Annotated in this window: 52 protein-coding genes (1 of these 52 only partly in view); 22 read left to right on the top strand and 30 right to left on the bottom strand. The window is 73.0% G+C overall.

Annotation, left to right across the window (positions count from 1 at the left end; translation table 11 throughout):
- Window positions 1-27: 27 nt before the first annotated feature.
- From MQV74_RS03040 to MQV74_RS02980, 13 genes are all read left to right on the top strand, one after another.
- Window positions 28-1,356 (top strand): ABC transporter substrate-binding protein, encoded by a 1,329-nt coding sequence (locus tag MQV74_RS03040; RefSeq protein ID WP_242714442.1) that lies wholly within the window; start codon window positions 28-30, stop codon window positions 1,354-1,356.
- Window positions 1,356-2,321: a carbohydrate ABC transporter permease gene (locus MQV74_RS03035; RefSeq protein ID WP_242714441.1), complete on the top strand. Its 966-nt coding sequence runs from the start codon at window positions 1,356-1,358 to the stop codon at window positions 2,319-2,321. The genes MQV74_RS03040 and MQV74_RS03035 overlap by 1 nt, the downstream gene beginning before the upstream one ends.
- Window positions 2,318-3,205 carry a carbohydrate ABC transporter permease gene (locus MQV74_RS03030; RefSeq protein WP_242714440.1) on the top strand — a complete coding sequence of 296 codons (888 nt, stop codon included), beginning with the start codon at window positions 2,318-2,320 and terminating at the stop codon, window positions 3,203-3,205. The genes MQV74_RS03035 and MQV74_RS03030 overlap by 4 nt, the downstream gene beginning before the upstream one ends.
- Window positions 3,202-5,940 carry an ATP-binding protein gene (locus tag MQV74_RS03025; protein WP_242714439.1) on the top strand — a complete coding sequence of 913 codons (2,739 nt, stop codon included), beginning with the start codon at window positions 3,202-3,204 and terminating at the stop codon, window positions 5,938-5,940. Before MQV74_RS03030 ends, MQV74_RS03025 begins: the two co-directional genes overlap by 4 nt.
- Window positions 5,941-6,077: 137 nt before the next feature.
- Window positions 6,078-6,914 carry an alpha/beta fold hydrolase gene (locus tag MQV74_RS03020; protein ID WP_242714438.1) on the top strand — a complete coding sequence of 279 codons (837 nt, stop codon included), beginning with the start codon at window positions 6,078-6,080 and terminating at the stop codon, window positions 6,912-6,914.
- 98 nt (window positions 6,915-7,012) lie between these two features.
- Window positions 7,013-8,131 (top strand): LLM class flavin-dependent oxidoreductase, encoded by a 1,119-nt coding sequence (locus MQV74_RS03015; protein WP_242714437.1) that lies wholly within the window; start codon window positions 7,013-7,015, stop codon window positions 8,129-8,131.
- Window positions 8,128-8,742: an FMN reductase gene (locus tag MQV74_RS03010; protein ID WP_242714436.1), complete on the top strand. Its 615-nt coding sequence runs from the start codon at window positions 8,128-8,130 to the stop codon at window positions 8,740-8,742. Before MQV74_RS03015 ends, MQV74_RS03010 begins: the two co-directional genes overlap by 4 nt.
- A 93-nt stretch (window positions 8,743-8,835) precedes the next feature.
- Complete coding sequence (locus MQV74_RS03005; protein ID WP_242714435.1) at window positions 8,836-11,688, top strand: helix-turn-helix transcriptional regulator; 2,853 nt, start codon at window positions 8,836-8,838, stop codon at window positions 11,686-11,688.
- 141 nt (window positions 11,689-11,829) lie between these two features.
- On the top strand, window positions 11,830-13,077 hold the full coding sequence (locus MQV74_RS03000) for a PucR family transcriptional regulator (RefSeq protein WP_242714434.1): 1,248 nt from the start codon (window positions 11,830-11,832) through the stop codon (window positions 13,075-13,077).
- A gap of 172 nt (window positions 13,078-13,249) precedes the next feature.
- A complete protein-coding gene (locus tag MQV74_RS02995) occupies window positions 13,250-14,101 on the top strand; it encodes an alpha/beta fold hydrolase (protein ID WP_242714433.1) in 852 nt (283 codons plus the stop codon).
- A gap of 76 nt (window positions 14,102-14,177) precedes the next feature.
- On the top strand, window positions 14,178-15,044 hold the full coding sequence (locus MQV74_RS02990; RefSeq protein WP_242714432.1) for a helix-turn-helix domain-containing protein: 867 nt from the start codon (window positions 14,178-14,180) through the stop codon (window positions 15,042-15,044).
- Between the two features lie 154 nt (window positions 15,045-15,198).
- Entirely contained in the window at window positions 15,199-15,918 is a 720-nt protein-coding gene (locus MQV74_RS02985; RefSeq protein ID WP_242714431.1) for an alpha/beta fold hydrolase, read from the top strand.
- A gap of 45 nt (window positions 15,919-15,963) precedes the next feature.
- A complete protein-coding gene (locus MQV74_RS02980) occupies window positions 15,964-16,584 on the top strand; it encodes a DJ-1/PfpI family protein (protein WP_242714430.1) in 621 nt (206 codons plus the stop codon).
- A 40-nt stretch (window positions 16,585-16,624) separates the two neighbouring features.
- Here the strand turns inward: MQV74_RS02980 and MQV74_RS02975 are convergent, their stop codons facing one another.
- The 4 genes from MQV74_RS02975 to MQV74_RS02960 form a co-directional block, all read right to left on the bottom strand.
- Window positions 16,625-16,891: a DUF4235 domain-containing protein gene (locus MQV74_RS02975; RefSeq protein WP_242714429.1), complete on the bottom strand. Its 267-nt coding sequence runs from the start codon at window positions 16,889-16,891 to the stop codon at window positions 16,625-16,627.
- 4 nt (window positions 16,892-16,895) lie between these two features.
- Entirely contained in the window at window positions 16,896-17,366 is a 471-nt protein-coding gene (locus tag MQV74_RS02970) for a DUF3618 domain-containing protein (protein WP_242714428.1), read from the bottom strand.
- Complete coding sequence (locus tag MQV74_RS02965; protein WP_242714427.1) at window positions 17,363-17,791, bottom strand: phage holin family protein; 429 nt, start codon at window positions 17,789-17,791, stop codon at window positions 17,363-17,365. The genes MQV74_RS02970 and MQV74_RS02965 overlap by 4 nt, the downstream gene beginning before the upstream one ends.
- A 129-nt stretch (window positions 17,792-17,920) precedes the next feature.
- Complete coding sequence (locus tag MQV74_RS02960; RefSeq protein WP_242714426.1) at window positions 17,921-18,124, bottom strand: hypothetical protein; 204 nt, start codon at window positions 18,122-18,124, stop codon at window positions 17,921-17,923.
- A 368-nt stretch (window positions 18,125-18,492) separates the two neighbouring features.
- On the opposite strand from MQV74_RS02960, the gene MQV74_RS02955 reads away from it, so the two are divergent.
- Both MQV74_RS02955 and MQV74_RS02950 read left to right on the top strand, forming a co-directional pair.
- Complete coding sequence (locus tag MQV74_RS02955) at window positions 18,493-20,094, top strand: eCIS core domain-containing protein (RefSeq protein ID WP_242714425.1); 1,602 nt, start codon at window positions 18,493-18,495, stop codon at window positions 20,092-20,094.
- Window positions 20,095-20,183: 89 nt separating this feature from the next.
- Window positions 20,184-20,366 (top strand): CsbD family protein, encoded by a 183-nt coding sequence (locus MQV74_RS02950; RefSeq protein ID WP_242714424.1) that lies wholly within the window; start codon window positions 20,184-20,186, stop codon window positions 20,364-20,366.
- A gap of 71 nt (window positions 20,367-20,437) precedes the next feature.
- Here the strand turns inward: MQV74_RS02950 and MQV74_RS02945 are convergent, their stop codons facing one another.
- Together MQV74_RS02945 and MQV74_RS02940 are read right to left on the bottom strand one after the other, a co-directional pair.
- Window positions 20,438-21,325, bottom strand: a complete 888-nt coding sequence (locus MQV74_RS02945) for an SDR family oxidoreductase (protein WP_242714423.1) — start codon at window positions 21,323-21,325, stop codon at window positions 20,438-20,440.
- A 96-nt stretch (window positions 21,326-21,421) separates the two neighbouring features.
- Window positions 21,422-22,348: an SDR family oxidoreductase gene (locus tag MQV74_RS02940; RefSeq protein WP_242714422.1), complete on the bottom strand. Its 927-nt coding sequence runs from the start codon at window positions 22,346-22,348 to the stop codon at window positions 21,422-21,424.
- Window positions 22,349-22,546: 198 nt separating this feature from the next.
- Here MQV74_RS02940 and MQV74_RS02935 point away from each other — a divergent pair, with 198 nt between their 5' ends.
- Both MQV74_RS02935 and MQV74_RS02930 read left to right on the top strand, forming a co-directional pair.
- The gene (locus MQV74_RS02935) at window positions 22,547-22,774 is read left to right on the top strand and encodes a DUF5133 domain-containing protein (RefSeq protein ID WP_242714421.1); all 228 of its coding nucleotides are present in this window, start codon (window positions 22,547-22,549) and stop codon (window positions 22,772-22,774) included.
- Between the two features lie 383 nt (window positions 22,775-23,157).
- Window positions 23,158-23,547, top strand: a complete 390-nt coding sequence (locus MQV74_RS02930) for a response regulator (protein WP_242714420.1) — start codon at window positions 23,158-23,160, stop codon at window positions 23,545-23,547.
- Window positions 23,548-23,674: 127 nt separating this feature from the next.
- Here the strand turns inward: MQV74_RS02930 and MQV74_RS02925 are convergent, their stop codons facing one another.
- The 14 genes from MQV74_RS02925 to MQV74_RS02860 all read right to left on the bottom strand — a co-directional run bounded on the left by MQV74_RS02925 (window position 23,675) and on the right by MQV74_RS02860 (window position 38,321).
- A complete protein-coding gene (locus MQV74_RS02925) occupies window positions 23,675-24,034 on the bottom strand; it encodes a 5' nucleotidase, NT5C type (protein WP_242714419.1) in 360 nt (119 codons plus the stop codon).
- Window positions 24,031-24,837, bottom strand: a complete 807-nt coding sequence (locus MQV74_RS02920; RefSeq protein ID WP_242714418.1) for an acetoacetate decarboxylase family protein — start codon at window positions 24,835-24,837, stop codon at window positions 24,031-24,033. Before MQV74_RS02920 ends, MQV74_RS02925 begins: the two co-directional genes overlap by 4 nt.
- Window positions 24,834-26,033, bottom strand: a complete 1,200-nt coding sequence (locus MQV74_RS02915; RefSeq protein WP_242714417.1) for an MFS transporter — start codon at window positions 26,031-26,033, stop codon at window positions 24,834-24,836. Before MQV74_RS02915 ends, MQV74_RS02920 begins: the two co-directional genes overlap by 4 nt.
- Entirely contained in the window at window positions 26,030-27,400 is a 1,371-nt protein-coding gene (locus MQV74_RS02910; RefSeq protein WP_242714416.1) for a glycosyltransferase, read from the bottom strand. The genes MQV74_RS02915 and MQV74_RS02910 overlap by 4 nt, the downstream gene beginning before the upstream one ends.
- Before the next feature lie 34 nt (window positions 27,401-27,434).
- A complete protein-coding gene (locus MQV74_RS02905; RefSeq protein ID WP_242714415.1) occupies window positions 27,435-28,211 on the bottom strand; it encodes an L-iditol 2-dehydrogenase in 777 nt (258 codons plus the stop codon).
- A gap of 17 nt (window positions 28,212-28,228) precedes the next feature.
- Window positions 28,229-30,244: an FAD/NAD(P)-binding protein gene (locus tag MQV74_RS02900; RefSeq protein WP_242714414.1), complete on the bottom strand. Its 2,016-nt coding sequence runs from the start codon at window positions 30,242-30,244 to the stop codon at window positions 28,229-28,231.
- Window positions 30,245-30,418: 174 nt separating this feature from the next.
- Window positions 30,419-31,810: a discoidin domain-containing protein gene (locus tag MQV74_RS02895; protein WP_242714413.1), complete on the bottom strand. Its 1,392-nt coding sequence runs from the start codon at window positions 31,808-31,810 to the stop codon at window positions 30,419-30,421.
- Window positions 31,807-32,364 (bottom strand): phage tail protein, encoded by a 558-nt coding sequence (locus MQV74_RS02890; RefSeq protein WP_242714412.1) that lies wholly within the window; start codon window positions 32,362-32,364, stop codon window positions 31,807-31,809. The genes MQV74_RS02895 and MQV74_RS02890 overlap by 4 nt, the downstream gene beginning before the upstream one ends.
- Before the next feature lie 28 nt (window positions 32,365-32,392).
- Window positions 32,393-34,351 (bottom strand): putative baseplate assembly protein, encoded by a 1,959-nt coding sequence (locus MQV74_RS02885; protein WP_242714411.1) that lies wholly within the window; start codon window positions 34,349-34,351, stop codon window positions 32,393-32,395.
- Window positions 34,351-34,800 carry a GPW/gp25 family protein gene (locus tag MQV74_RS02880; RefSeq protein WP_242714410.1) on the bottom strand — a complete coding sequence of 150 codons (450 nt, stop codon included), beginning with the start codon at window positions 34,798-34,800 and terminating at the stop codon, window positions 34,351-34,353. Before MQV74_RS02880 ends, MQV74_RS02885 begins: the two co-directional genes overlap by 1 nt.
- A gap of 54 nt (window positions 34,801-34,854) precedes the next feature.
- Window positions 34,855-36,762: a VgrG-related protein gene (locus tag MQV74_RS02875; protein ID WP_242714409.1), complete on the bottom strand. Its 1,908-nt coding sequence runs from the start codon at window positions 36,760-36,762 to the stop codon at window positions 34,855-34,857.
- Window positions 36,762-37,481 (bottom strand): CIS tube protein, encoded by a 720-nt coding sequence (locus MQV74_RS02870; RefSeq protein WP_242714408.1) that lies wholly within the window; start codon window positions 37,479-37,481, stop codon window positions 36,762-36,764. The genes MQV74_RS02875 and MQV74_RS02870 overlap by 1 nt, the downstream gene beginning before the upstream one ends.
- 41 nt (window positions 37,482-37,522) lie before the next feature.
- Window positions 37,523-37,945 carry a phage tail protein gene (locus MQV74_RS02865; protein WP_242728492.1) on the bottom strand — a complete coding sequence of 141 codons (423 nt, stop codon included), beginning with the start codon at window positions 37,943-37,945 and terminating at the stop codon, window positions 37,523-37,525.
- Window positions 37,946-37,997: 52 nt separating this feature from the next.
- Window positions 37,998-38,321, bottom strand: a complete 324-nt coding sequence (locus MQV74_RS02860) for a hypothetical protein (protein ID WP_242714407.1) — start codon at window positions 38,319-38,321, stop codon at window positions 37,998-38,000.
- 1,900 nt (window positions 38,322-40,221) lie between these two features.
- Here MQV74_RS02860 and MQV74_RS02855 point away from each other — a divergent pair.
- Window positions 40,222-41,637: a hypothetical protein gene (locus MQV74_RS02855; RefSeq protein ID WP_242714406.1), complete on the top strand. Its 1,416-nt coding sequence runs from the start codon at window positions 40,222-40,224 to the stop codon at window positions 41,635-41,637.
- 89 nt (window positions 41,638-41,726) lie between these two features.
- Here the strand turns inward: MQV74_RS02855 and MQV74_RS02850 are convergent, their stop codons facing one another.
- From MQV74_RS02850 to MQV74_RS02835, 4 genes are all read right to left on the bottom strand, one after another.
- Entirely contained in the window at window positions 41,727-41,885 is a 159-nt protein-coding gene (locus MQV74_RS02850) for a DUF6760 family protein (protein WP_171075611.1), read from the bottom strand.
- A complete protein-coding gene (locus tag MQV74_RS02845; protein WP_242714405.1) occupies window positions 41,882-42,388 on the bottom strand; it encodes a hypothetical protein in 507 nt (168 codons plus the stop codon). The genes MQV74_RS02850 and MQV74_RS02845 overlap by 4 nt, the downstream gene beginning before the upstream one ends.
- A complete protein-coding gene (locus tag MQV74_RS02840; RefSeq protein WP_138957619.1) occupies window positions 42,388-42,831 on the bottom strand; it encodes a phage tail protein in 444 nt (147 codons plus the stop codon). The genes MQV74_RS02845 and MQV74_RS02840 overlap by 1 nt, the downstream gene beginning before the upstream one ends.
- A gap of 62 nt (window positions 42,832-42,893) precedes the next feature.
- Window positions 42,894-44,489, bottom strand: a complete 1,596-nt coding sequence (locus tag MQV74_RS02835; protein ID WP_242714404.1) for a phage tail sheath family protein — start codon at window positions 44,487-44,489, stop codon at window positions 42,894-42,896.
- Between the two features lie 253 nt (window positions 44,490-44,742).
- Here MQV74_RS02835 and MQV74_RS02830 point away from each other — a divergent pair, with 253 nt between their 5' ends.
- Entirely contained in the window at window positions 44,743-46,152 is a 1,410-nt protein-coding gene (locus tag MQV74_RS02830; RefSeq protein WP_242714403.1) for a hydrolase, read from the top strand.
- A 52-nt stretch (window positions 46,153-46,204) separates the two neighbouring features.
- Here the strand turns inward: MQV74_RS02830 and MQV74_RS02825 are convergent, their stop codons facing one another.
- The 5 genes from MQV74_RS02825 to MQV74_RS02805 all read right to left on the bottom strand — a co-directional run bounded on the left by MQV74_RS02825 (window position 46,205) and on the right by MQV74_RS02805 (window position 51,483).
- Window positions 46,205-48,289, bottom strand: coding sequence for an ATP-binding protein (locus MQV74_RS02825; protein ID WP_242714402.1), 2,085 nt, complete (start codon window positions 48,287-48,289; stop codon window positions 46,205-46,207).
- The gene (locus MQV74_RS02820; RefSeq protein ID WP_242714401.1) at window positions 48,286-48,963 is read right to left on the bottom strand and encodes a DUF4255 domain-containing protein; all 678 of its coding nucleotides are present in this window, start codon (window positions 48,961-48,963) and stop codon (window positions 48,286-48,288) included. Before MQV74_RS02820 ends, MQV74_RS02825 begins: the two co-directional genes overlap by 4 nt.
- Window positions 48,964-49,123: 160 nt before the next feature.
- Entirely contained in the window at window positions 49,124-49,765 is a 642-nt protein-coding gene (locus tag MQV74_RS02815; protein WP_242728491.1) for a helix-turn-helix transcriptional regulator, read from the bottom strand.
- A 237-nt stretch (window positions 49,766-50,002) separates the two neighbouring features.
- Window positions 50,003-50,749: an FG-GAP repeat domain-containing protein gene (locus tag MQV74_RS02810; RefSeq protein WP_242714400.1), complete on the bottom strand. Its 747-nt coding sequence runs from the start codon at window positions 50,747-50,749 to the stop codon at window positions 50,003-50,005.
- Window positions 50,750-51,069: 320 nt separating this feature from the next.
- The gene (locus MQV74_RS02805; protein WP_242714399.1) at window positions 51,070-51,483 is read right to left on the bottom strand and encodes a helix-turn-helix domain-containing protein; all 414 of its coding nucleotides are present in this window, start codon (window positions 51,481-51,483) and stop codon (window positions 51,070-51,072) included.
- A 109-nt stretch (window positions 51,484-51,592) separates the two neighbouring features.
- On the opposite strand from MQV74_RS02805, the gene MQV74_RS02800 reads away from it, so the two are divergent.
- Window positions 51,593-52,516 (top strand): LLM class flavin-dependent oxidoreductase, encoded by a 924-nt coding sequence (locus MQV74_RS02800; protein ID WP_242714398.1) that lies wholly within the window; start codon window positions 51,593-51,595, stop codon window positions 52,514-52,516.
- A gap of 43 nt (window positions 52,517-52,559) precedes the next feature.
- On the opposite strand, the gene MQV74_RS02795 is transcribed toward MQV74_RS02800, so the two are convergent.
- Window positions 52,560-53,564 carry a YdcF family protein gene (locus tag MQV74_RS02795; RefSeq protein ID WP_242714397.1) on the bottom strand — a complete coding sequence of 335 codons (1,005 nt, stop codon included), beginning with the start codon at window positions 53,562-53,564 and terminating at the stop codon, window positions 52,560-52,562.
- Window positions 53,565-53,796: 232 nt separating this feature from the next.
- Between MQV74_RS02795 and MQV74_RS02790 the strand changes: the two genes are divergently transcribed.
- Together MQV74_RS02790 and MQV74_RS02785 are read left to right on the top strand one after the other, a co-directional pair.
- Window positions 53,797-55,275 (top strand): MFS transporter, encoded by a 1,479-nt coding sequence (locus MQV74_RS02790; RefSeq protein WP_242714396.1) that lies wholly within the window; start codon window positions 53,797-53,799, stop codon window positions 55,273-55,275.
- 184 nt (window positions 55,276-55,459) lie between these two features.
- A protein-coding gene (locus MQV74_RS02785; RefSeq protein ID WP_242714395.1) for a sulfotransferase crosses the window boundary here: on the top strand, window positions 55,460-56,275 show its 5' portion. It continues 219 nt past the right edge of the window; 816 of the gene's 1,035 nt are visible here — the first part of the coding sequence; it begins with the start codon at window positions 55,460-55,462; its stop codon lies off the right edge, out of view.

The following is a 56,275-nucleotide window of genomic DNA, read 5'->3' as shown; positions in this document are numbered from 1 at the left end:
GGGGGTGCGATCGGAGGAAGCACACCCATGAGGTTCGGCGCGAGGTTCGCGCTCGCCGTCACCGTCCTCGTAGCCACGGTCACCGCCTGCGGTGCCCCGCACGGCGGCTCCCGGCCTCGCGGAGCCGGGGACTGTGCGTCCTACGCGCGGTACGGCACCCACCCCGGCACCGAGGTCTCCGTCTACGCGTCGAACCAGGACCGGGAAGCGGACCTGTTCGAAGCGACCTGGGCGGACTTCGCGGCCTGCACGGGCATCGACGTCCGGTTCGAGGGCGACGGCGATTTCGAGGCCCAGATCCAGGTCAGGGTCGACGGCGGCAACGCCCCCGACGTGGCGTTCTTCCCGCAGCCCGGCCTGTTGGAGCGCTTCGCCCGCGCCGGTGACCTCAAGCCCGCGAGCCCCGGGGTCGCGTCCCTGGCGCAGCAGGGCTGGTCGAAGGACTGGAACAGCTACGCGACCGTGGACGGCACCCTCTACGGCACGCCGTTGGTCGCGAACGTGAAGTCGTACGTCTGGTACTCGCCGGCGTTCTTCCGGGACCGGGGACTGAGCGTGCCGCGCACCTGGAAAGAGCTCATGGACGTGACCGAGAAGGTCGCGGCGACGGGCGTCAAGCCCTGGTGCGCGGGGGTGGAGTCCGGCGAGTCGACCGGCTGGCCCCTGACGGACTGGATCGAGGACGTCCTGCTGCGCCAGAGCGGGCCCGACGTCTTCGACCGCTGGGTCACCCACAAGATCCCGTTCAACGACCCCCGCGTGATCAGGGCCATGGACACCGTGGGCTCCGTCCTCAAGAACGACCGGTACGCCAACGGCGGCTACGGCCCGGCCCGCTCGATGGCCTCGATCACCTACCAGGAGGGCGGCACCCCGGTCGTCTCCGGCGACTGTGCGATGCACCGCCAGGCCTCGTTCTACGCCGAGCACTGGCCGAAGGGCACCGAGATCGGCCCGGACAAGGACGTGTTCGCCTTCCTCCTGCCGGGCCGGGACCGGGCGAGCCGACCGGTCCTGGGCGGCGGCATGTTCGCCGCGGCGTTCTCCGACCGGCCCGAGGTCCGGGCCTTCCAGGAGTACCTGGCGACGGCGGACTTCGCCAACGCGCGGATGAAGAAGGGGCCGTTCGTCTCGGCCAACAAGGGCGTGGACCTCGCCAACGCCGCCACCCCGGTGGACAAGCTCTCGATCCAACTGCTCCAGAACCCCAGGACGCAGTTCCGGTTCGACGGTTCGGACCTGATGCCCGCCTCGGTGGGCGCGGGCACGTTCTGGAAGGAAGCCGTCGACTGGATCGGCGGCAAGGACACCGAGCCCGTCGCCGACGCCATCGAACGGTCCTGGCCGAGCACCTGATGACGTTCGATCCCCTCGCCCAGCAACCCAAGCTCCTGTACCTCCTCCAAGGCCTCGCCGCGTTCGCCGCGGTGGTCGTCCTCCTCCTCGTGCTGCTGCACCGGGGACCCGTACGGAGGCGGGGCGCGGCCGTCCTGCTGCTGGCCCCCGCCCTGCTGCTGCTCGCCGTCGGCCTCCTCGTGCCCGGCCTGCGCACCCTGCTGCTCTCGTTCAAGGACGGCACGGGGGAGCGGTGGGTCGGACTCGACAACTACGTGTGGCTGGTCACCGACCCCGGCGCGCTGACCGTGCTGCGCACCACCCTGACCTGGGTGGTGCTCGTGCCCCTCCTGGTGACCGCGACCGGCCTGCTGTACGCGGCGGCCGTCGCGCGGTCGCGGTACCGGGCGCCCGCCCTGACCCTCGTCCTGCTGCCGATGGCGCTCTCGTTCGTCGGCGCGGGCCTCATCTGGAAGTTCGTCTACGCCTACCGGCCCGCCGAGGCGGACCAGATCGGGCTGCTCAACCAGCTCGTCGTGGCGTTCGGCGGCGAGCCGCGGCAGTGGCTCGTGGAGTCCCCCTGGAACGTGCTGTTCCTGGTCGTGGCGATGGTGTGGGCCCAGACCGGCTTCGCGGCCGTGCTGCTCGCGGGCGCGATCAGGGCGGTCCCCGGCGACGTGGTCGAGGCCGCCCGCCTCGACGGCGCGTCACCCCGGCAGGTCTTCTGGCGCGTCACCGTGCCGCTGATCAGACCCACGCTGCTCGTCGTGGCCCTCGCCGAGGTGATCGGCACCTTCAAGGCCTTCGACATCGTCAGAACCATGACCGGGGGCCAGTTCGGCACCGGTGTCATCGCCCACGAGATGTACGCCCAGTCCTTCCGCTACGGCCAGACAGGCCGCGGCGCTGCCCTCGCCGTGCTCCTCTTCGCCCTGGTCACCCCGGTCGTCGCCTACAAGGTGCGGGCCCAGCGGAGCGCGCGGTGAACGGCGTACGGGAGCGGCTCTCCTCCCGTGCCTTCTCGCTGGCCGCCCTGGTGATCGCGGTGCTGTGGACGACACCGACCCTCGGCCTGTTCCTGTCCTCCCTGCGCCCCGAGGACGAGATCAAGACGACGGGCTGGTGGACCCTCTTCGGCGCGCCGCACGTCACCCTCGACAACTACGGCGACGTGCTGCTCGGCAGCGGCAACGCCTCGGGACGGCTCGCCGACCACCTCGTCAACTCCTTCGTCATCACCCTGCCCTCGGTCCTGTTCCCCCTGGTCCTGGCCTTCTTCGCCGCGTACGCGCTGGCGTGGATCGACTTCAGGGGGCGGGACGCGCTCGTCGTCGGCGTCTTCGCGCTCCAGGTCGTACCGCTTCAGATGGCGCTGGTCCCCCTGCTGAAGCTGTTCTCCCAGGGGTGGCTGTTCCTGCCCGCCTGGGACGTCACGGGACCGGCCCGCTTCAGCCACGTCTGGTTCGCCCACACCGCCTTCGCACTGCCCTTCGCGGTGTTCCTGCTGCACAACGTCCTGGCCGGGTTGCCGCGCGAGCTGATCGAAGCAGCGCGGGTCGACGGCGCCTCGCACGCGACGCTGATGCTCCGCATCGTCCTGCCGCTCGCCCGGCCCGCCCTGCTCACGTACGCGATCATCCAGTTCATCTGGGTGTGGAACGACCTCCTGGTGGCGCTGACCCTGGCGGGCGGCACGGCCGGGACCGCGCCGGTGACGGTCCGGCTCGCGACGCTGGCCGGGACGCGGGGCGACGAGTGGCAGCGCCTCACGGCGGGAGCCTTCGTCTCGGCGTCGGTCCCGCTGCTCGTGTTCCTCGCCCTCCAGCGGTACGTCGCCCGGGGCCTGCTCGCGGGATCGGTCAAGGGATGACCGCCGCGGAGCCCGGGAGCACGGGCCTGAGCAGGCCCGGACTGCGCGGCAGGGAAGCCGAGCTGAAGCGGCTGCGCACCCTCGTCGAGGCCGTGCGGGACGGCGAAGGCGGGGCGATGGCGCTGCTCCTGGGGGAGCCGGGCATCGGCAAGACCGTCCTCCTGGAGGAGACCGTCGCGCTCGCGCGGGCCCAGGGATTCGTCGTCAGCCAGGGCCACGCCGAGGAGCTGCACGAGCTGGCCCCGCTCGCCTCCCTGGCCTCGGGCCTGCTGCACGGGGAGCCGCCGCTGCTGTCCGCCGAGGACTTCGCGCACCTCGCGGGCCACCACGACCAGCGCATCTGGCTCGTCGAACGGCTGGCCCAGCTGATCGAGGAGCGCTCGGCGGGCACGCCCACGCTCATCGCGATCGACGACGTCCAGTGGGCCGACCCGCTGAGCCGGTTCGCCCTCAACGTCATGCCGGCACGCCTGTTCACCTCCCCGGTCCTGTGGCTGCTCGCGGGCCGCGAGGACCCGGACCTGCGCCGCGACGGGCCGTGCCTGACGACCGTCCCGCTGCGGCCGCTGACCGACGCGGCCCTCGCCGAGCTGGCCCGCGACGCGTTCGGCGACGACGTACCGCGGAAGGTCACGGAGCTGCTCGACGGATCGGGCGGCAACCCCTTCCTCGCGACCGAACTGCTGACGGGCATCGCGGCCTCAGGGACGGAGGGGCCCGAGCCGCCGGAGCGCCTCGTGCTCGGTGTCCGCGGCAGGCTGGCCGCGCTGCGCCCGGGCACCCTGGAGTTCCTGCGGATCGGGTCGGTCCTCGGGCGCGCCTTCCGCCTCGGCGACGCCGCGGCCCTGAGCGGGCGGCCCGCGACCGCGCTCCTCACGGAGCTGGACGAGGCGATCGCCGCGGGGCTCGTCGACGACGACGGCGAACGCCTCGTCTTCCGCCACGACCTGCTCCGCCAGGCCGTGTACGCCGACCTCGCCCCCTCGGCCCGCCGGGCCCTGCACCGGGAGGCGGCACGACGGCTCGTCGCGGTCGGCCGCACCCCCGTCGACGCGGTCCCGCACCTGCTGAAGAGCGCCGAACCCGGTGACCTCGAGGCGGCCCGGCTGCTCGGCAGGGCCGCCACGGACGTCCTCTCCGTCATGCCGGACCTCGCCGCCGACCTGGCCCTGCGCGCCCTGGAACTGATCCCGCCGCACGAGCCCCTGGCGTTCGTCGCGGGAGAGCGGGCCATCACCGCGCTCACCCGCGCGGGCCGGTACGCCCGCGCCCGGGAGACCGGCGACGCGCTGCTGGCCCGCAGGCCGCCCCTGGACGTCTTCGCCCGGCTGCAGTCCGTGCTCGGCGACACCCTCTGGCACCTCGACGACGTCCACGAGCTGACCCGCCGCACCACGGCGGGCCTCGCCGTCGTCACCGACCCGGCGATCTCCGCCCGGCTGACCGCGCGCCAGGCACTCGCGCGGTCGCGCGGACGCGACCTCGACGCCGCGCGGAGCACGGGTGAGCGGGCCCTGGCTGAGGCCGAGCGGGCGGACGACCGGGAGGCCCGCGTCGTCGCGCTGTGGGGCCTCGGCGAGATCGCCCTCAACGCGGGCGAGTGCGCCGCCGCCGTCGCGCACCACACGGCCCTGAGCGCCTTCGACGCGGCCTTCCTGCCCGAGGAGGTCGTCGCGCGCGTCCACCTGGACGACTTCGCCATGGCCCGGCAGCTCCTCGGCACGGCGGGCGACGCGCCCCTGCGCCCCGCGATGCTGATGTGGGCCCAGGGCACCCTGCACCTGGGCCTCGGCCGCCTCGACGACGCCGAGGCCGACTTCGTCACCGCCGAACGACTTGAGGCGGACCTCCGCGTGCCCGGCAACCTGGTCAACGTCCGGGTCAACCGGGGCCGCCTCGCGCTGCTGCGCGGCGACCGCGACGCCGCGCGGCACCACCTCGAAGCGGTGCGGGCCGCCCTGGCCGAGCGGCCGAACACGGGCAACCACGCGGCCCACCAGTACCTGGAGGCCGTCCTCGCCGACGCCGACGGACACCACGCGGCAGCGGCCGAACACATCCGGTCCGCCCAGCGCGACCACCCCTTCGTCCGGTGGCGGATCCTGCGCACGCGCTGCGTCGACGCCGTGCGGATCGCCCTGCGCGCCGGGGACAGGCCCCTGGCCGACGACCTGGCGGCCCAGGCGGCCGCGCACGCCGCCCGCAACCCCGCCGTGCCCACCGCACAGGGCATCGCCGCCCACACGGCAGGCCTGGTCGGTGCCGACACCGCGCTCCTGGAGCGGGCCGTCCGCATCCTCCTGACCGGGCCCCGCCCCCTGCACCTCGCGGCGGCCTCCGCCGACCTGGGGCGCGCCCTCCTGCCCACCGGAACCGCCGCCGCGATCCCCGTACTGAGCACGGCGTACGAGCAGTTCGTACAGACGGGGGCGGGCTTCGAGGCCGACCGGGTGCGGGCCGATCTCGACCGGGCCGTGGCCCGCTCCGGCAGGCGCGCCGCGGCCCGGCCGCGGCCCAGCCAGGGCTGGGAGGCGCTCACCGCCTCGGAGCGCAAGGTCGCCCGGCTGATCGCCGCCGGGCACACCAACCGGTCGGCCGCGGCTGCCCTCGTCGTGTCCCCGCACACGGTCAACACGCACCTGGCCTCGGTCTTCCGCAAGCTCTCGGTCACCTCGCGGGTCCAGCTGACCCGGCGCGTACCGGCGGAGGCCGACGCCCTCACCGCCGACGGCTGACCCCGGCGAACTCTGCGCCCAGGGGCAAGGAACGGTGCGTCCGGCGACAACGGGCGGCCCGGCACCGGCCATAGCGTGACGGCGTTCAGTGCCGCGCGACAGTGCGGACCAGCCGACACGAAGACAGGAAGCCACCCATGCCGTTCATCACCGTGGGCCAGGAGAACTCCACCGCCATCGACCTGTACTACGAGGACCACGGGACCGGGCAGCCCGTCGTCCTCATCCACGGCTTCCCGCTCGACGGCCACTCCTGGGAGCGCCAGAGCGCCGCCCTGCTCGCCGCCGGACACCGTGTGATCACGTACGACCGCCGCGGCTTCGGCCGGTCGTCCCAGCCGACGACCGGCTACGACTACGACACCTTCGCCGCCGACCTGAACACCGTGATGGAGACCCTCGACCTGCGGGACGCCGTCCTGGTCGGCTTCTCCATGGGCACCGGCGAGGTCGCCCGCTACGTCTCCGCGTACGGCTCCGGCCGCGTCGCCAAGGTGGCCTTCCTGGCTTCCCTGGAGCCCTGGCTCCTGAAGAGCGACGACAACCCGGAGGGGGCCGAGCCCAAGGAGTTCTTCGACGGCGTGGTCGCCGCCGTCAAGGCCGACCGCTACGCCTACTACACGGCCTTCTTCAACGACTTCTACAACCTCGACGAGAACCTGGGCAGCCGCATCAGCGAGGAAGCGGTCCGCAACAGCTGGAACACCGCGGCCGCCGGCGGCTCCTTCGCCGCGTCCGCCGCCCCGGCGACCTGGTACACCGACTTCCGCGCCGACCTCCCAGCCGTCGACGTGCCCGCCCTGATCCTGCACGGCACGGCCGACCGCATCCTGCCCGCCGAGAACACCGCGCGCCCCTTCCACCGGGCGCTGCCCGCCGCCGACTACGTCGAGATCGAGGGCGCCCCGCACGGCCTGCTGTGGACCCACGCGGAGGAGGTCAACACCGCGCTCCTCGCCTTCCTGGCGAAGTGACGCGCAGGAGGGCCGCCGGGAATGTCCGGCGGCCCTCCGCCGCTTCCCCCAGAGCACGACCGCACGATCCAGCCAGGTCCAGGAGAGCAGAGACACCCATGCAGTTCGGCATCTTCACCGTCGGGGACGTGACCCCCGACCCCACCGACGGCCGTACTCCCTCGGAGCACGAGCGCATCAAGGCGATGGTCGCCATCGCGCTCAAGGCCGAGGAGGTCGGCCTCGACGTCTTCGCGACCGGCGAGCACCACAACCCGCCGTTCGTCCCGTCGTCCCCGACCACCCTGCTCGGCTACGTCGCGGCCCGTACCGAGAAGCTGATCCTGTCCACGGCCACGACGCTGATCACCACCAACGACCCGGTGAAGATCGCGGAGGACTACGCGATGCTCCAGCACCTGGCCGACGGCCGGGTCGACCTCATGCTGGGCCGCGGCAACACCGGACCGGTGTACCCGTGGTTCGGGCAGGACATCCGCCAGGGCATCAACCTGGCCAAGGAGAACTACGCGCTGCTGCGCCGGCTGTGGCGCGAGGACGTCGTGGACTGGGAGGGCACGTTCCGCACGCCCTTGCAGGCCTTCACCGCGACGCCCCGGCCCCTGGACGGCGTCGCGCCGTTCGTCTGGCACGGCTCCATCAGGTCCCCGGAAATCGCTGAGCAGGCCGCCTTCTACGGCGACGGCTTCTTCCACAACAACATCTTCTGGCCCGCCGACCACACCCGGCGCATGGTCCAGCTGTACCGGCGCCGGTACGCCCACCACGGGCACGGCCGTCCCGAGGACGCGATCGTGGGCCTCGGCGGGCAGGTCTTCATGCGCAAGAACTCCCAGGACGCCGTGCGGGAGTTCCGCCCCTACTTCGACAACGCGCCCGTGTACGGCCACGGCCCGTCCCTGGAGGACTTCACGGAGCAGACCCCGCTGACGGTGGGCTCGCCCCACCAGGTCATCGACCGCACCCTGTCCTTCCGCGAGACGGTCGGCGACTACCAGCGCCAGCTCTTCCTGATGGACCACGCGGGGCTGCCCCTGAAGACCGTCCTGGAACAGCTCGACATCCTCGGCGAGGAGGTCGTGCCCGTCCTGCGCAAGGAGTTCGCGAACGGACGCCCGGCCGACGTGCCGGACGCGCCGACGCACGCCGCGCGGGTCGAAGCGGCTCGGGCCGAAGCGGCTCGGGCCGACGCCGCTCGGGGAGGGGCGGCCTCGTGAAGCTCACCGCCGTTTCCGCGGGCCTGAGCACGCCCTCCTCCACCCGGCTGCTCGCGGACCGGCTCACCGAGTCGGTCCGCGAGGACCTCACCGCCCGGGGCCACGACGTCTCGATCGAGGTCGTGGAGTTGCGGGAGCTGGCCGGTGCGATCGCCGACCACCTCGTGACCGGCTTTCCCCCGGCGCGCCTCGCCGCCGCGATCGACGCGGTCACGGGAGCCGACGGACTGATCGCCGTGACGCCCGTGTTCACGGCGTCCTACAGCGGCCTCTTCAAGTCCTTCTTCGACGTGATCGACCCGGCCGCCCTCGCGGGCAAGCCGGTCCTGATCGCGGCGACGGGCGGCACCGCCCGTCACTCCCTGGTCCTCGACCACGCGATGCGCCCGCTCTTCGCCTATCTGCGCGCCACCGTCATCCCCACCGCCGTGTACGCGGCGTCCGAGGACTGGGGATCAGGCGGCGACGCGTACACCGAGGGGCTGCCCGCCCGCATCCGCAGGGCGGGCGGCGACCTCGCCGCGCTCATGGCGGCCCGCCCGGCCGCGGCCGAGGCCGACGACGACGTCGCCGCCCTCGAACGACAAGTGGCCGACCTGCGCTTCGACTGAGGTCCGACGGTCGTTCATACTGATCCGCCGTACCGTACGCGGATCACAGCCTCATCCCGTGCGGCCCTGCCCGCGGAATGAGCGTGAACCGGATTGACCACATGGCCCTTTCCCGAGGACGCCGACGGTTTCGGTCCACCGCTCCGCGGCAGGGAGGCGGAGCTCGCGTTCATCGAGGCGCGGCTCGACGCGCTGGCCCGCGGGGAAGGCGGGGTCGTCCTCGTCGAGGGCCCCGCGGGCAGCGGCAAGTCCAGGGTCCTCGGAGAGGCGTCGGCCTCCGCGCGGCGGCGCGGGACGCGGGTGTTCCACGGGGGAGCGGACCCCGAGGAGCAGTTCGTGCCGCTCGGCCCGCTCCTCGAAGGGCTGCTCGCCGGGGCGGCGCCGCTCCCGGACGCCGCTCGGCTCCGCGACCTCGCCACGGTGCCGGGGCAGCGGTTCTGGCTCCTCCAGGAACTGGGGGACCGCCTGCGCGAGGCCGCTCGGACGGGCCCACTGCTGATCGTCCTCGACGACCTCCAGTGGTGCGACGAACTGACGCTCCTCACCTTGCACACCCTCGCGGCCCGGCTCGCGCCGGACGCGATCCTGTGGCTGGTGGCCGTGTGCGGCGACAGCGTGCCGCCGCGCGTGCGCACCACCCTCGACCGGATCCACCGGGGCGGAGCCCGCGCCGTGGTCCTGGGGCCGCTGGAGGACCGGGCGGTCGCACGGATCACGGAGGACGTCCTGGGCGCGGTCCCCGGCCGTGACGTGCTGCGCGTCGCCCGCCGCGCCGGGGGCGTGCCGCTGCTCCTGAGGGAACTGCTCGACGTGCTGCGGGACGAGGAGGCGGTGGCGATCGAGAACGGCACGGCCCGGCTCACGGCCGCGCCCCTCCCCGCCCGCCCGCTGCCCTCGGTCGGGCGCCGCCTGGGCCTGCTGTCCGACGCGGCCCGCGCACTCGTCGAGACAGCGGCCGCCGTGGGCCGCCCGGTCACCGTGAGCCTGCTGGCCGAGCTGCTCGGCGGCTCACCGGCGGCACTGATCACCCCGCTCCGCGAAGCCCTCGACACCGAGTGGCTCGCCGAAAGGGGCGACCGTCTGGAGTTCCGCAACGCACTGGTCCGCGAGTCGGTGGCGGCCGGGCTTCCCCTTCCCGTACGCCGCTCCCTGCGCGGCAGGGAGGCGCGGGCGCTGCCGCAGAGCGGCGTGGCCGCAGGCGCACCGTCGGAGCCACCGACCGCCGACGCGGAGCCCGCCGACAGGACGGACGCCGACACGAAGAACTCCGACCGGACAGACGCCGACCGGCTGCGCACCGCCGCGGCCGAACTCGCGGCCACCGCCCCCGGACCGGCCGCCGAGCTAGCCCTCAGAGCGCTGGAACTCACCGCGGCGGACGCCCCGGAACGGCCGCAGGTGATCGCCGAGGCGATCCCGCTGCTCTGGCAGACCGGACAGGCGGCCCGCGCACGACAGCTGGGGGCGTCGGCCCTGTCGACCGGCGGCCTCGGGCCGCGGGACGAGGCACGGATACGCCTCGGCCTGGCGCGTCTGGCCACCCAGTACGACTTCTCCGAAGCGGTCCGGCAGGCCCGTGCGGGAGCGGCGCTGCCCGGCCTGCCGGAGGACCTGCGGGCCCGGCTCCTCTCGCTGCTGTGCCTCGGCCTCGTGCTGTCGGGCGACAACGAGGCGGCCGAACAGGCCCTGCCCGACGCGCGGGAGAGTGCCGAAGTCGCCGGGGACCGCACCCTCCGGGCCATGCTGACGGTGGTCGAATCGGCCGTCCGGTTCCGCCGGATGGACTGGAGCGAGGCCCTCCGCCTGGCGGACCTGGCCGCTGCCGTGGGCGCGGCCGACTCCCTGTGGGGCCCGGAAGGCCTCTGGCAGAGCTTCCTGTTGAACGCGGCAGGCCGCTCCGAGCAGGCGCTCGCCGTCGCCGACGCCGCGCTGCGGCTGGCACGGGAGCAGGGCCGGACGTCCGCCACGCGCATGTGGCGGACGTACCGCACCCGGGTCCTTCTGGACGCCGGACGGCTGACGGACGCCCGGGCCGAGGCGGAAGCCGCCTCGATGGCGCCCGGCGAGCCCGGCCCCGACCACCTCGCCGACGTCACGCTCCGGTACGCGCTGACCCGCGTCGCGCTCCACACGAACGACCAGCGGGCCGCACGCCGCTACGCGGCCGACGCGCAGCGGATGCGCACCGAGGGCGCGCCCCTCGTCCGCCAAGTCGGCGCCTGGACGCTGGCGTTGCTGGCCGACGTCGACGGGCGCGCCGACGCTGCCGCGGCCGTACTCGCCGACGTGGTGAGCGCACTCGACGAGGAGCGGCCGTCCCAGGGCAGCCCGCTCGACCCCGCCGACGCCCCCGGTCTCGTCCGCGTCGCGCTGCGGGCCGGTGCACACGACGCGGCCTTGCGGGCGGTCGGCGTGGCCGAGCGCCGCGCCGCACTCAACCCCGGCGTCACGCTCCTGGCCGCCACCGCCGCGCACGCCCGCGGACTGCTCGACAACGACCTCGACCACCTGGTGCGCGCGGTCCGCCTGTACGAGGACACCTCCCGGCCGCTGGCCCGCGCCTCCGCCCTGGAGGACGCGGGGCGCAAGCTGGCGGCCACCCGCAGACCGGAGGCGGTGCCGTACCTGGACAAGGCCCTCGGCCTCTACGCGCGAGCGGGCGCCGAGCGGGACGTCGCCCGGGTGCGCCGCCGCCTGCGGGCCGCGGGCGTCCGCCGCCGGCCCGCACCGGCCGGATACGTCGCGCGGTGGCCCGAGCTGACCGCGTCCGAGCTCGGCGTGGCCCGGCTCGTGGCCCAAGGGCTGACGAACCGGCAGGTGGCCGAGCGGCTCTCCGTCTCGCCGCACACGGTGAGTTCGCATCTGCGCCGCGCCTTCACCAAGCTCGACCTCACCTCGCGCGCGGAGCTGACCCGCCTGGTGAAGACCCGCGACAGCGGAGAGTAACCCCTTCGTATCCCCTGTCGGTGCCGTGTCAATGGACGGTTCGTGCGATGTGCCGAGGGCATCGCTTCCTCAAAATGATCAAGAGCTGCGGAAAGGGAGCCACCCTCCGCAGGGAACCGATGATCGAGAGAGGAACAGCGCATGACCGCAGGGCCCCAGCGAGCCCGTCCTGGCAGCGCGGAGCTCCAAGCGCTGGTCGACGAACTCGCGGAGAAGCTGGGACGGTCCGTCGCGGTCGACGATCCGCTGGTCCGCATGGTGTGCACGAGCCGCCACTTCGGTGACGAGGACCCGGTGCGGATCGGCACGCTCCTCCAGGGCCGCGCCGACAACGCGGCCGTCCGGCACGTGCTCGCCCAGGGTGTCGCCCGGTGGTCGCGGCCCGGATTCATCGACGGCCGCGACGACCTCGGCATGCTGCCGCGCTACGTCGTGCCGCTGCGCGAGCGCGGACACCTCCTCGGCCTGCTGATGGTCGTCGTGCCCGACCGGACGCTCGGCGAACAGGACACCGAAGCCATCGCCTGGGCCGCCGACCTCATGGCCGCCCAGATGTATCTGGAACACCTCGCCGCCGACACCTGGAAGACCGACGAGCGGGCCCTGGTCCTGGAACTGGTCGACTCCAACCTCGCCACGCGCACCGCCGCCCTCCGGCGCGCGAGGGAGCGCGGCCTGCTCGGGGAGGCCGAGCACGTCCTCGTCACCGTCGTCCGGCTGAGCCGCGGCACGGAGCCCGTACGGCAGTCGGAGGCGGCCCTGTGGGCAGCGTTGGAGGGCTTCCGGCAGACGCGTTCGGCGCAGGGCATCACCGCGATCGACCAGGAGCGGGCGATCCTGCTCCAGCTGCGCGACCGGCCGCCCCGGTCGACCGAGATCGCCGCCCAGTCCGCCCGCATCCTGGAGGAACTCACCACCTTCCTCGACTCGTCCACGGCTCCCGTGATCGGCGTCGGCGGCAGACACCCGGGCCTGAACGACGCCTGGACGTCGTACGAGCAGTCGCTCGTGGCGGCCCGCGCGGCGCGGCGGCTGCCCTCGCTCAAGGGCGTGGGCGACTGGGACCGGCTGGGGGAGTTCGCCGTGCTCCTCCAGCTGCCCGAGCACGCCCTGAACGACTCCCTCGTGCCGAAGCCGCTGCGCACCCTGACCGCCGCCCACGGCGGCGAGCGGCTGCGGGACACCCTGCGGAGCTTCCTCGAACACGCCGGGTCCATTCCCCGGACCGCGGACGCCCTGCGCCTGCACCGCACGTCGCTCTACTACCGGCTGCGCCAGATTCAGGAGATCACCGGACTCGACCTGGACGACGGCGCCCACCGGCTCACCCTGCACCTGGGGCTGCGGATCGAGGAACTCCTCGCCACGGGTGACGAAGCGGCCGCGTGACCCGACGTGTTCCCCGCCTCGGCGGGGGCCGGGAACCGGTGCTTCGACAAAACGAGAAGGATGTCCCGCCCGATTCCTACAGCGCGCGGTGGTGGCGGCGGAGCGCCGCGTCCGAAGATGTGCGGGACGGGGCGGGCATGCGGATAAACCGCCTGTGACCAGGGAAGAGACCATGAAGGAACTGATCACGACGGACGGGGCGCGGCTCGCGTACCGGGACAGCGGCGGCGGGGGAGTCCCCCTCGTCATGCTGCACGGCTGGGGCCAGACACAGGCGATGTTCCACCACCAGCTCGCGGACCTCGCGCCCGGCCGTCGCGTCGTCACCGTCGATCTGCGCGGCCACGGCCTCTCCGGCAAGCCCCGGCACGGCTACCGCATCGCCCGCCTGGCCCGTGACGTGCTCGAACTCGTCGACCACCTCCGGCTTCCGCGCTTCGACGCCCTTGGCTGGTCCATGGGCGTCTCGGTGTGGTGGAGCTTCGTCGACCAGTACGGGACCGGGCGGATGCGGCGCTTCGTCGCCGTCGACCAGCCCGCGGCCGTCGCCGCCGTGCCCTGGATGACCGAGCGGGAGCAGCGCGACTGCGGCGCCATCTTCGACGTACCGGCACTCCTGGACCTGGGGGCCGCGCTCGCGGCGCCGGGAGGCGACGAGGTGCGGGCCGACTTCGTCCGCGGCATGTTCTCCGGCGAGCCCGACCCGGAGCTGCTCGCCTTCGTCGCCGGGCAGCTCGCCGCGACGCCCGCGTACGCCGGTGTGCCGCTGCTGTTCGACCACTGCGCCCAGGACTGGAGGGACGTGCTTCCCAGGATCGACGTGCCGACCCTGGTGATCGGCTGTGAGGGGAGCCACGTCCACCCCGACTCGCAGCGGTTCGTCGCCGAGCGGATTCCCTACGCGCGGCTGCACGTCTTCGCCGCCGACGTGGCGAACTCGCACTTCCCCTTCCTGGAGAACCCGGCGGCCTTCAACGCCGTGGTGGAGAAGTTCCTGGCCGAGGAGGCAGGCCCACGGGCCTGACCCGTCCTCCGCGCTCCCCGGGCGCCCGCGCGAGCGCCCCGCCCCACCACGAAGAACCGTACGGTCTGGAGTTCCCATGACGCAGCCAGTGATGTCACCCGTGCCCCGAGCGTCGACGCGGCCCGCGGCCGCCGATGCCGAGTGGCTCGTGCAGACGCTCTCCGACATGCCCGGCGAGCAGGAGGGCGCGTTCCTCTACCTCGGCATGCACGTCCGCGGTCCTGTGAGCAGCCTCCGCGAGGGAGCCAGGACGCTCCTGGAGCCGAACGACCTGGTCTTCTGCGACCCGGCCCGGCGCCACCTGCTGCGGTTCGGCGACGACTGCCAGATGATCTTCTTCCGGATCCCCCGGTGCTATCTGGGCGTCACGGAGGCCGAGCTCCACCAGGTGGTGGGCGTCCCCGTGCGCGGCGACGAGGGTCTTGGTGCGCTGGTGTCGGACTTCCTGTCGGCGCTCGCCGCCGAGGCGGAGCTGCGCCGGACCGCCATCGGGGACCGGCTCTCCCGTACGGCCGTGCACCTGCTCTCCGTCCTGGTCGTGGAGCTCCTGGAGACGGACACGGCCGACGGGGCCGGGCGCGGGTCGAGGGGCGGCCACGCGACGCTGGCCCGGATCCGGGCCTTCATCGAGGAGCATCTGATGGACCCTGACCTCTCCCCGGAGTCGATCGCGCGCGCCCACCACATCTCCGTCCGCTATCTGCACAAGCTCTTCCAGAACGACGGCACCACGGTGAGCCAGTGGGTGCGCCGCCGCAGACTGGAGTCCTGCCGGATCGAGTTGGGCCGCTCCCACCGGAGGTTCACCATGGCCGCGGTGGCCCACCGCTGGGGCTTCAGCAGCCCCTCGCACTTCAGCCGGGCGTTCCGGGGCGCGTACGGGATGTCCCCCAGCGAATGGCAGTCACTTGCCACCTCCGCCTTCGCCCCGAAGGCGGCCTGAGCCCGGCGTGCGCTCTCGTGGCAACGGTGGTGCGCCGCCGTGCCAGCGGCGCCGCCGCACCCGCCCTACCGTGGGCGACCAGCTGCACGGACCTCCTTCGTGGACCACGGCGTGACGCCCCGCACGTGGCCCGACACCGAGAAGAGAGCTGCCCATGACCACCCCCCTGCCCACCGTCGTCCTCGTGCACGGTGCCTTCGCCGACGCGGCGACCTGGATCGGCGTCATCTCGGAACTGCGGAGCCACGGCATCCCGGTCCTCGCCCCGCCGAACCCCCTGCGCGGCCTCGCGTCCGACGCCTCCTACGTCGCCTCCGTCGTCGCCCAGATCGACGGGCCCGTCGTCCTGGTCGGACACTCCTACGGCGGCGCGCTGATCACCGTGGCCGGTGCCGCGGAGAACGTCGTCGGGCTCGTCTACGTGGCCGCGTTCGTGCCGCACGAGGACGAGAGCCTGGGCGAGTTGCAGGGGCGCTTCCCCGACTCGCTGCTGCCGGGCAGCCTGAAGGAGTGGACCTACCCCCTCGTCGACGGGGACAGCGCAGTCGAAGTCACCATCGACGAGGTGGCCTTCCCCGCCGTCTTCGCCGCGGACGTGGCCGAGGAGATCACCAGGGTCCTTGCGGCGGCCCAACGCCCCCTCGCCGCCACGGCCTTCGCCGAGACGGCCTCCGCGGCGGCCTGGCTGACGAAGCCGTCCTGGGCCCTGGTGGCAGGGGCCGACCGGGCGATCCACCCCGAGGTGCAGCGCTTCTGCGCACGGCGGGCCGGGGCCGTTGTCGTCGAACTCCCCGACGCCTCGCACGCCGTCGCCCTGTCCGCACCCCGGCAGGTCGCCGAGCTGATCGGCGACGCGGTCCGCGCGACGAGCTGACCGGCCCCGACGGGGCCCGCCGGGCCGCTGGTTATGCTGCGGCGCATGGACATAGTGATCCCGCTCTTCGACGACTTCGAGCCGCTCGACGCGATCGGTCCGTACGAGATCCTCGCGTACGTGCCCGACGCCACCGTGCGGTTCGTCACCGCCGAACCCGGCCCGGTGCAGGACACCTTGGGCTCCCTGCCGGTGCACGTCGCGACCCGGTACTCCGAAGTGGAACACTGTGCCGTCCTGCTGATCCCGGGCGGAGGCAGCGCCGGGACCATGGCGGAGAGCCCCGAGTTCCTCGACTGGGTGCGCCGGATCCACACGGGCACCCGCTTCACCACCTCGGTCTGCACCGGCTCCCTGGTGCTCGGCGCCGCGGGCCTGCTGGACGGCCTGACCGCCACCACCCACTGGGACGCCGCCGCCCAACTGGAGTCGTACGGAGCCACGTACACCCCCGAGCGGGTCGTCCGGCACGACCGGGTGATCACCTCGGCGGGGGTCTCCTCCGGCATCGACATGGCCGTCCGGCTGGCCGCCCTGCTCACCGACGAGGTCACCGCGCAGGCGATCCAGCTCTACACCGAGTACGACCCGCAACCGCCCTTCGACACCGGCTCGGTGGCCAAGGCCCCGGCTGAGGTCCTCGCCCGGGCCCGCACCCTGCGCTAGCCGGACCGCCCGCGCCGCACCGCTGCCTTCGGCGCCCGCGTCAGCCGGGCCAGGTACCGGTCAGACGGCGCACGGCGGTGGCTCCGGCGCGGTCCACGGCCGCCTTGGCCGCGGCGAAGATCGCCCCTTGCAGGGTGGCGGCGAGCAGCACCTGGCTCCAGGCGCGCTCCTCGTCGGTGGCGTCCGGGGCGTCCTCGTCGCGGCCGACCACCTTCCAGGCCTGCTTGAAGAGCGCCCCGGCGAGCATGCCGCTGACCGCGCCGAGCACCAGACCGACCGGCTTGTAGGCGATCTTCGAGGCCTTCATCCGCTCATCCGTTCCGCCGGCGGTACGCCAGCCACATCAGGGCGGCCGCGCCGCCCGCCGCCAGCAGCACGGCGCGGTTGTTCCTGGCCGCCCGTGCGCCCTGGGCGGTCGTGGTCCGCAGGGGCTCGGGCGCCTTCTCCTCCCACACGCGTCCGGTACGGGCCGCCTGGGCGCGGGCCTGGACGGCCTTGTCCTTGACGGGGTCGGGCAGCTTCTCCTGCGCCCGGGCGGCGGCGTCGGCGGCCTTGTCCTTGAGTTCCCTCGCCTTGACCACGGCCTGCTCCTTGAGCTCGCCCGCCTTGGCGACGGTCTGGTCCTTGACCTCGGTGGCCTTCTCCTGGGCCCGGGCCTTGACGTCGGCCTTGGCCGCGAGGGCCTCCACCGTCCCGGCGAGCTCGTGGCGGGTCCGCTCGACCTGGTCGCGCAGTTCCCGCGGGGACCGGGCGGGCTCGTCCTCGTGCGGCAGTGGGGTCATCGGTGCGCACTCTCCTTGATCTCGGCCACGTCGGCCTTCACGTTCTCGATCGTCTTCTCCGGCACGGGCGGCGCGGCCCGGGAGACCTCCTTCTTCCCCGTCACCGCCATCACCGCGGCGACCAGGCCGAGCACGCCACTCACGACGAGGCCCGCCGCCCACACCGGCAGCGGCACCGCGAGGGCGGCGATCGCGGTCGCCACCAGGGCCTGGAGCATCAGGAACCCGACGAGGCCCGCTCCGCCGAAGAGGCCGCCGCCCTTGCCGTACCGCTTGCCCTTCTCCTTCATCTCCGCCTGGGCCAGGCGCATCTCGCCCCGCACCAGCTCGGTCAGCTGGTGGGACGCGCGCTGCACCAGTTCGCCCACCGGCTCCGCCGCCGACGGGTACGGGGCCTGTCCGCTCTCGGGTCGCGTACGCGACACAGCCGTCACCTCCTGTCTTGAGCTGCCTTCCGGCCCGGTGCGCCACGGCGCCCGGCCACCCGTGGGACGCGAGTACCCCGAACCGGCCGGATGCTGCCTACGAGATCCGGCGGCGCCGCAAGGGGCCGCTCAGGCGGCGTCCCTGCGCGCGCGCCGCTCGGCGCGCCGACGGCGGCCCGGCAGTTCCCCGGTGCTGTGCACCAGACGCAGGTGCCGCCCCCGAGCGTGGCGCGCCCTCGGCGCGTCGTCGAACAGGCGGCCCTCAAGCCGATCCATCGCGTACAGCAGCACTGCCAGGACCGGTAGCAGCAGAAGTGCGACGGCGATCACCACGTGGATCCCTCCCAGCAGGCGACACTGCTTCGGGTGCCCATCGCGGCGCCGGGCACCGGCCGACGCATGTGAAGTTCTGGTGACCGTCGGGCGCCCGACCCGTGGGCGCGCGGGACACCGCGATCGCCGAGGCGCCGCCCTGACCCGAGGTGCCGCCCGGTCTGCCCCACGAGGTGCCCCGACGGCCCTGCCCGTGCGGACGCCCGGAGACTACAACGGCCGGAGGAGTACGCCGTGGAGGAAGGAGAACCGTGCGGGCACACGAAGAGCTCCCCCGGGAGGAGACCGGGAGCGCGGGACGGGCTCACCGCCCGGCGGCGCCTGCCCCCTCGGGGCCGGTGCGCGGGACGATGGATCCCTCGGAGGTCATGACGATCCAGCGTCTGGCGGGCAACCGGGCGGCCGCGCGCCTGCTGACGGAGGACCGGCACGCCCACGGGCCCGGATGCGGTCACGGTGGGGCGAAGGAGGGCGGCCCCGCCGATCACCAGGCGCTGATCGCCGAGGCCATCGACTCCCCGACCACCACGCTTCCCGACCCGCTGATGGACCGGGCCGAGTCGTTCTACCAGAACGACTTCTCCGGCGCCCGGTTCCACGACGGTCCGGTGGCGCAGCGTGCCATCGAGGCGATGGGCGCCCGGGCCATGACGATCGGCTCCCATGTGTTCCTGCCGCCAGGGGCGGCCCAGGACCTGTCGCTGATCGGGCACGAGTTCAGCCACCTCAACAACAACTTCAGGGGTGTGCCCGAGACGGGCACCGCGAACGGCGCGGGGATCCCCGTCACCGACCCCGACCAGTCCTCGGAGCGGACGGCGGACGCCGAGGGCGACGCCTTCGAAGCGGGCCTCGAGACCGCCCCGTCCGTCACCGTCCAGCGAGCGGTGAAGGACGGAGCGGACCGCACGGACCCGCACGCGCCCCGCCCCGGCCCGTCCGCCCCGGTGCAGCGTGCCTCGCAGGGCGACCCCATGGACCTCGACAGCGCGGAGGAGTTCGGCAGTTCGGACCTGGAGGAACTGGCCCACCTCACGGACGCCGCACCGCTGGAACGCATCAGGAGAATGACACCCCAAGAGCGAGGAGCGGAGTTCAAGGCCGCGCTGCGCGCCCAGTTCCTCGCATCGGGCAAGTGGGTCGTCCGCTCCGCGTCAGGAGGCGAGTTCCAGGCGCGGACCGCCGTACAAGGAGAGTCGTCCCCGAGGGATTTCGAGGACCAGCCGGAGGTCCAGCGGCTGCGCTGGATCGCCACCGTCACCAAGCAGTACCTGGTGACGAAGGAGCGCACCCCTGGTTCGCGCACCTTCTTCAACCCCGTGGAGGTACAGGCGGCGATCGACGGTGACGGCAGGCTCGTCCTCGCGGCCAACGACATCTCATCGAACGCCCACTTGGCCTGGTTGCAGGAGAACGGGGTCCGGGACCTGGTGGGGTACATGATCGCCACGGCGAAGCGCCCCGCGCCGAAGCCGGACGCGCCGAGGGAGGAGAAGGACAGGAGCGAGCGGGTCAACGCGCACTTCGAGGCGGCGGACCGCGCGCACGAGGAGGAGACCGCGGGGCCGGGCGGCGGCGGGGCCGGCAGCGGCGGAGTGGTCGTCGCGCGCGGAGGCGGCGAAGGGCTGCACGCGGAGCTGCGCATCCTCGCACACAACGGCGGCGTCACCCCCGAGCACCTCGGCGGCACGAAGCGCCCGTGCGCCACCTGCTTCAGCAAGCTCTACCCGGACGGCTCGCCCAAGGGCGCCGACGGACAGGACCTGGTGCGCCCCGGCGCGTTCTACTCCGAACACTTCGCCAACAAGACGGTGAACGAGTACAAGGACAGCGTCGACGTCCTTCCGGCCGCGCGGGCGGCCGCCGTCTTCGCCCTCATCGACGACCACGTCCAGCAGACGTATGTGACCCTCACCAAGGACGGCGACGTCCTGGCCGGGTACGGCTCGGAGTCGGATCGCGAGAACTGACCCACGCGGCGGCGGTCCGCCTCCGGATGCGCCCCTCCCGGATCGCCCATAGCGTGACAGGCATCCCCAACCCCACCAGAGGAGTGACCATGGGCGTGGACAAGGCCAAGGGCAAGGCCAAGGAAATGGTCGGCAAGGCCACCGGAAACGACCGCATGGAGGCCGAGGGCAAGACCGACCAGGCCAAGGCCAAGATGCGGGAGGCCGCGGAGGAGGCGCGCGAGAAGGCCCAGGGCGTCCGCGACTCCCTCCGGGACCGCGACGACCGCTGACCACGCGCTGAACGGCCGCCCCGCCCTCGCGGCGGGGCGGCTCGCGCGTGTTCGCCCGGTACGGCCCCCGGCTACGGCAGCGGCGTTCCGCCCGTGGCGTTGAGGACCTCCGCGGTGATGAAGCTGGCCTGGTCCGAGGCGAGGTAGACGTAGGCCGGTGCCATCTCGGCGGGCTGGGCCGGCCGGCCCAGCGGAGCCTGCTTGCCGAACTCCGCGGTGTCGGGCAGCGTCGCCGGGATGAGCGGGGTCCAGACCGGGCCCGGTGCCACGGCGTTCACCCTGACCCCCTTCTCCACGAGCATCTGGGCCAGGCCCTGGGTGAACGTGACGATGGCGCCCTTGGTCATCGCGTAGTCGAGCAGGTGGGGGCTCGGCTTGTACGCCTGGACGGACGTGGTGTTGATGATCGTGCTACCGGGGCGCATATGGGGGACGGCCGCCCTGCACAGCCAGAACATCGCGTAGAGGTTCGTACGGACGACCCGGTCGAACTGTTCCGTGGTGATCGCGGTGATGCCGTCCGGCTGCGACATCTGGTACGCGGCGTTGTTGACCAGGATGTCGATCCGCCCGAACTCGGCGACGGCGCGGGCGACCACCTGCTCGCACGGGGACTCCTCCCGGAGGTCGCAGGACACGGGCACCGCGGTGCGGCCCGCTTCTTCGACGAGGCGGACCGTCTCACGGGCTTCGTCGGCTTCCTCGGGCAGGTGGGTGAACAGGACGTCCGCGCCCTCACGGGCGAAGGCGAGAGCCACCGCGCGGCCGATTCCGGAGTCGCCGCCGGTCAGCACGGCCTTGCGGTCCACGAGCCGGTCCGCGCCCCGGTAGGACTCCTCCCCGTGGTCGGGTGGCGGGTCCATGGGCCCTGTCCAGCCGGGCGGCTCCTGGTCCTGGTCGGGGAAGTCGGGCCGCGGGTGCTTGGTGGTGGGATCCTGGGGCTCCTCGGGGCCGGGCATCAGGCACTCCTCTGCGTATGGATCTTGGGGGGGGATCCTTGGGTACCCCGTGGAGGGGGCGGGCACACCTCGCGTGCGCCGCCTCCGGCGCCCGCGTCAGCGCGTGTCCGTCAGGCCTCCGGTGACGGCGATGATCTCGCCGACGGTGAAGCTGGAGTCCGCGTCGGAGGCGAGGTACACATAGGCCGGAGCGATTTCCTCTGGCTGTGCCACGCGTCCCATGGGAGCGGAGCTGCCGAGATGAGTGAGGTAGTCGTCGGGGAAACGCTGTCCCGCCACGTTGAGCACCGTCCAGGTGGGGCCGGGGGAGACGACGTTGGCGCGGACGCCGCGCTGGGCGAGGTGGGAGGCGATGGACTTGGTGAAGGTCACCATGGCTGCCTTGGAGGCGGCGTAGTCCATCATCATGTCGCTGCCCTTGAGGGCCTCCTCGGACGCGGTGGCGATGACGGCGTCCCCGTGGGAGAGGTGCTCCAGGGAGGCCATCAGCAGGTGGAAGTACGCGTAGACGTTGGTCTTGAAGACGCGGTCGAAGTCGGCGGCCGTCAGATCGGACAGGTCGTTCTGGCTGTTGAGGTAGGCCGCGTTGCTCACCAGGACGTTCAGTCCGCCGAGCTCGGCCACCGTGCGGTCGACCACGTCCTTGCAGAAGGCCGGATCGCACAGATCGCCCGGAAGCAGCAGACAGGAGCGCCCTTCGGCCTCGACCGCGGCCCGGGTCTCCTCGGCGTCGGGCTGCTCCTCGGGCAGGTAGACGATGGCCACGTCGGCGCCCTCGCGCGCGTACAGCACGGCGACCGAACGACCGATGCCCGAATCGCCCCCGGTGATCAGGGCGACCTTCCCGGCGAGCTTGCCTGAGCCCCGGTAGTGCGGGGCGAGGTACCGCGGCCGGACCTCCATGCTGGCTTCGAGGCCGGGGCGCTGCTGGCGCTGGAAACGGTAAGGAGGGGAGATCTCCGCCTCCTCCTGAGGCATCGCTGGGCGGTCGAGCCGCTCGCTGCCCGCCTGGTTCCTCTCCATCGTCATAGCCTCCACTCGGTTCGCCTGAACGGTCGGCGCCGCCGCGGTCCGGCGGTACGCACAGGCACCGCGTGTCCGACCCGCACGCGCTCAAACGACCCGTCTCCGTGATCGGAGGTCCGCGTGCATGGCGGTCGGGACCCTGGGCATACGGGTCGCTGTGCGACCCGGGGAAGTCCGGTGACTAGGGAGGTTCTCATGCTCATGGCCCACCCCGCGATCCTGCGTGACCTCGTCGAGCAGTACGAGACGCTGCGGATCCTGCACGCCGAGAACGGCCGCCCGCAGGTCCGCCGGCGCATGGACGACGTCGCCTACACGCTGTGCGTGTCCACGGGCACCCGTGACGTCGACGCCGCCCTCATCGCGGCCCGCCACCGGCTGCCCGGCGCCCGGCCCGAGGACGACTCGCTCCTCGACGCGTGAATCCGCCGCGGGGTTCCCGGAAGAGACCCGTGTGAGAGCACGCGCGCTGGCGACTCGTGGGGGACAGGGTTGGGGCAACAGCCCTGAGGTCCTTCGCCGCCACGTGGCTGCGGTGGCGAAGGGCCGCGCCGGTCACGGTCGGCCCGTTAATATCCTCCGATCGTGAGACGAACCCCTGGAACGAGGCGCGGGGGCGGCGGACGACGCTAAGGTGTCGGCCTGGAAGATGGTCAGGCAGCGGCCACTTCGTGCTCTCGCGCGTCATCTGGAGACCATCGCTCATGAGGCTGCCGCCTGTGCCCCACACTCCCGTTACGGAACCCGTTGCTCCGCATCGGTACTCGCCCTCCGACACGGGGAGCACATCGCGGGACTCGTACGCGGTGCTGGTCGTCGACGACCACGCGGACAACCTGTTCGCCATGGAGCAGGTGCTCGTTCCCCTGGGACGCCCCGTCCTGCGCGCCACCAGCGGGGAGCAGGCGCTGCGCACGGTGCTGCGCGAGAACGTCGCCGTCGTGCTTCTGGACCTGCTGATGCCCGGCCTCGACGGCCTGGACGTGCTCGGCTATCTGCGCCGCCTCGACCAGACGCGACAGCTTCCCGTGATCCTGATCACCGGGGTGGGGCGCAGCGACGAGCTGGCCGAGCGCGCCTTCGGCCTGGGCGCGGCAGGGTTCCTGATGAAACCGATCAGCCCCTGGGCCCTGTGCGCCCACGTGGAGGCCCTCGCCGCCCTCTACACACAGATCCGGGAGCGCGAGGCGGGCTGACCGGTCCGGTCGCGGCGGTCGCGGCAGCCGACCGAGGTGTCCCGCTCCCCGACCCGCAGGGCGGGGAGCGGTAGGCGGGCTCACTGCCGAACCCACCCAGGAGGGTAGTTGCCCGGGCGGTGGTGAGTCAGCCACACACCGTGCGCTGGTTCTTCAGGAGCCACAGATACCGGTCGTGCAGGGACACCGGGTGGTCCATCGCCGACGTGGCGAAGATGATCTCGAAGCGTTCGGCCAGGTCCCGCAGCACCGGGCGGGCGTCCGCCATCACGGGCACGTCCCGCGAGAAGCCGGGCTCGTCGAGGCACGCCTCGACCTGGACCCTGCGCCCGGGAGGCACGGCATCGCGGAGCTGCCTGCCGTGGATGGCCGCGCGGGACAACGCCTCGCCGTAGTCGGCCTCGTAGCGCCGCAGCCGCTTGGCGACCGTGTCGGCCGAAACCTCGTCGAGGTCGACGGCGAGCACCTTCCTGCCCCGCGCCGTCATACGAGGCGCCTCTGGCCGCGGTTCTCGACGTTGCGCCGGAGCCGGCGCACGACGCAGTCGCCGGGGCCGAGGACCGGCAGCCGCTCCAGCGCGTTGACCACGTTGTAGAAGGTGGGCAGTTGCTCCCACGTCGACCTCACGAAGCGCACGCGGCCCACCGCTGTCGCCTGCCGGACGACCTCCACGGCGTCGACGGCGGGCGTGAGCACCGCGCCCGCGCGGTCGGGTCGCGATCCGGCGTCCACACCGGGAACGTAGGCGAAGTTGAGCACGCCGCCCTGCGGCGCCGCGGGCTCGGGCCGCACCTCGGTGATGCGGTCGAACTCCAGCTCCGCGAAGGTGTGGCCGTCCCAGGACGCCGCGCAGCGGTGCGCGTCCCGCCCCTCGGGCCGGGACGTCAGATCGGCGAAGAGCTTGGCGTAGCCGAGCTCCTCCCTGCCCGTGATGATCGGGTCGGCCATGTTCTCCCAGACGACGGCGACGAAGGAGCCCGTCACCCTGTCCTCGCGGCCCTCGAAGCGGACCGGGAGCTTGACCGCGAAGGTGTCGTAGCCGCGCCCGGCCAGCCAGGGCACGTCGGTGAGTTCGGTGTACTCGAGGGTGACGACGGGCTCGCCGTGCAGCGCGAAGCCGGGCGGAAGCAGCTCGGTGAGGGCCTCGGCCGTCGTCGGGAAGCGGAGCACGTACGAGGTGATGGACGCCTCGCCGCCCCGGGGCGCGGAGCCCGGCAGCGCCTGGCGCGGGCCGGGCAACGGCCCGAACGCGACCGGCATGCGATACGTGGAGCCGGGATCGAACCTCATCGCTCCGCCCCCTCCAGTGGACCGGCGACCGGATCGTGCGCCGGCCCCGCCTTCCGCGGCTGCCCCTTGAGCAGCAGCGCCAGCAGGCTGATCACCACGCCGACGACGACCACCGACCCCAGCGCGGCCCGCAGTCCGAGCAGGTCCGCCAGGACGCCGACGAGGACAGGACCCACGAGGAAGCTCGCGTACCCGGCGATCGCCACGGTGGAGCTCACCTCGCCGACCCGGTCGGGCCGCAGGTCCCCGGCGACCGAGAAGCCGATCGGCGCGATGCCGGACAGCAGGATCCCGACGATGAAGAGCGCGGCCACCGCCTGCACCGGGCCCGGCGCGCACAGCGACCACACCATGGCAGCCGCCATCAGGAGCCCGCACGCGGCGATGGTCGTGAGCCGGTCGGCGTAGCGCAGCACGGCGGACGTCAGGACGCGGCCGAGCCCCATCGCGCCGTGGAAGCTCGCGAGGCCGACGGAGCTGATGACGGCCAGGTCGCTGACCGTGTCCCGGACGTAGAGCGCGGACCAGTTCTCCAGGATCCCCGAGCCGAGGAAGGAGACGCCGACGATCCCCGCGACCAGGAGGACGTCGGCCCCCAGCAGGACGCGGCGCTCCCGCGGCCCGGACGCGGGCGCGGGCGCCGACCTCGCCTCGGGCAGGGCGCGCCAGCGCGCCATGCACCACACGAAGAGCGCGAGGACGACCGCGACCCCGAAGTAGCCGGCGCGGAACCCGAGCGGCCGGTAGGCGCTGAAGCACAGCGCGCCCGCAGCGGCGGACAGGCTGAACGCCCCGTGCATGAAGGCGAGGATCTGCCGGCCCGACCGCTGCTCGATCGCGATCGCCACCGCGTTGATCGCGACGTCGAAGGAGCCCTGGCAGCCGAGCAGCACGAGCACCAGCGGGACGAGCACCACGTACGAGCCCGTGAACCCCACGCCCACGAGCGCGATCGCCATGCCGGTCGCCCCCGCCATGAGCAGCCCCTTGGCACCGAACCGCGCGATGAGACGCCCGCCCATGAACATGGCCGGAAGCGCCCCGGCGAACCCGACGGTCAGACACAGGCCCAGTTCCAGCGGGGACACGTCCAGGTCGCGCACGAGGTCGGGGAGCGACGCCTGCCAGCTGCCGAGCGTGAAGCCGAACACGCAGAACAGGGCCGCGCACAGGCGGATCATGCTGCTCTCCTTCATGCTTCGGAGGTGTCCCACCAGCCCAAGGAGGCCGAGAGGCCGGTCGACATGCTCGTCGCGAAGTCGATGACGCTGCCCTTGACGATCCCGCCGCCGTCGTCCGCCGCCCGCAGCATGGCCTCCGCCATCTCCCGCGCCCGCAGCGGAGCGAAGCCGAACGTCTTGGGCTGGTCCCTGAGGAGGTGGCGCATCGGCGGGATGTCGTGCCACGCGATGCTCACGTCCTCGTGGCCGAACGCGAGGGCTTCGATGAGCGTGAGCGGCCCCGCCTCGAAGCGGGAGGCGAACACGCAGATCTCCAGTGCCGGGCTGGCCAGGATCCGGAAGGGCAGCAGCGGTTCGAAGTGCTCGACGAAGGTGTAGCTGCCCGGCGGCAGCTCCCGCAGCTGCGCGTGCAGCGACGCCACGTACTCCGAGGCCGCGACCTCCTGGGGCGCGAGCAGCACCAGGTGCCAGTCCTCGGCGTCGTCGCGCTCGCTCAGGAAGGCGCCGAACGCGGGGATGACCACGTCGAAGCCCTTCTGCGGCACGCACCGGCCCCAGGAGAAGACGAGCCGTTTGCCGCCCGGCACCGGACCCAGGTCGGCCGCCGTCGCGTGGTCCGCGAGTTCGCCGAACCGGCGCGAGCGGATGTAGACCGCGTTCTGGAACGGGACCAGGTCCTTGTCGCGCCGGTCGTACTCGGTGAGCAGCACGTCGCGGTAGTAGGTGCCGACGAAGCCGATCCTGTCCCGGGTCGCGGTGCGCATCAGGGCGAAGCCCTCGTCCTCGTACGACGTCCTGTTGCGCGAGTTGGCGTCGAGGAAGACGCGGCCGAGGGTGTGCGTCATGTAGATCAGCTGCACGTTGGGCCAGGCCGCCAGATGGGACCTGAGCGTGGCGAACATCGTGCCGTGCGCGAGGACGGTCACCTGCTTGCGGCCCTCGGCGAGCCGGCGGATCTCCGCGGCCGCGTGGTGGCACATCGAGCGCCAGCGGTCGACGTCGTCGAGCGACCAGACGCTCTTGAGGGAGGAGTTGTCCTCCACGTCGAACCACCGGAAGTCGCCGCGGTATCTGCCGCAGGCGGTGGCGACGTCGGCCACGATGTCGCTCGCGTAGTCGTCGGACGCCGGGTCGAGGCGCGGGCTCAGCGCGTGCAGCGACCAGTTCTCGTGCCGCAGTTCAGGGGTCGCCGCCACGATCTCGTCGATCGCCTCGAAGAACCAGTGGACGACACAGCCGATGCCGCACTTGAGCGAGGACAGGCCGTCGATGGAGACGACGACGAGCGCGGCCTGGGGCACCTCCTCCGCGTCGCCGTGCGCCGGACCGCCTCCGGCCGGTGCCCCGATCGCGCTCGGCCCGTCGTGCGCCGGTACCGCCATAACCGCCTCCGTCTCCTGCGGGCGCTCCCGCCCGTCAGCTCATCCAGTTGCCGCCGTCGACGTTGAGGGTCTGGGCGACGACGTAGTCCGCGTGCCGCGAGGCCAGGAACACCCCGGCGCCCACGAGGTCGTCGGCCTGGCCGATGCGCCCGAAGGGCACGGCCTCGCCGACCAGCCGCTTCTTCTCGCCGAGCGGCCTGTTCTCGTACTTGGCGAACAGCGCGTCGACGTTGTCCCAGGAGGTGTCGACGACGCCCGGCGAGATGCCGTTGACGTTGATGCCGTGCCGGATCAGGGCGAGGCCCGCGGACTGCGTGAGGCTGATGACCGCGGCCTTGCTCGCGCAGTACACCGCGACGAGCGGCTCGCCCCTGCGCCCGGCCTGGGACGCGATGTTGATGATCTTGCCGCGCACGCCGCGGTCGACCATGTCCCTCGCGACCGCCTGGAGCGTGAAGAGCAGGCCCTTCACATTGATGTCGAAGACCCGGTCGTACTCGGCCTCGGTGATCTCCAGGAGCGGCTGCATGTCGAAGACGCCCGCGTTGTTGACGAGGATGTCGATCCTGCCGAAGCGGAGGGCCACCCGCTCCACCACGGCGCGCGCCGCCGCCGTGTCCGCGACGTCCCAGGCGAAGGCCGAGGCCCGCTCGCCGAGCTCCGCCGCGGTCTTCTCGGCCGCCACGGCGTCGACGTCCGCGACGGCGACGAACGCGCCTTCCTCGACGTACCGCTGCGCGATGGCCCGGCCGATGCCTCGGGCCGCGCCGGTGACCACCGCCACCTTGTCGTTGAGGACCTTGCTTTCCACGACACACCTCCATGGGTTCAGCGGGCAGAAGGAGAGGCCCCGTCCGGGTGCTGCGGGCCGAAGCAGTAGTCCATGTCGCGCGGCCCGGGGCGCGCGCCCTCCTCGGCGGGCAGGCCGGTCACCTCGACCGTGTCCAGGGCCGCCCGGGCGATCGTGTCCGCGTCGCGGAAGAACTCGCCCCAGGGCCCCGGCCGGCCGATGCCGACCTGCATGAACCAGCGCGTGGACTCCGTCGGAATGCCGAGCACGTACATCCGGCGCTCCACCGAGCCGTCGGCAGCGATGGGGTGGTAGGGCGCGGTGGTGACGTCGATGCCGCCGGTGCGGAACGCCGGATCACCGGCGCACACGTGCGGGCGCCAGGCCCCCGCGTCCCGCTGCCTCTTGGCCAGCGGCCCCGGGTCCCTCTCGAGGTCGGGCTGCCGGATGCGGGCGTCGATGACGTCCGAGCAGAAGACGCTGTAGCCGTCGACCAGCGGCGAATGGCCGACGAAGCCGTCGTCGTGGGCCGTGAACCGGGCCTGGGGTCCGAGGACGTCGAGCAGACCGCTGCGCATCAGCGCGATGAGCTGGCAGGTGCGGACGGCGGAGGGGCCGGTCGAGAGGAAGGCGAGCATCGGGCCGACGCGCTCCACGAAGTCCTTGTGGGACGCGGCCGTGAGGCCCCCGAAGTCCACGGCGGCCCGCACCGTCGGCCGTACGTCCCGGAGCACCTCCATGGCCGCCTTGAGGGCGCCGTCGACCTCGCCGCGCATCGCCTCGTCCACGTCGTGCGCGAGGAGCCGTCCGAGCTCGCCGCGGAACGCGTCCTGGTCGGCGAAGGCACGTCCCCTGAAGGGATGGGCGAGGCCCTCCAGGGACAGCACCTCGGCGCAGCCGAGGTCGGCCGCCGTCCGCCGGAGCCGGTGCATCACCTCGACGCCGGCGGACGGAAGGCTCGCGAGCTGCCGCTCCAGGACGGCGAACGAGTCCGGGGCGAGGCGCCGCTGCCAGAAGGCGAGGTTCATCTCGGCCAGGAGCCAGGGCGAGACGTCCGCACGGAAGTCGAGCGGTCCCGCCGCCCGGAGACGGGCGATCAGCTCGGGCGTGAAGAGGCGGGGCGCGTACCGGAAGTCGAACGGCCGCTGCGCGGCACCGCGCGTCGGGATGGGCAGCGCGCTGCGCGAACCGGCCACGATGAGGTCGGGCTCGTCCCCGCTCGGTACGTACACGCAGTCACGGCCCCGCCCGACGAAGCGGCCGCCGCGGCCGACCGTCAGCATGGCGACGACGTCGTGGAAGGTGAGGCCGAGCCCGCGGATGCCGATCACGCTGCCCGGGAGCACGCCCAGGCGGCCGGTGCCGTCGAAGGCGCGTGCCGGTGTGCGGCGCTGCCGCTGTCCTGGCGCGGCCCGCCCCGCGCGGGCGGGGCGCTCGGGCTGCTCGCGCGGGTGGCCGCTGCAGACGGCGACCTGGTCGCAGGCGATTCTCCGGTCCCCGACGCGGAGTTCGAACCGTCCGTCACGCTCGTCGATGCCGCTGACGAGGCCGGGAACGCGGACCAGACGCACGTCGGGCGGCAGGTTCGTCTCCACGACGTCGAGGACGAAGCGCAGATAGCGGCCGTAGAGGCTGCGGGGCGCGTACGCGTCGGGCCCGGGGAAGCGTGCGTCCACGCGCTGCCACCACTGGGCGAACGTCGGCCCGGCGCCGGGGCGCCAGGCGCCGTCGTCGGCGGGGCCCGAGAACATGGTGACCTCGCCGCAGCGGTTGTTCATGGAGAGCCACCGCGGCTGGCCCGAACGCCAGACCCGGCCGGAGCCGACCTCGTCCGCGTCGATGGCGTAGATCGTGAGGGGGCGCGCGGGCCGCTTGCCGAGCAGCCGCGCGCCCAGGCGTTCGAGGATGGAGATGCCCCGCGGGCCCGTGCCCACCACGGCGACCGCGTACCCGCCCCCGAGGCCGGCCGGTGCGGGGTCCGGGCCTGCGGTCTGCGCCTGCTGGGCCGCGAGCGGTGCGGGGCCGAGCGGCCGGTCGTACACCGGTACGCGCACGCTGACTCCAGGCACCGGAATCCCCCCTCAGGAAAGTGAGCAGTCATCGGCCCGGTGGCGCGTTCAGCATTCTGGGCGGACTCGGGGGCGGGCAAGGAGGCCCGTTTCACCGTGGCAACTCGCCGAAGTCGTCGCGCTCCGGCGAGGGCCCGGGGGCGGAGGGGATTGCTCCGGTCAGGACCGGTCGCTGCCGGAGCGGCCGAAGAGCTCGATCTCGGCGATGGCCACCTGCTTCTTGTCGGAGGCGGCGTGCGCCGACTCGATGGTGAAGCGGACCCGGGTGACCTCGCCGACGCGGAAGGCGCGGCGCTGGCCGCCCGCGCCCGGGTCCAGGGTGAGTTCGCGGGTCGCGGTCGAGCCGTCCTTCTTGGTGATGGTCGCCTTGACGCGGTGCGGCAGGGCCGACTTGCCGAGCTGGTCGGCGCGGATCGACATGCCCGGCGTGATGATGACGTCCAGGAGGCGGGTCGGCCGGGCGAAGCTCACCTCGATCCACTCGCCCTGGCCCGACTGCGCGACCCCGGGGCCCCACCAGGTGTTGTTGAGCTTGTCGAAGGCCAGCTTCGGGCCGTGCCCCTCGTAGGACCGCGAGGCGCGGATCCCGTCCGGCTCGACCGGGGCGCGCTTGGCGAAGTGGTCGCGCGTGGCCTGGACCCCGTCGGGGACGTTCACCGCGCCGAAGACGAGCAGCGGCAGCACGACGGCCGCGGTGACCCAGGTGCCGACCCGGTCGAACACGCGCCTGAGCCGGGGGCGGTCGCCCGCCCACGGGGTCTCGTTCCGGTCGGGGCCGAAGATCCGGCGCCACCAGGGGCGGTGGGCGGGCGGGCCGTCGCCGCGCCCAACGCGTTCGGCCAGCGGCATCGCGCAGCGGGCGCAGAAGTGGCGCTCGGGATGGTTCGGCGTGGCGCACCAGGGGCAGGACGCGCCGTGCCCGGTGCCTCGGTGCGGCCCGGGGGCGCGTACCCGCGGCCGCTCGGTGTCGGGCCGGCCCGGCAGGACCGGGGCCACGGACGGCGGGGGCCCGGCGGGCCTCGCCTCCGGCTCGGAGACGGGGACGAGCAGGGAACGCGCCCGGTCGGACAGGGCGTCGGGGGCGGCGGCCGCCGGGGTGTTGGGGGTGGTGTCCGTCAGGTCCGGGTTGCCGGACGGGTAAGGGGGCCCGCCGGGGGCCGCGCCGGGCGCGGCGCCGAAGGGAGCGCGCCCGGCGGTGCCGTGTCCCGGGGCCCCGTGCGCAGGCGCGCCCTGGGGCGGGCCGGGCGCGGGCCTGGGGGTGTGGGCGTCGGCGGCGTAGGGGGCCGTGGTCGGGGCGGGAGCGGCGCCACCGGGGTGGGCGGAGGCGTCCCACCCGGAAGCGTCGCCGGAGCCGGGCCCCGAGCCGTAGCCGGAGGCGCTCCCGGAGGCCGGGGCCGAGGCCGGGCCCGGGGCGGACCCGGGGCCGGAGGCCGTCGGCGCCGCGCTGCGCGCCCCCGACCGGTCCCAGCTCAGGACCGCACCGCAGGCATCGCAGAACGACTGCCCGGGTTCCACGCGGGAGTCGCACTCGGCGCAGTTCTGCGTGGTCATCGTTCGAGGGTCCTTTCAGCGGCCGTCACGGTGACGGTGTAGGGCATGTGTGCGGGACGGGCGGCGGCCACGAGCCCGTCCAGGCGGTGGGTGTCCGCCGGAGTGGGCTCGGGCAGCCGGAGCGTGACGTGCAGATGGGGGCGAGGGCTGCCGGGCACGCGACCGCGGGGGCGCGCGCTCCACGCGGCGCCCCCGCTCTCCGTGATCTCCGGCTCGGTGCCGAACGCGAGCCGGACCGCCTCCGACAGGCCCCGCGGCGTGCCCCGTAGGCGGTGCAGGCTCGCGGCGGCGGCCACGGCGGCGCGCAGGCGCGCCTCGGGTTCGGTGCCGTCGGTCTCCGCCCCGACCCAGACGCTCAGCCACTGGGCGAAGTCGACCGGGGTGAGCGCGGGGTCGAAGTAGGAGTCCAGGCAGTCCAGGACATTGAGGATCGGCGCCAGGACGTCGTCGAGGCCCCCGACGAAGCGCTGGGCGAGGTCGTCGTCGGCGAAGACCGCGGGGAGCATCGTGCCGATCGGCGCGGAGGAGCCGAGGCCGTCGACCGACCCTCTCATCGGCTGCCTCCCGGGTGCGGCGGGCGCGTCATGCGGCGTCTCCGATCACGCGGACGCGGTGGTCGAAGGAGAACACCAGGGCGGACCGCTCCAGGTCGATGCGGCCGGTCGGGTCGCCGCGCTTGCCGGTCAGCGGGTCGGCGGGGTGCAGGACGACCTCGTCGACCAGCTCGACGCCGGGCACCCGTTGCAGCACGGCGAAGACCTCGCCCGCCTGGACCGGGCGGCCGAAGGGCCAGCCGCGGCCGTCCGCGCCACCGGCCAGCGGGTCGAGATGGCGGTAGAGGGCGTCGTGGGCCGCGCGCCGCACCTGGTCGGCCTCCACCCCGCGGAAGGCGTGGACCGTGGCCACCACCGTGATGCCCTGGTAGTACGGCGGGCCCACGGCCAGCCTGGTGCCGATGAGGCGGCGCTCGTCGAGGTGGCGGGTGATGCGCTCCAACAGGGCGTCAGCCGGCACGAGTTGCTCGAACCGGAGCCGCCCGCCGGGATCGGGCACGGCCTGCGGCACGACGAGCACGCGCACCGCGTGCGCCCCGTAGTCGTCGACCCTGCCCTCCAGACACGTGATGCGGGCGGTCTCCGGCGCGGCACGGCGGGCGAGTTCCTCGTAGTCGCGCAGGGTCACGGCGCGCTCCTGGGCGCGGAGCGTGATCGGCGCCCGGACCTTGGCCTCCTCGACCGTCTCGCCGTCGACGCCGCCGTGCGCGGCCTCCGCGTTCACGACCTCGGTCACGTACGGGATGGAGGTGCGCAGGACGCGGATCGCGCCGCGCGCCACATTGCCGGTCCGGCCGCCGCCGGTGCGGTAGCGGCGGGCGCGGATGACCGCCCCCTTGGGGGCGACGAGGCCGTACTGGCGCAGGGAGCCGTCGGGTTCGCGGACCGCGGGGCCGAAGGCGATGTCACCGGTGGCCGCGTCGAGCGTGACGTGCCGGTCGTCCGGGCGGGACTCGGCGAAGTGCGGAACCACCTTCCAGTCCTGCCAGCCGTCGTGCTCGGCGGTCTGGAGCAGCACCGGCGGGTCGTCGCCGACGACCGGCGCGTGGGCGAGGCGAAGGCGCTGCCCGGGGAGGCCCGTGGTCTCGCCGAGGGCCTCGTCGTACACCGTCTCGGCGTGGACCACGCGGGTGGTGCCGCCGACCGTGCAGCCCTCCGCGGCGCGCACCGTCGGCGAGGTGGCGTAGAAGGGCTGGTTCGCCAGGGGCTCGGTGACGCGGCAGCGCAGCCAGCCGCCCTCGTGGCCCGCGTTGCGGGACAGGACGTGGCCGCCGGGCACGTGCAGGATCACGTCGCCGGGCCGGTTGAGGCCGCCGGTGCCGTCGCGGTGGACCTCGCACCGTTGCCAGCCGTCCGCGGTCCAGGCCTCCCACACGAGCGGCGGCTGGCGGGGGTCGACGCCGACGCCGTCGACCCGGCTGTCGAGTTCCAGCGCGACGGCGCAGTGCGGGACGGCCGACGTCAGGCCGAACAGCAGGCAGTCGCCCGGCCGCGGCACCTCGGCGAAGCACAGCACGTCGTTGCCCTCGGCCAGGTCGGCGCTCCGGTCGGCGACAGGCTCGCCGCGGCGCTGCACCACCAGGCGCGCCAGCGCGCAGGGCACGATCCGCAGCTCCTGCTCGGTGGCGAAGACGACCGCGTCCTCGGCTTCCGTGCGCAGCGTGGTCACCTCCGTGCCGACCGGCACCGCCACCGCCTCCTCCCGGGGCGCCGAGAGCCAGAACGTGACGTCCGTGCGCGCGGCGGTCGGCGGGAAGAGCGTGATGCCGACCAGGTCGAGGAAGGCCAGGTGGTTCTTCTCCGGTACGCGGTTGAGCCGGTAGACGATCTGGTCGGCCATGTGCGCGACCGTCTCGACGAGGGTCACGCCGGGATCGGAGACGTTGTGGTCGGTCCACTCCGGGGCGCGCTGCTGGATGTAGCGCTTGGCGTCGTCGACGAACTGCTGGAAGCGGCGGTCGTCGAGGTTGGGGGAGTGCAGGGGCATCAGCGGTCGCTTTCGGGGGAGGCGGGGCCGGCGGACGCCTCCGGGGCCCCGGGCTCCTCGTGGGAGGGAATGACGTAGAAGGGGAAGACGAGGCTGCGCGGGTTGTTCGTGCCGCGGATCGCGTAGCGGACGTCGATGTGGAGCACGCTCTGGTCGGTGCCCGTGCTGACCTCCACGCTCCGGACCTCGATGCGCGGCTCCCAGCGGTCCAGGCTCAGCTGCACCTCGTGCTGGATGCGCCCCGCGGTCTGCTCGTTGACCGGGGCGAACACCAGGTCGTGGATGGCGCAGCCGAACTCCGGGCGCATCGGCCGCTCGCCGGGCGCGGTGGCGAGGACGAGCCGGATGGCCTCCTCGATCTCACGCTCCCCGCTGACCAGGGCGATGCCGCCGGTGGGGCCGATGCGCAGCGGGAACGCCCAGCCGGAGCCGACGAATTGTTCGGCCATCGATAGGTCACCGCTCTCTTCTGCCGCTCACGCGGTACGGGTTCGGGTGGGTCATCAGAACGGCAGCGGCTTCCCGTTGACTCTGACGATGCCGGTCAACGCGAGATTGGCGCCGGTCAGGCTCGCCATGGCCGCCGAGGTGACCGACGCGGGGCCGACGGAGTTGATGCTCGCCGCGCCCACCGCGCTGATGCTCACCGCACCCGCCGCCTTCACGTTGAACAGCGCCGAGGTGACGCTGAACGCACCGGCGGGAGCGTTCACGTTGACGGTGCTCGCGGCCCGGATGTTGAGCGTCCCGCCGCTCTGGACGGACACGTTGCGCTTGGCGCTCAGCGTGAGGTCCGTTCCCGCCCGGACGGACACGGAGCGGCTGCCCTTGATGGTGACCGAGCCCTTGCTGTCCACGGTGATCTCGGTCTTGGCGCGGTCCAGGTGGACGGTCAGCTTGTCGTCGCCCGTGGAGATCCTGACGCCCCGGTGGCTGCCCACGCGCTGGCTGAGCAGGTCGATGCGGTTGCCGGTGCGGTCGGAGACGGTGTGGCGGCTGGCCTGGTTGCGTGCCCCGGAGTACAGCGGGGCCTTGTTCCGGGTCGGCTTGTCCTTGCCGTTGTAGAGGCCGCCGATCACGAAGGGGTGGTCGAGCGCGCCCCGGTCGAAGCCGACGAGGACCTCGTCGCCCACGTCCAGCGGAAAGATGCCGCCGCCGCGCTTCCCGCCGAGGTGCACACAGCGCGTCCAGTCGCTGACGTAGGTGTCGTCCAGCCAGGGGAACTTCAGCTTCACACGGGCCTGTTCGTCCTTCGTGTCGACGTCCGTGACCACGGCGTTGGCCACGCCGGGCAGCCGCGGCTCGCCCGACGTGCCGCCCGAGGCCAGCCCGTACAGGGAGCGCCACTGGCGGCCGGTGACCGTCACCCAGGACTCGTAGCGCTGCCCGTTGCCGAACACGTGCCGTACGGACGTCGTCGTGTACTTGCCCTGGAAGGGCCAGCCGACGTCACCGAGCGCCACGGGCAGTCCGGGGCGCAGCTTGGGGTTGCCGTGGACCACGACCTCCAGTTCGGAGAAGGAGGAGGACACGTCGTCGTAGAGGGCGTCGGCGGCGTGCTTGACCTCGGGCCGCTTGTCGTAGGGCATCGAGGTCTGCACGAGCTTGGTCTTCTTGAAGGCGCCCGCGGCCCGCTTCGGGGAGGTGCCGAGGGAGAAGACCGGATTCTTCGCGCTGCTCGACGTCTCCACGATCTCGCGCGCGGTGGCGACGTCGTAGCCGCGCACCTCCACCTCGGCCACCTGGTCGGCGGCGGTCACGGAGGTGCGGAGGCGCAGGATGTCGATCCCGGACTTCAGGACGAGGGGGTTCTTCTCGCTCTTCGGCGAGGGCGCGCCCGACGAGGGCTTCGGCGAGACGAAGTTGAACCGGCCCTCGGCGTCGAGGGACATCACCATGTTGTTCTCGTCCGCGAGGCGGGCGATGAAGTCCCAGTCGGAGACGTTGGCCTGGCTGATGAACTCGTAGCTCGCGCCGGAGGGTTCGATCCTCCCGACGGGCACGCCCGCGAGCCCGGCCAGCTTCCCCACGATCGAGGACGCGGTCTCGTTCGTGTACGCGACCACGCGGCGCCGGCGCAGGAAGCGGTGGCCGAGGTCGTAGCCGCGGATGACGGTGAAGGAGCCGGTGCCGTCGTAGTCGGCCTCCAGGGCGGTGACCTCGCCGGTGAGGAGCGGGTCGCCCGCGCCCTGCCCGTCGGCCACCGGGGTCAGCACCACGTCGGTGCCGAACGTCACGCCCAGCTCCTTGAGGAGCAGCCGGTGCGGGTCGCGGAAGGTGAGGCGGAACGCGGCGGGCACCCCGGCGCCCTGGTCGACCCAGCCGTCGACGAGCATCCGGGCCTGGTCGTCGGTGAGTTCGGTGCTGCCGAGCCTCACCTTGATGATGCTGGAGAACGCGGTGTTGCCCATCAGCGGCCCACCTCCTGCGGCGCGGGGAGCAGGAGTTCGGTGCCCGGGGCGAGGACGGACGGGTCGTCGATCCCGTTGGCCTCGGCGATGGCCCGCCACACCGTGGCGTCGCCGTACTCGCGCCAGGCGAGCGACTGCAGCGAGTCACCGGCGACGACCCGGTGCACGCGCTGCGCGGTGAGCGCGCCCGAGGTCGGGTTCTGTCCCATGGGGTCGCCCGGGATCTCGTGCAGGCGCAGCTGGCAGGCGGCGCGCAGGGGCATGCCCGAGGTGCCGAACAGGGTGTACGAGGCGTCGACGGAGCTGACGTAGGCGGTGAACCGGGCGGTCCTGAACGACCCCCACTGGAAGATCACCCACGGCGGCGACGGCTGGTCGGCGTCCTTGCTCTTGGCGGTCACCCCACAGCAGTCGAGAAGCGCCTGCACCTTCTTGAGGACCTCGTTGCTCGTCGGCCGGTCGGAGGAGTCCAGGAAGATCTCCACGCTCATCTCGCGGGGCTCCGACCCCATGAACTCCGGCATCGCGCCGTCCCGGTTGGCCGCCGTCGGCGTCACCGTCCAGTTCGCGCGGCGGCCGATGGTCAGCTGCGCCGGGTTGAAGTCGAAGGCGAACGTCCTGATGAGCCCTCCCGGCGTGGTGCTGGTGCCGATGGGGGGCTCGTGGATGGCGAGGCTGGCACGTACGAGGCTCTTGCCTGCGCCTTTGCTCTTGGGCATGGGGTGGGTCTCCCGCTCTTCTGTCCGGTCGGCGCGAAGTCTCAGTCCGTGAACCCGTGATGGGTGATCTCCAGGACTTCCGTGGCGACGGCCGGGCTCCCCGGGTCGAGCCGCGGGCCCTGCCAGCTGACCGGCAGCACGTCGATCAGGCCCCAGCGCGCGACCTCGGAGCCGTCCGCGCGCAGGGCCGCGATCTCGGCGGTGGGCCGCTTGATCCCGGTCTGCACGGAGGAGATCCACTTGGCGACCTTCGCGGTGTCCGGAGTGAGCGGACGGGTCAGCCGGATGGTGGAGAACGTGACGCGGGACGGCAGTTGCCACACGAAGCCGTTGTTGCCGCCTTCCTGACGGCGCTCGATCTCCACCTGCGACGAAAGGCCTTCGCATCCGTTGAAGTAGCCGAGGCTCTCGCCGTCGATGGAGAGGCGGAACCATAGGGTGGAGCCCGGGTCCTGGCGGGGCATCGTGCGGGGGCCTTTCTGTCGCGTCTGCTGGTCGTACGAGGAGAGCCGCGGCTCAGCGATGGTCGTCACGGAGCCTGCCGATCCGCTCGCGGTCCATGCGGAGTTCGGTACGGATCAGCCGGGTGATGCGGCCGACCATCCGGTGCACCAGCTCGTCCACCTGGAAGTCCGAGAGGCCCTTGGGGTCGAACGCGCCCTCGGGAACCCGGGTGCAGGCGGGCGGCGCCTCGTCGTCGGGCGGGGCCGACACCGCGTCCACAGCGGCCGGGCTGTAGGCCGGTGGAGGGTCCTCGGGGCGCTCCGCGCCCCGCGGCTCCCCACGCCCCAGGGTGTCGGCGACGGTCGCCGCCGCCGACGCTGCGAGGGATCCGATCACCGAGTGCTGACCCCGCCTGAACGGGCTTCGCTGAACGGTCAGTTCCCCGTCTTCGGCGGGCGAGGTCTCCACCGGGGTGACCGGGGCACCGAGCGGGCTGCGCCGCCGCTGCACGGGCGCCGCGACACGCTGCACCGGGGATTGCACGGGGGCCACGGACGCCACGGGGGCACCGAGGCCCTGGCGGACGCTGCGCTGTACCGGGGGATGTGCGGAGGTGGGGCTGGGGGGTGCCGCTGTGGCCGACGGCGCGTTCCCGGGGCGGGCCGGGAGTGCGCGCCGCTGGACTGGGGCGCCGCTCGTGTGTGAACTCGCCTGGGTGGGAGCTGAGTTGCTCAACGCTGGCTGGGGCGAGGGGGAAGCCGTGGAGGGGCTCGGCTTCGCAGCCGTGCTCGGGCTCGGGCGGGCGGGGCGTGGAGGGCGCGCCTCTGCCGGGGGTGGGGGCTGCGGCGGCGCTTGCTGCACCGGCGGCCCGTCGGCAGCACGGCTCGGCCCGGCGGCCCGGCTCGGTGTGCCGCTTCCCTTGGCCGTGCTGCCGGGCACCGCCGGACGTACGCCCGATGTGCCCGCGTTCCCTGGGGTGACGGCTCGCTGCACCGGTGGTGTGCTGTGGGCGGAGGTGATGTGGTCACTCGCGCTGCGTGCCGGGGCACTGGGCGTTGGTGCCGCGACAGGTGTCCCGGACGGAGCCGGGCTGGTGGCGGTGGTGGTGTCGGGCTGGAGGGGGTGGGCGGCGGCTCGCTGCACCGGCTGCGGGCCGTTGGCGGAAGTGGTGCGACGGGCCGGGTGAGTCTGGGCGCTCGTGCTGCGCGTTGTGTCGCTGGAGCGCAGCGTCATCGCAGATGTGCCAGATGCCGCCGGGCTGGTGGAGGCGGTGTTGTCGGGCTGGAGGGGGTGGGCGGCGGCTCGCTGCGCTGGCGGCGGGCTGTCGGTGGGAGTGGTGTGACCGGCTGGGTGCGGGTGATTGCTCCTGCTGCGTGCCGCATCGCCGGAAGCGATGGTGTCGTCGAGCCGGACCGGCTGGGTTACGGCCTGCTGTACCGGCTGCCGGCCGTCGGCGGAAGTGGTGCGACGGGCCGGGCGAGTGTGGTCGCCCGTGCTGCGCACCGGACCCACCGCACATGCGTCGGACGAAGCCGGGCTGGCAGCCGTGGTGTTGTCGGGCCGGGTCGGCTGGGTGACGGCCCGCTGCACGGGCTGCGGGTGCTCGGCGGAGGCGGTCCGGTCGTCCGTGCCGCGCGCGGCGTCACTGGAGGGCGGTGTCGTTCCACGCGCGCCCGACGAAGTCGGCCCGGGGGCCGTGGCCCTGTCGGGCCGGACCGGCTGAGCCACCGCCCGTTGCACGGGGGCGTCAGCAACCGGCGTACGCGTGGCCTCCGCGGCGGCCACCGTAGGGAGATCGGAGACAGAGGGCAGGTGAGCTCCGCCTCGACCGCCCGCAGCTGGGGCGGACCCCTCGCTCGCACCGCTGCTCGTCCCGCGCGGCGCCGCCGATTCCCGGCGTGCCACAGGCAGGACACGACGCTGGACCGCCGCCGACACGGCCGGTGACTTGGTGAGGGGCCGGGGCGAGGGCGCGGCAGGGGACGCAGGGCGAACACGGTGTGCCGGGGCGGGAGGCGGCGCCGAAGGCAAGGGTCGCGCCGGGTTCACAGCACTCGGCCGATCGTTCCCAGGCCCGGCAGGCACAGCACGGGTCGGCACGGAACCCGCCCCCGCAGGCCGCCCCTCGGGCGCGAGCCGCGCGCTCCGCTTCGTCTGCACGACGGGAGGTTGCGCCGCAGGCCCCGCAGAGCGCCCAGGCAAGGCCGAGGAACCTGCGGGCCCCGGCCGGATGCCGGGGCCCGCAGGCGCGGCACGCCCAGCGGTACGGCTCGGCCCCGATGATCCATCGGCCCCCATGAACCGACGGGATCCACCAGAGCTGCCCGCACCACCGCGCGAACCGGGCTGCAACGCCCGCGCGACGGTCACCGGTGGGGGCGCGGACGACGTCCTGGAGGCGGAGGGCAGCGAAGACGGCGAGGACGCCGACGGAGACGACGAAGGCGAGGACGAAGGCGAGGACGAAGGCGAGGACGAAGGCGAGGACGAAGGCAGCGACGTTGACGAAGACGAAGGTGGCGACGGGGACGACATTGAGGGCGACGAAGGCGATCGCGGCGCCGCAGGCGAAGGTAGTGAAGGTGACGACGACGAAGACGACAAGGAGGGCGACGAAGGCGAAGACATCGAAGTCGGCGACGAGGTCGACGCAGGGGAATACGGCGACGACATCGAAGGCGAAGGCGGTGAAGGCGAGGGCGGCGCGGCAGAGGGCTCGGGCAACGGTGGTGGCGAATACGACGAAGACGATCGCGGCACCGCAGACGGCGAAGGCGAAGGCAGCGAATGCGACGAAGTCGAAAGCGACGACGAGGTTGACGAAGGGGAGGGTGAGAGCGAAGGCAGCGACGAACGCGAAGACGGCGACGAAGACGAAGGCGGAGCCGCGGACGGCGAGGGCATGGACGGTGTCGCGGGCGGTGAACCCGAGCGAGGCGCCGCGGAGGGCGAAGGCATGGGCGGCGTCGCGGACGGTGAATCCAAGGGGGGAGCCACGGACGGCGAATCCGAGGGCGGCGTCGCAGACGGTGAAGGCATGGGCGGCGTCGCGGACGGTGAACCCGAGCGAGGCGCCGCGGAGGGCGAAGGCAAGGGTGGCGTCGCGGACGGTGAATCCAAGGGGGGCGCCACGGATGGCGAACCCGAGGGCGGCGTCGCAGACGGCGAAGGCATGGACGGTGTCGCGGACGGTGAACCCGAGCGAGGCGCCGCGGAGGGCGAAGGCATGGAGGGCGTCGCGGACGGTGAACCCGAGTGCGGTGGCGCGGAGGGCGAAGGCAAGGGCGGTGGCGCAGAGGGCGAAGGCATGGGGGGTGGCGCGGAGGGCGTGAAAGAGCTCGGCTCCACCTCCGGCAGGGCCCGTAGCGGAGCCACAGGTACCCGCCGCCCCGCCGGCTCCCGCGTGGCAATCGTCCAGGACGCCGTACTCACGGCCCCTTCGAGCCCCGTGACCGGCCGAGCGGAGTCGGCCGGCGGTGTCGCGGAGAGCAGGCTTCCGGCGCTGCCGTCCAAGACCCCGGTGCGGGCGGACGCCACCGTGAAGGACGGGTCCTGCCAGGTCGGCAGCCGCCTGCCGAACGCGGCGTCCGCGATCCCGGCGTCCCCGCCCGCCACGGAACGCTGCATCGGCGGCAGCGCCGACCAGGAAGCACCCACGGCCGGGGCCGGAGCCCCGCACGCCTCGGACCGGTCGGGGCCGAGCGGCGGCTGACCGCCGTCCGAGGCCTCGCTTCCGCCCTCGTTCCCCCCGCGCCCCCGCGCGGCCCGCGCGGCCCGCAGCCGGTCCAAGAACCCCACCGCTCAGCCCTCCGCCCCGGCGCGCGCCACGAAGGACGCGATCTGGTGCGCGTAGCGGCGCCGGTCGTGGTGTTCGAGGTCCAGGATCGTCTCCAGGTTCCAGTGGAAGTGATAGGCGACGTACGCGATCTCCTCGTGCAGTCGGTCGGTCGCGTACGTCACGATTCCCCCAGGCGGCTCCCGCCGAGTTCCACCTCGAACGGCTCGGAGCAGTGCGGGCACTCCACCGCGGCGCGGGTGTGGCCCTCGGCGTTGATCTGTCGGTAGAAGTCCTGGAGGAACGCGAGGTCGGAGGCGAACATGTTCTCCACCGTCCCGTCGTGCACCGTGGCCAGCGTGCCCAGACGCGTGATGACGCGCCCGAGGAGCACCACCGACAGGTACGCCGGGTTCTCCTGGACGCGGACGTCGCGCAGGGGGACCAGCTCGTCCCGGGCCGTCGACAGGCGCATCACCCCGTCCCGGTGCACGGTCCCCGCCTCGTCGACGTAGCCGCGCGGCAGTTGGAAGGGGAACTCCGTGCGCAGCTCCCGGAGCGCGGGGTCGGCAGGAGCGGTGGCGGGAGACGAAGACGGGGACTCCGCTCCCGCCACCGCGCTCGGGGGAGCGGGCGGGGCCGCGGCGGCCTGGCCCCGCCCCGGTGCTCCGACAGCCGTGCGCCGCATTACTCGATGACCAGTTCTTCGAAGACGATGGTCACGGTCTCGGTGAGCGCGGAGGCCTCGCCCGCCTTGAGGGTGCTCGCGTCGATCTTGCTGCACCAGGCGTTGCGCAGGTTGTACCGCTTCACCGGGTTGTCCTCGAAGTCCATCATGATGATCGAGGCGTTCTTGCGGGCCGTGCTCATCCGGCCGCTGATCGAGTCGTTGATCCACTGGGTGAACGAGGCCGACTGGGTCATGCCGCGCACCACGGTGCACTGCCCGTTCTTCTGCACCCCGGGCAGCAGATTGATGTCGATCTGGCCCTGCGCGGTGTTCTGCTGGCTGACGATGACGTCCTGCTCGATGGAGAGGCCGCTGACCTCCGAGAGGTACTCGACCATCACACCGTCGATCTGCAGACCGAAGTTGTGTGAGGTGAGGGAGTCACCCTGCATGAGACTCATGGGTTCGCTGTCCTTCTAGGCTTGGTGGTGTGCGAGCGGGAGGGCCGGGACGGCCGGGGCGGCTACTCCTCCAACTCCCCGCTGCCGCTGGAGAACTGGGAGAGGCGGAAGATCACGAACTCCGCGGGCTTGACCGGGGCGACGCCGATCTCGCACACGACCCGGCCCAGGTCGACCGACTCCGGCGGGTTGGTCTCCTCGTCGCACTTCACGTAGTAGGCCTCGTCGGGACGGCGGCCGAAGAGGGCGCCGCTGCGCCACTCGTTGACGAGGAACGCCGAGATGTTGCGCCGGATGCGGGCCCACAGGGCGTGGTCGTTCGGCTCGAACACCACCCACTGGGTGCCGATGAGGATCGACTCCTCAAGGTAGTTGAAGTACCGGCGGATGTTCAGATAGCGCCACTCGGGGTCGGAGGACATGGTGCGGGCACCCCAGACGCGCACGCCCCGGCCGGGGAAGGCGCGGATGCAGTTGACGCCGATGGGGTTGAGCAGGTCCTGCTCGCCCCGGGTGATCTGCAGCTCCAGGTCGACGGCGCCGCGCACGACCTCGTTGGCGGGTGCCTTGTGCACACCGCGCTCGGAGTCGTTGCGGGCCCAGATGCCCGCGACGTGACCGCTCGGCGGCATCAGCCGGGCCCGGCCCGTGGCCGGGTCGAAGGTCTTCACCCAGGGGTAGTACAGGGCCGCGTACTTGGAGTCGTAGCCCGCGGTCTCCTGGCGCCACACCCGGATCTGACGGGCATTCAGGCTCGGCGGCGGGTCGATGACGGCGACGCGGTCGCCCATCAGCTCGCAGTGGGCGATGAGCCCGAGCTGCACCGCCTTGACGGCCTCCAGGTCGATGGCGCCCTGCTGGTAGGCGGCCATCAGGTCGGGGACCGCGACCATGGAGATCTCGTCGATGGCCTCCAGACCGCCGAAGCCAGTGCGGTCCGCGGAGTCGCCGAGGTACTGGGCCGGGCCGGGGTGCGCGGTCGCGTCCTGCTCGACGGGCGCGGGCGCGGCGGCGGGAGCCGGGGGCAGGGCCAGGGTGACGGTCTGGTTCTCGGGGCGGGCGAGCTGCGCCGTGGGCGCCGCCTCCGTCACGGTGATGAGCTTGGAGCGCTCCTTCACCTGGGTGACGACGTAGGACCGGTTGCCCTTCTTGGCGCTGACGTCGAGCGTCTCGACCGGCTTGTCGCCGTCCTTGACGATGAGCCTGAAGCGCTCGGCGGGGCCCTCGCCCTCGGCGTCGGCGACCTCCACCGTCAGCGGGCCGTGCGCGCCCCGGGCCGTGGCCGTCACGGCGAACGTGCCGAGCTGCCTGGGCTCGGCGGCGGGCAGGGCCGCAGGCGCCGCGGCCCCGGCCACCTCGTCGGCGGCCCCGCCGGCACCCGTGCCGCCCTCGGCGGCGCCGCCGACCCGCACCACGTACGCGGCGGAACCGCCGTTGTTGAAGAAGCCGTACACGGCGTGGGCCAGGTAGTACCCGTCGGTGAAGTCACCGAAGGAGGTGACGTACTGGGTCCAGTTCGTCACCAGGGTCGGCTCGTTCAGCGGTCCGGTCGGCGCGAGCCCGACGAAGGCCGCCACGGAGGTGCCCACTCCCTCGATCGGGCGCGAACCGCTGGCCACCTCCTCGACGTAGACGCCGGGCGACAGGTAGGACGGCATGCTCTGCTCTCCTCGGATACGAGACGGGACCTTCACCCTGACGGGTGCGTGCCGTCGCCGGAACGTCCTCGAGTGCCGGACGCCGGGCAACTCCACTGCCCTCAGGGGCACGTCGCGCGTTCCCCGTCCGGCGTGCCGTTCGGGGCGGCGGGAGAGCGGGCGCGGCCGGGGGCACCCACCACCGCCCCTGCGGGCAACAGGGTCTGCCCGGCCGTCTCCTGACGGGGGCAGCGGCCCCTCCTAGCGTCGTGGCGTGAGCCTTTGGACCTCTTTGGAACCTGCTTCTGCGACCGTCGACCCCGGAGACAGCACCACGGTGCGGCTGCGGGTGCGCAACACCGGCGACATCGTCGACGAGTACCACTTCGAACCGGTGGGTGACCTCGCCCCCTGGATCGCGGTCGAGCCGAGAACGCTGCGGCTCTACCCGGGGACGACCGGCACGGTGGAGCTGACGTTCGCACCGCCGCGCACACCGGACGCGACCGCCGGGCCGAATCCGTACGCGGTACGGGTCACGCCGGCGGAACATCCGGACGCCGTCGTCGTCCCTGAGGGCAACCTCACCGTCACCGCCTTCTCCGAAGTGCGCGCCGAGTTGGTGCCGCCGACGGTGAAGGGACGGTTCCGGGGACGGCCGCGGCTCGCGGTGGACAACCTCGGCAACACCAAGGTGACCGCCTCGCTCAGCGCCGGCGACACCGGCGACCGGTTCTCGTACGACATCCAGCCGGGCAACGTCCAGATCGAGCCGGGCCGGGCCGCGTTCGTGAAGCTGACGCTGCGGCCCCGGCAGATCAGCTGGTTCGGCTCCAAGGGGGAGCATCCGTACGCGCTCGCGGTGCGGCGCTCCGGGACCGAACCGACGGAGGTGGACGGCACCTTCGTGCAGCGCGGGATCCTGCCGGGCTGGCTGGCCACCACCTTCGGGCTGCTCGTGGCCGTGGCCATCGCCTTCGTGATGATCTGGCTGACGTACCAGCCGCAGGTCAAGAGCGTGGCGCGGGAGAAGCCCGCGGAGGCGGGCAAGATCAAGCCGGTCAGCCCCTCCGCGCCCATCAGCAGCGCGCCCCCCGCACCCGACGAGAAGGACGACGAACCCGCCGGGAAGCCCGACGAGGGCGCCTCGGAGAAGCCCGAGAGCGGCGGTGGCGGCGACGGCGGGGGCGGCGGCGACTCCGAGGAGGACGAGCCCGAGGAGCAGACCGCGGCCGACGCGGTGCGCGAGCTCGCCGCGGACAGCGAGGGCCGGCACATCTGCTACCGCGCCTACGTGCAGGACGACGGCTGGCAGGACCCGGTGTGCGACGGGGCCGAGGCCGGAACCGTGGGCGAGGACAAGCCGATCCGGTCCCTCAACATCGCGGTCTCCGGCACGGGCGGCGTCAACGCCACCGCCGCCTACGTGACCGAGCACTGGCGCGCGGGGGACGACTGGAAGAACGCGGGCGACACGGAGGACCTGTACATCGGGGACAAGGACTCGAACCACCCCATGGAGGGGTTCAGCATCAGCGTCCCCGACGGCTCCGTGTGCTTCGAGGCGTACGCGAAGGACACGGAGTGGATCCAGGAGGTGTGCACCCCGGAGGGCAAGGACTTCTACGCGGGCGCGCCGATGGAGGAGGACCGCCAGCTGGAGGGCATCCGCCTCAGGGCCTGAACCCCGGCCCGGTACGTACAGGTGAGGGGACGGGCGGCTGTCGTCCGTCCCCTCACCAGCCGGCTTCGCCCGGCACGAGGCGCCCCGCCTTGCGGTACTCGCGGCGGGCGCCCTCCCACAGGTCGACCGCCGCGACCGGTCCGTCCCGGCCCGCGGCGAGATAGGCGGCGGTGACCACCGCGCTGCGGATCGAACCGCCCGCCAGCTCGAACTCCTCGGCCAGGGAGCCGACGTCGATGCCCTCGGCGCGGGGCACGTGCGACAGGCCGTGCCGCCACAGCGCGTGCCGCTGGCCGGCGTCCGGGAAGGGGAAGTCGACCACCAGGTCGAGACGGCGGGTGAACGCGTCGTCGATGTTGGCCCGCAGATTGGTGGTCAGCAGGGCGATGCCGTCGAAGGACTCCAGGCGCTGCAACAGGTAGGCGCTCTCCATGTTGGCGTACCGGTCGTGGGCGTCCTTGACCTCCGAGCGCTTGCCGAAGACGGCGTCGGCCTCGTCGAAGAGGAGCACGGCGTCCGTGCGGTCGGCCTCCGTGAAGATCCGTTCGAGGTTCTTCTCGGTCTCGCCGACGTACTTGTCCACGATCGAGGACAGCAGGACCACGTACAGATCGACCCCGAGGTCCGCGGCGATCACCTCCGCGGACAGGGTCTTGCCGGTGCCGGACTCGCCCGCGAAGAGCCCGAGCACGCCGCGCCCCCGGCCGCCGCCCGCGCTGAGCCGCCAGTCGCCGAGCACCCGGTCGCGGTGGCGGGCGCGCAGGGAGAGTTCGCGCAGCTGGGTGAGGGGCGCGTCGGGCAGGACCAGGTCGCCCCAGTCCACCGCGGGCCGGATGCGCCGGGCGTGCTGTTCGAGGCCCGACGCGGACTGCTGGCGCGCGGCGAGCCGCACGTGGGAGGCGGCGAGCGGAACCCCGTCGAAGGCGGCGAGGGCCGCGGCCGCCCGCCCGGCCCGGGCGATGCGCTCACCCCCCAGGTGGTACGGGGCGACGGTGCCGGCCAGGTCGAAACCGTCGGCGTCCGGCCCGAGCGCTGCCCGCCAGGCGGCCGTGCCTCCCGCCGCGTACCGGGGGGCCTGGAGCACCAGCGGGTCGTGCGCGGACCACTGCGGGTCGTAGGGGCGGGGGTCGGCGAGCAGCACGGTCACGTCCGTGGCCGCGGTCAGCTCGGCCACCATCGGGCCGGGGTCCTCCGGCAGGCCGCAGACCACGACCGCGCGGCCGCTGAGGCGGGCCTCCCGCAGCAGCTCGGGCACGCGGTCCGCGCAGCCGGAGTAGGACAGGGCGCCGAGCCCCGCCGCGCGCAGGGCGGCGGCGAGGGCGGCCTGCGCGTCGCCCGCGCGGTGCTCCCGCAGATAGGCGGTCAGGGGCCTGTCGTTGAGCTGGGCGGCAAGCCGCCGCACGAACGGCTCGTCGTCCTGCGTGGCGGGCAGCGGATCCGGCAGGGCGCGCAGGAGGCCGAGGAGTGCCGCGTCCGGTGTGTCGTCGCCCAGCAGATGGGCGGTGATCCGGTCCGGGACGCGCAACGAGCGGGTGAGCAGCGGGCGGTCGGCGTCCTCGACGGTCACCAGCCTCAAGGCACGCAGCGGCCCCGACGGATGGAAACGGGCGCGCGCCCCCGGCAGGTGTGCGGGCGTGCCGCACAGGTCGAGGGCGAGTCCCACGGTGGCGCGGCGGCGGCTCACGTCGTCGTTGAGGTAGCCGTAGAGGGGCTCGAAGGCACGGTCCAGGTCGGGCGCGAGGGCGATGAGCAGCACGGCGGTGTCCAGCTCGGTGAGTCCGAGGCGGGCGGCCGTGCGGGTGAGCCGGTCGTCGGGGGCGTCGGGCCGCGAGGCGTGTCCGTCGGTCGGCCCGGCAGCCGGTCCGTCAAGAAGCGGCCCGTCAAGGCGTACGTCCCCGTCGGGTGACGCGGCTTCCGGGGCGCGCAGCAGTCGGCTCACGGCCTCCTGGGACACGTACAGGCCGCGCAGCGGGTCGTGTGCGGTGGGGTCGTCGGCGGAGCGGTGCGCGACCAGGGCCGTGACCGAGTGCCGCAGCGCGGCGAGGCGGCCGAGCAGGAAGCGCGCCGGGCCCGGCGCGCCGGGATCGACGGGCGGTTCGGCCGCGGGCGCCGAGGTGTCCGGGGGCGAGGTGCTCATGGCTGCTCCGTGCGGCTCCCCGCCGCCCGCTCGTGCGCGGCGCGGGCGGCCGCCACCTGGTGGGGCCGGTGGGTGCGCTCCGTGGAGGCGGGAGCGGAGCTGCCCATTCCGCTCACCCGGACCGTCGCCCCCTCGGTGACCGGGGGACCGGCGTCGTAGTCGGGGTAGGCCGGGAACGGCACCGTCACCGCGAGGTCCACGGAGGGCTTGAGTTCGCCGCCGAGGGCGGACCAGACGTCGGCGAGGGAGCGGGCCTCCGACGGGAAGTCGCCCACCGCCACCGGCACCGCGAGGCCGAGGCGCCCGAGCGCTCCCGGCAGCTCGTCGGCGGGGATCAGCTCGTGCGGCAGCAGTGTCGCCAGGACCGCGGACAGCAGCCGGTGCTCGTCCTGCGGCGTCTTCGTCCAGGCCGTCACCAGGTAGGAGAGCCGGAACCAGCGCGGGGGCCTGCGGTGGCGCACGACGACGGCCCGGTCGTCGCGCAGCGCCGTGCGGCCGCGCTGGCGCCGCGAGACGTCCTCCCGGATGTCGTACAAGTAGGCGTTGACCACGGGAGCGTTGCGCCGGGCCGCCCAGTCGCGGGTGGGCAGGTCGAAGGAGACGTCGATGCCGGAGCCGGCGAGCGTCCCGCCGCCGATGAGGCCCTTGAGGACCTCGTCCACCTCATGAATCACTCTGCATCACTCTCACGCTCCCGCCCGGCGTCCGCGCCCTGCCGACTCTTCGGGCCCGCCCATCGATGGTGCTCCCCGCGCTCACCGGATCGCAGGCACGGCGGGGACGGCGGCGGGGCAGCGCGGCTGCCCCAAGGGGCGGCCCGGGTGGCCCGGTCGGTCAGATGTAGCCCTCGCGGAGGGCGTAGGCCACCGCGTGCGCCCGGTTGCGCAGGTGCAGGCGGGTGGTGAGGCCGTGCATGACGTTCTTGACGGTGCGTTCGGAGTACGACAGCTTGCGGGCGATCTCCGAGGTGTCGAGGCCCTCGGCGACGAGCCGTACGACGTCCGCCTCGCGCTGGGTGAGCCCGAGGGAGCCGCCGGGCTGGTCGGCGCGGCCCCGGTGCAGGCGTCCCACCTGGCTGATGAGCCGTCCCAGCAGGTCAGCGGGTAAGTCGCCACCTCCTTTGGCAGCGGTGAGCACGGCGTGCACGAGACGGCGGGCGGTGGCCTCGCGGCGCCAGACGATGGCGCTGACGCCGGACTCGAGGACGTCCAGGAGCTCGTGCTCGCGGACCGTGCCCACGACGAGCACGGCACGCGAGCCCTCGCTGCGCACGGTGCGGCGCAGCCGGGTGAGCGCGCCCTCGTCGAGCACGTCCTCGATGAGCAGGGCGACCGCGGCGGGGCCGGAGTCCTCGGACAGTTCGATCTCCGGGTAGCGGCGCAGCTGGCTGAGGACCCCCTCGCGGCTGATCGGATCGGGGGCGGTGACGGTGGTCCGGACCCGGTTCGGCTTCGGTGCGGAGGTCACGAGGGCCAGGGGCGAGGTGGACAAGCGAATCCTCAATTCTGCAACTGCTCTGCGGGTGCGACTGTGGCGGTGTGCGCCTCGCGGAGCGCGGTGCGAGGCGGGCCAAGAGGCGGGCCAAGAGGTGGCCAAGAGGGGGGAGGGCGCACCGGCTGGGGACGAGCCGAAGGGGGCTTGCGGCCGGGGACCGCGCACGGTCCCGGGGCCGGGCGCCGCCGGTGCCCGGAAGGCCGGCGGCGCCCGCGGGGGTCAGGAGCAGGGCTTGTAGAAGTGCTTCCAGCCGCTGGTGGGCATGGACGGCGGCTCGGCCGGGGTGCCCCAGGCGCCGTACCTCTGCTCGTGCTCGGAGTTGTACTTGCCCGGGCCGCTGCTCGCCTTCGACAGGCGGACGTTGCGCTCCCAGACCCCGTCACCGGCGTTGCTGAGGATCGCGAGATCCGGGTAGGCGTCGCCGCCGTAGTTGGCGACCCGCAGCTGCTTGGCCTCGCGGGAGTCGCCGATGTCCAGGTGCCGGGTGCGGGTGGAGCTCAGGTTCGACCGCTTGAGCGGCCCGGGGCGGTAGTCCGCGACGCGGGCCGTCGCGGGGTCGTCCACGCCGGACGGCTTGACGATGTTGACGACGACGTCCAGCTTGCCGTCGTTCTGGAAGTCGGCGACAGCGGCGGTCGCGACCTCTCCGGTGCGCGCGCCGACGAGCTTGCTGACGTTCTGCTTGCTGCCGAACGTGCCGTCGGCCTTGCCCCACTGGATGGTCATCTTGGTGCCGGTGTGGCCGGGGTTGCTGATCTTGTCCGCCCGGCCGTCGCCGTCGAGGTCGCCGAGCAGCGTCGTGGTGCCGGACAGGCACGCGGCCGCAGCCCGAGCGGCCGCGCCCGACCGTTCCGCGTCGCCCGAACCCGACGACCCGGCCGCGTTGGCCTGGTAACCGGCGACCGTCAGGGTCAGGGCGACAGCTGCGACCGGCGCGGCGATCAGACGTGAGCGCTTGCGAAACATCTACGAACTCCTCAAGTCATTGCTGCTCTGTCGTGCTCCCGAACCGGGCCTCACCCCGCGTCCCGTGCGGTGGGGAAGCCCGACGCCGGACGCAGGGACCCGTCCGATGAGCACCTTTCGAGCATGTGCGCTGACCCGCCCCGACCGCCAGGAATGCCGGGAAGTTGGGGACACTGGAACGCCAAAACAGCCCCTGACCAGGGGAAACGCAAGTCGCCTGGAACGCGGCCGTGGGACGCTTCGAACCGCGCGAAGAACAGCGGAGGAACAGTTTCAAAAGCTTGCTGCGGATCAGGCAACCAGCCCTGCCGCGAGGCGCTCTAACTCTGTTCGAGGGGCGCGTCCACCGGGAGCGGCACCAGGGCGCGGAAGCCCTCACAGTGCTCCAGCGCCTCCTCGCGGGAGCACGTCAGCAGGCCGCGCAGATAGGCGCGGGCGGTGTCGAGGCGGGCCATCTCGGTCTCGATGGCGGCTATCCGGGCGGTGACCGTATCCCGCCAGTCGGGAGCTTCCGCGTGTGCGGCGAGGAGCGCGGCGATCTCGTCCAAGGACATTCGCCCCGTGCTCCGCCACAACCGGATGAGCGCGATCCGGAACAACTGATCGGCGCTGTAGTAGCGCTGCCCGGAGCGCCGGTGAGGCGCGAGGAGCCCGCGGCGCTCCCAGTAGTGGAGCGTGGACACGGGCAGGTCGAAGTGGTCGGCGACGCGCCGGATCGAAGCCAGGTCGTTCATCGCGCCAGTTGAACTCAACCCCGGTTGACCGGGCAAGGTCGCCTGACCGAACGCCGGAGGCCGCCGCTCCCGTTGACGGCCGCGGCCGCCCTCACGAATGAGGATCGTTATGTCGATAAATCTTGGAGTCTGCCTTCCGACCTTCGTGGCGCGCGGCGAAGGGAGCCTCCGGGAGATCCCCGCGCTGGCCCGCCACGCCGAGCAGGCCGGCCTCGACACGGTGTGGGCGGGCGACCGCTTGTGCGCGCGTACGCCGTTCCTGGAGAGCGTGGTCGCGCTGAGCGCGGCGGCCGCGGTCACCGAGCGCGTGCGCATCGGCTTCGCCGTCATGCTCCTGGCGCTGCGGCAGCAGGCCTGGGCGGCGAAGCAGCTGTCATCGTTGCAGTATCTGTCCGGCAACCGCGTGGTCCTGGGGGTCGGCGCGGGCGTCCACCCCGAGGACTGGCCCCTCGGCGGGGTTCCGTTCGCCGGGCGGGGCCGCAGGACCGATGCGGTGCTGCGGGCGCTGCCCGAGCTGTTCGCGGGCGGGGCGACGGCCTTGCTGACCGAGCCGGACGGGCCGGTGCTGACGCTGGACCCCGCGGTTCCGGCGCCTCCGGTGTGGGTGGGGGGCATGTCCGACCGCGCGCTGCGGCGCGCCCTGGACCACGGCGTCGGCTGGCTCGCTTCGCTGCTCGAACCCGTCCGGCTGGGCGAGCGGGTCGGCAGGCTGGCCGAGCTGGCGGCCGAAGCGGGCGTGCGGGCACCCGAGGTCGGCACCACGGTCTTCGCCGCCCTGAGCACTGACCCGGAGGAGAACCGCCAGGGGAACCGGCGCCTGGTCCGCCATCTGCGCTCGCTCACCGGGGAAGAGGGGCTGTCCGAGCGGCAGGCGACCCGCCTGGTCGTCAGCGGCCCTCCTGAGCTGCTGGCCGAGCGGCTCGATCAGTACCGCCGGGAGGGCGCGAGCACCTTCGTCGTCAATTTGTCCGGCGGGGGCCTGCGTCGGCAGTACGACCTGCTCGCCCGCACCCGAGAGCTCCTGCTGCGCTGAGGACGCGCTTCCCGGCGGCGGGAAGGGCCCGGGGCGGCGCCCCTCAGCGCGTCGCCCACACGAGCACGCCCCCGACGACGAACAGGAGCAGGACGGCGGCGTTGGTCCGTTTGTAGGCGGCGAGCAGGGCGGTGAACTCGCGGATGGTCGCGTTCGGCCAGAAGTACGAGGCGGTGGGCGAGCCCACCACCTGCCCCCGGATCCCCATCCGCCGCGCGGTGAGGGCGGCGCGGAAGGCGTGGTAGTTGTTCGTGACGATGACGCACCGGTAGTCGGGGTTCGCCTTCTCCATGATCGCCTTGCTGAACCGCAGGTTCTCCTCCGTGGTCGTCGACTTGTCCTCCCGCTCGATCAGCTCCTCGGGGAAGCCCCGGTCCGTCAGATAGCCGGCCATGGCGTGGGACTCCGGCAGGTCCTCGTCGGGCCCCTGCCCGCCCGAGGTGATCACGGCGGGGGAGTTGCCGCGCCTGGTGAGCCGCGCGTGCACCTCCCGGGCCCGGTCGAGCCGGCTCGCGAGCAGGGGCGGAACGGTGGACCCGCCGATCAGGCCCGAGCCGAGCACGACCACGTAGTCGGCCTTGCGGCGGACGTAGAGGCGGCCGTAGAGGAACGAGTAGCCGACGAAGCACAGGAACAGGAACGAGAGGTAGCAGGTCAGGCCGAGGGCCGTCGCGCCGATGCCGAGCAGCACCGGCGTCCCCGCCACCGCCGCCGTGATCAGCAGGGCGATGACCGCGAGCACCGACACCGCGGCCATCAGCGAGAACAGGTTGGTGAGGCTGCGGCCCTCCTTGCGCACCATCTGCAGACCGTTGAGGAACAGCAGACCCGTGAGCAGCAGGATGCCGAGGGCCCCGACCGCGAGGAACGACCCGGCGACGAGCGTCCCCGAGGCCGAACCGGATCTGATCAGCTCCGCGACCCACGCGACGAGGGCGCTGAGCGCGGTGAGGCCCAGAAGCACCGCGTTGCTGAACTTCCGGCGCTCACGCAGCACCCGCCAACAGAAGACCAGGAAGAGCAGAACCGCCGGCGCGTATACCCACACCCGCACAGCGTAGGCGGCCCGGCGCGAGCCGAAGGCCGTTCCCGCACCACACCCCCACCGCGGGCCCGAGGGGGCGGGGTGGATGTCGTAGGTTGTCACCTTTGTCCGGCGTACGGTCTCCGAGGACGTGTGCACAGGGGCGCAGCGGGAACGCGGTGCTGCGCGACGGACGGGGCGCGGCCCGGAACCCCGGACAGGAGGTTCCCGGGCCGCGCGGACGAAGGAGGCGGCGATGGCGACGGACGACCCGGTGGACGCGCGGGCCGGCACGATCACGACGGCCGTGCCCGCGCGCCTCGACCGGCTGCCGTGGTCGCGCTGGCACTGGACGGTCGTCATCGGGCTCGGCACCGTGTGGATCCTGGACGGCCTCGAGGTGACGGTCGTCGGCAGCATCGCAAGCCGCCTGTCCGAGGAGGGCAGCGGACTGCCCGTCGGCGCGGCGCAGGTGACGGGCATCGCCGCGGCCCTGTACGTGGCGGGCGCCTGCGCGGGCGCGCTGTTCTTCGGCTGGCTCACCGACCGCTACGGCCGCAAGAAGCTCTTCCTGATCACCCTCGCCGTCTATCTGGCGGCGACCGCGCTGACCGCCGTGTCCTTCTCCAGCTGGTGGTTCTTCGCCTTCCGCTTCCTCACCGGATTCGGCATCGGTGGCGAGTACGCGGCCATCAACTCCGCCGTCGACGAGCTCATCCCCTCCCGCTACCGGGGCCGCGTCGACCTCGTCATCAACGGCAGCTTCTGGCTGGGCGCGGTGGGCGGCGCCCTCCTCTCGGTCCTCGCACTCGACACCGACCTCTTCGCGATGAACGTCGGCTGGCGGCTGACGTTCGCCCTGGGCGTCGTCCTCGGCCTCGTCATCCTGCTGGTGCGGCGGAACGTGCCGGAGAGCCCGCGCTGGCTCTTCCTGCACGGCCGCGGCGAGGAGGCGGAGAAACTGGTCACCGGCATCGAGGAGCGCATCACGGCCGAGAAGGGCCGCCCGCTCCCGGAACCCGAGGGCGAGATCACCGTCCACCCGCGCGCGGGCATCGGCTTCGGCGTCATCGCCCGCACCGTCCTGTCCACCTACCGCAAGCGCGCCGCCCTCGGCTTCTCGCTCTTCATCGGCCAGGCCTTCCTGTACAACGCGATCACGTTCGGCTTCGGCGCGATCCTCACCACGTTCTACGACGTGCCGAGCGGCTCGACGGGCTACTACTTCGCCGTGATGGCGGTCGGCAACTTCCTCGGGCCGCTGCTCCTGGGCCGCCTCTTCGACACGCTCGGCCGCCGCATCATGATCTCCGGTACGTACGTGCTCTCCGGGCTGCTGCTCTTCGGCACCGCCTGGCTCTTCGACGGCGGGCACCTCACCGCGAAGACCCTCACGGCCTGCTGGTGCGTGGTCCTCTTCTTCGCCTCAGCCGGGGCCAGTTCGGCCTACTTGACCGTGAGCGAGATCTTCCCGATGGAGACCCGCGCCATGGCCATCGCCTTCTTCTACGCCATCGGAACCGCGGCGGGCGGCATCAGCGGCCCCCTGCTCTTCTCGAAGCTGACCGAGACGGGCGTCATCGCGGACACGGCCCTCGCCTTCCGGATCGGCGCCGCCCTGATGACCCTGGCCGGCCTGACGGCCGCGGCCCTGGCCGTCAACGCCGAACGCCGCTCCCTGGAGGACATCGCGGCCCCTCTGTCGACCACGACCCCCACGGGCGCGCGGAGCTGATCCCCTCCGCGGCCCGACAGCCGGAGTGGGTGGGCGAGCGCGCGGCGGGGGAGGACCACCAGCGGGCGGTGGCTGGTGCCGCCGGTGGAGGGAAGGCTTCGGCCCACGGGGTCGTCCCGTCGTCCGTCGGCAGTGGACCCGTCGCCCGCAGTCATCCACGTTCCCCAGGCCCCGGAGAGTGACCGTGCGCACCCTGAGCTTCGTCATCGGTACCGGCCGCAGCGGCTCGACCGCGTTGTCCCGCATTCTCAACTCGCACCCGGACGTCCTCAGCCTCAACGAGTTCATGGCGTCCGTGGGCGACGCGGCCTTCCCCGAGGGGAAAGTGACCGGTGCGGAGTTCTGGCAGGCGCTGTTCCGGCCCGCCCCGCACTTCGAGCGGATGATCCGCAGCGGGGTGCCGCTGCCGGAGTTCCTCTACACGCGCCGCCCCGGACGGTACGCGTCGGAGACCACCGGCATCCCCGCGCTCTCCCTCATGGTCCTGCCCCACCTCAGCGACGACCCCGACGGACTCCTCGACGAGCTCGGCGCGGCCGTGGCCCCCTGGCCCGAGCGCACCGCCGCCGAACACCACGAGGCGCTGTTCGACCTGCTCTGCGCGCGGTTCGGACGCACCGCCGTCGTGGAGCGCTCCGGCTACTCGACCGGCCGGGCACCCGTGCTGCGGGCCGCCTTCCCGCAGGCGCGGTTCGTGCACATGTTCCGCGAAGGGCCGGACTGCGCCCTGTCCATGAGCCGCCACACCGGATACCGCGCGATCTCCCTGCTGCGCGAGATCAAGGCGAGGGCGGGCGTCGAGGACCTCGCCGACCTGACCGAGGCGCACGTACGGGCGCTGCCCGAGGACCTCGCGCCGCTGCTCGGGGACCGCTTCGAGGCCGCTCTCGTACGCGACCGGCACATCCCCCTGCGGACGTTCGGCAGCCTGTGGTCGGAACTCGTCACCGAGGGAGCGGAGTTCCTGAACCGTCTCCCCGCCGATCAGCGGGCCACGCTC

The sequence above is a fragment of the Streptomyces sp. AN091965 genome, from assembly GCF_022698285.1.
Classification (GTDB): Bacteria; Actinomycetota; Actinomycetes; order Streptomycetales; family Streptomycetaceae; genus Streptomyces.
This window is presented reverse-complemented; position numbering and strand designations above follow the sequence as displayed.

What these genes read in the sequence shown, in the direction of transcription:
- MQV74_RS03040 (WP_242714442.1), top strand. Translation starts at nt 28, where the DNA reads ATGAGGTTCGGCGCGAGGTTCGCGCTCGCCGTCACCGTCCTCGTAGCC.
- MQV74_RS03035 (WP_242714441.1), top strand. Translation starts at nt 1,356, where the DNA reads ATGACGTTCGATCCCCTCGCCCAGCAACCCAAGCTCCTGTACCTCCTC.
- MQV74_RS03025 (WP_242714439.1), top strand. Translation starts at nt 3,202, where the DNA reads ATGACCGCCGCGGAGCCCGGGAGCACGGGCCTGAGCAGGCCCGGACTG.
- MQV74_RS03020 (WP_242714438.1), top strand. Translation starts at nt 6,078, where the DNA reads ATGCCGTTCATCACCGTGGGCCAGGAGAACTCCACCGCCATCGACCTG.
- MQV74_RS03015 (WP_242714437.1), top strand. Translation starts at nt 7,013, where the DNA reads ATGCAGTTCGGCATCTTCACCGTCGGGGACGTGACCCCCGACCCCACC.
- MQV74_RS03000 (WP_242714434.1), top strand. Translation starts at nt 11,830, where the DNA reads ATGACCGCAGGGCCCCAGCGAGCCCGTCCTGGCAGCGCGGAGCTCCAA.
- MQV74_RS02995 (WP_242714433.1), top strand. Translation starts at nt 13,250, where the DNA reads ATGAAGGAACTGATCACGACGGACGGGGCGCGGCTCGCGTACCGGGAC.
- MQV74_RS02990 (WP_242714432.1), top strand. Translation starts at nt 14,178, where the DNA reads ATGACGCAGCCAGTGATGTCACCCGTGCCCCGAGCGTCGACGCGGCCC.
- MQV74_RS02985 (WP_242714431.1), top strand. Translation starts at nt 15,199, where the DNA reads ATGACCACCCCCCTGCCCACCGTCGTCCTCGTGCACGGTGCCTTCGCC.
- MQV74_RS02980 (WP_242714430.1), top strand. Translation starts at nt 15,964, where the DNA reads ATGGACATAGTGATCCCGCTCTTCGACGACTTCGAGCCGCTCGACGCG.
- MQV74_RS02975 (WP_242714429.1), bottom strand. Translation starts at nt 16,891, where the DNA reads ATGAAGGCCTCGAAGATCGCCTACAAGCCGGTCGGTCTGGTGCTCGGC.
- MQV74_RS02970 (WP_242714428.1), bottom strand. Translation starts at nt 17,366, where the DNA reads ATGACCCCACTGCCGCACGAGGACGAGCCCGCCCGGTCCCCGCGGGAA.
- MQV74_RS02955 (WP_242714425.1), top strand. Translation starts at nt 18,493, where the DNA reads ATGACGATCCAGCGTCTGGCGGGCAACCGGGCGGCCGCGCGCCTGCTG.
- MQV74_RS02950 (WP_242714424.1), top strand. Translation starts at nt 20,184, where the DNA reads ATGGGCGTGGACAAGGCCAAGGGCAAGGCCAAGGAAATGGTCGGCAAG.
- MQV74_RS02945 (WP_242714423.1), bottom strand. Translation starts at nt 21,325, where the DNA reads ATGCCCGGCCCCGAGGAGCCCCAGGATCCCACCACCAAGCACCCGCGG.
- MQV74_RS02940 (WP_242714422.1), bottom strand. Translation starts at nt 22,348, where the DNA reads ATGGAGAGGAACCAGGCGGGCAGCGAGCGGCTCGACCGCCCAGCGATG.
- MQV74_RS02935 (WP_242714421.1), top strand. Translation starts at nt 22,547, where the DNA reads ATGCTCATGGCCCACCCCGCGATCCTGCGTGACCTCGTCGAGCAGTAC.
- MQV74_RS02925 (WP_242714419.1), bottom strand. Translation starts at nt 24,034, where the DNA reads ATGACGGCGCGGGGCAGGAAGGTGCTCGCCGTCGACCTCGACGAGGTT.
- MQV74_RS02920 (WP_242714418.1), bottom strand. Translation starts at nt 24,837, where the DNA reads ATGAGGTTCGATCCCGGCTCCACGTATCGCATGCCGGTCGCGTTCGGG.
- MQV74_RS02915 (WP_242714417.1), bottom strand. Translation starts at nt 26,033, where the DNA reads ATGAAGGAGAGCAGCATGATCCGCCTGTGCGCGGCCCTGTTCTGCGTG.
- MQV74_RS02910 (WP_242714416.1), bottom strand. Translation starts at nt 27,400, where the DNA reads ATGGCGGTACCGGCGCACGACGGGCCGAGCGCGATCGGGGCACCGGCC.
- MQV74_RS02895 (WP_242714413.1), bottom strand. Translation starts at nt 31,810, where the DNA reads ATGACCACGCAGAACTGCGCCGAGTGCGACTCCCGCGTGGAACCCGGG.
- MQV74_RS02890 (WP_242714412.1), bottom strand. Translation starts at nt 32,364, where the DNA reads ATGAGAGGGTCGGTCGACGGCCTCGGCTCCTCCGCGCCGATCGGCACG.
- MQV74_RS02885 (WP_242714411.1), bottom strand. Translation starts at nt 34,351, where the DNA reads ATGCCCCTGCACTCCCCCAACCTCGACGACCGCCGCTTCCAGCAGTTC.
- MQV74_RS02880 (WP_242714410.1), bottom strand. Translation starts at nt 34,800, where the DNA reads ATGGCCGAACAATTCGTCGGCTCCGGCTGGGCGTTCCCGCTGCGCATC.
- MQV74_RS02875 (WP_242714409.1), bottom strand. Translation starts at nt 36,762, where the DNA reads ATGGGCAACACCGCGTTCTCCAGCATCATCAAGGTGAGGCTCGGCAGC.
- MQV74_RS02870 (WP_242714408.1), bottom strand. Translation starts at nt 37,481, where the DNA reads ATGCCCAAGAGCAAAGGCGCAGGCAAGAGCCTCGTACGTGCCAGCCTC.
- MQV74_RS02865 (WP_242728492.1), bottom strand. Translation starts at nt 37,945, where the DNA reads ATGCCCCGCCAGGACCCGGGCTCCACCCTATGGTTCCGCCTCTCCATC.
- MQV74_RS02855 (WP_242714406.1), top strand. Translation starts at nt 40,222, where the DNA reads ATGAACCGACGGGATCCACCAGAGCTGCCCGCACCACCGCGCGAACCG.
- MQV74_RS02845 (WP_242714405.1), bottom strand. Translation starts at nt 42,388, where the DNA reads ATGCGGCGCACGGCTGTCGGAGCACCGGGGCGGGGCCAGGCCGCCGCG.
- MQV74_RS02840 (WP_138957619.1), bottom strand. Translation starts at nt 42,831, where the DNA reads ATGAGTCTCATGCAGGGTGACTCCCTCACCTCACACAACTTCGGTCTG.
- MQV74_RS02835 (WP_242714404.1), bottom strand. Translation starts at nt 44,489, where the DNA reads ATGCCGTCCTACCTGTCGCCCGGCGTCTACGTCGAGGAGGTGGCCAGC.
- MQV74_RS02825 (WP_242714402.1), bottom strand. Translation starts at nt 48,289, where the DNA reads ATGAGCACCTCGCCCCCGGACACCTCGGCGCCCGCGGCCGAACCGCCC.
- MQV74_RS02810 (WP_242714400.1), bottom strand. Translation starts at nt 50,749, where the DNA reads ATGTTTCGCAAGCGCTCACGTCTGATCGCCGCGCCGGTCGCAGCTGTC.
- MQV74_RS02805 (WP_242714399.1), bottom strand. Translation starts at nt 51,483, where the DNA reads ATGAACGACCTGGCTTCGATCCGGCGCGTCGCCGACCACTTCGACCTG.
- MQV74_RS02800 (WP_242714398.1), top strand. Translation starts at nt 51,593, where the DNA reads ATGTCGATAAATCTTGGAGTCTGCCTTCCGACCTTCGTGGCGCGCGGC.
- MQV74_RS02790 (WP_242714396.1), top strand. Translation starts at nt 53,797, where the DNA reads ATGGCGACGGACGACCCGGTGGACGCGCGGGCCGGCACGATCACGACG.